The following is a 57671-nucleotide window of genomic DNA, read 5'->3' as shown; positions in this document are numbered from 1 at the left end:
GCCCGGCATCCTCGGCATGGCGTGGGGCACGACGCTGCAGATCCTCGCCGACGGCTTCGGCGTCACGATCGACGAGGTCAAAGAGCACCACGAGAGCGAACCCGCACCGGAGACCTTCGATATCGCCGCCGGCACCATCGAGAAGGGCACCCGCGCCGCCGTGCGCTTCGAGATCAGCGGCATGGTCGACGGCAAGCCCGCAATCGTCATCGAACACATCACCCGCCTGCGCGACGACCTGCGGCCGGACTGGAAGCGCCCGTCCAAGGGTGGCGGCTGCTACCGGGTGGAGATCACCGGGGAACCGTCCTACGAGGTGGAGATCATCCCGTCCAGCACCAAGGGCGACCACAACCATGCCGCCATCGTCGCCGGTGCCGGGCGCATCGTGAACGCGATCCCCGCCGTCGTCGACGGCCCCACCGGCATCCGCACCACCCTCGACCTCCCGCTGATCAAGGGACCTGGGCTGACCCCTTGAGCGACTCCACACAGGCGAGAGTGCCGAGGTCTGGTGTCGCTATGTGGTCACAAGCCTCGGCACAAGCGGAGATATCGTGACCGCGTGCACCCCGCGACGGCAGAGGAACTGATGCGCTCACGGTTCGCGGCCTTCCGTGACGGCGACGAGCAGTGGCTCCTCGACACCTGGCACCCGTCCACGCGCCCCGAATCGGTCGACCTCACCGACAACCCCACCTGGCGCGGGCTGCAGATCGTCGACACCGAGGCGGGTGGGCCCGCGGACGACACCGGCATCGTCGAGTTCCGCGCCACCTACCTCACCCGCGACGGCGAACTCGGCATCCTGCACGAGCGCTCGACCTTCGTCCGCGAGCAGGGCCGCTGGTTCTACGTGGAGGGGCTCATCGGCGACTGACGCCGCGGCTATCGTCGAACCATGACCCACGTCTTCGACGAAGCGATCACCGTGACCGCCCGGCCCGACGGTGTCTTCAGCGCCACCACCCACCCGGCCTACGACAACATGGTCGGACCGTTCGGGGGCATCACCGCCGCCACGGTCGTGCACGCGCTGCAACAGCATCCCGACGTCCTCGGCCAGCCGCTCGCGCTGACGATCAACTATGCCGCGCCCGTCGCCACCGGCACCTGGGATCTGCACACGCGGATCGTGCGCACCAACCGGACCAATCAGCACTGGACCTTCACCATCGAGCAGGACGGCCACACCGTCTCCACCGGCAGTGCCGTCTTCGGGATCCACCGCGACACGTGGGCCGACACCGAGGCCACCCGTCCGCCGGCGCCGGAGCCGGCCGACGTGGCCGCCCAAGACTTCCCGGACTTCGTCGCGTGGGCCCGCAACTACGACAAGCGCTTCGTCGTCGGCGGCATCGACGACAAGAGCGACGACTCGACGTCGACGCTGTGGCTGCGCGACCTGCCGCAGCGCCCGCTGGACTATCCGGCACTCGCGTCGATGACCGACGCCTTCTTCCCCCGGGTCTTCCTGCGCCACGGAACCTTCATGCCGGCCGGCACGATCAGCCTGACGACCTACTTCCACGCCACGCCCGACGACCTCGCCGCGCAGGGCAGCCGGCATGTACTGGCCACGGCGCGCGGCGCCCGCTTCGGCAACGGGCACTTCGACCAGCACGGCCAGATCTGGGGCACCGACACCCTGCTGGCCACGACCACCCAGCTCGTCTACTTCAAGAACCCGCAGGGCTGAGTCCGGACTGTCAGAATGACCCGCATGAGAGATGCGGTCATCGTCGACGCGGTGCGAACCCCGATCGGCAAGCGGAACGGTTCACTGTCGGGTATCCATCCGGGCGACCTGACGGCGGCGGTGTTGACGTCGCTGGCCGACCGCAACGGCTTCGACCCGGCCGGCATCGACGACGTCGTGTGGGGCTGTGTCAGCCAGGTCGGCGACCAGTCGGGCAGCGTCGGCCGTGTCGGGGTGCTCGCCGCCGGCTGGCCCGAGTCGGTGCCGGCCACCGTCGTCGACCGCCGGTGCGGCTCGGCGCAGCAGGCCATCCACTTCGCCGCGGCCGGGGTGATCGCGGGCCACTACGACGTCGCGATCGCCGGCGGCGTCGAGTCAATGTCGCGGGTGCCGATGGGCTCGGCGCGCGGCGACGGCCAGCCGTACCCGCCCTCGGTGCTCGACCGCTACGGGATCACCGGCTTCAACCAGGGCATCGGCGCGGAGATGGTCGCCCGCAAGTGGGGGCTGTCGCGGCAGGCCGTCGACGAGTACTCGGCCCGTTCGCACGAGCGGACGGCCGCGGCCATCGACGCCGGCGCCTTCGACGCCCAGCTGGTGAAGCTGACCGAGCTCGACGTCGACGAGGGGTTGCGTCGCGGCACGACCGCCGACAAGCTCGCCGGCCTCAAACCCGCCTTCGAGGAGGACGGGGTGATCACCGCCGGCAACTCGTCGCAGATCTCCGACGGCGCCGGCGGGCTGCTCATCACCTCGAGCGACATCGCCGCGGCGAACGGTTGGACGCCGATGGCCCGCATCCACACCGCGGTCCTGGCCGCCGACGACCCGGTCATCATGCTGACCGGCCCGATCCCCGCGACCCGCAAGGCGCTCGACCGCTCCGGGCTGACGGTCGGCGACATCGGTGCCTTCGAGGTGAACGAGGCCTTCGCGCCGGTGCCGATGGCGTGGCAGGCCGAAATCGGCGCCCCCGACGACGTGCTCAACCCGCTCGGCGGCGCGATCTCCGTGGGCCACCCGCTCGGCGGCTCCGGTGCGGTGCTGATGACGCGCCTGGTCCACCACATGCGCGACAACGGCATCCGCTACGGCCTGCAGACCATGTGCGAGGCCGGCGGCATGGCCAATGCGACGATCGTGGAGTTGCTCGACTAGACGATGTGCGCCGAGAGGTTCTCGTAGGCCTCGACGTCGGGCTTCATCGCTGCGGCGACCAGCTCCCACAGCACCTCGTCGGTGCCGCCGCCCACGCGACCGAGCTTCACGTCCTTCCACCAGCGGCCCAGCGGCGTCTCGTCGGTGAGGAAGCCCGATCCGCCGAAGATGTGCAGGCACTCCCCGGCCACCTCCTCGGCCAGCCGCACCGAGGTGACCTTGATGGCCGCGGCGGTGCGCAGGTTCATCGGACCGGCCGCGGCGATGCCGTCGAGGGCGAAGCGCAGGGTGTCCACGCGGGCCTGCAGGTCGGCGACCCGCAGCCGAAGGGCCTGGTGGTCGTAGAGCCGCTTGCCGAATTGCTCGCGGTCCATCATCCGGGCCAGCGTGATGCCCAGGATGTAGTCGCAGGCCGACGCCACCTGGGCGGCCACCGACAGCCGCTCGTGGGCGAGCCCCCAGCTGATCACCGCCAGACCGGTGCCCGGGCGGGCGACGAGCGCCTCGGCGGGCACCCACGTGTCGATGTCGACGGGCGCGGTGTCGAGCGGGCCGGCCGACAGCTTGCGATAGCGGTCGCCGACGACGACGCCCGGGTTGTCCATCGGCACTGCGATCACCACGTTGTTGCCGCGGGTGCTGCCGTCGTCGATGTTGCGGGCGACGGCGATCATGTGACCGGCGATCGGCGAGAGTGAGCAGAACTTCTTGCGGCCCTGCACCCGGAAGCCGGCGGTGCCGCCGACCTTCTCGGAGGTGACCACCGTCCCGACGATCTGCAGGTCCGAGCCGCCGGACTCCTCCGACGCCCCGATGCACAGCACCTCGCGGCCGTCGATGGCGCGCGCGGCGACGTCTTTGAGGTAGTCGGTCTTGCCGAAGCGGCGCAGGGTGGCGATCCCCGAGTCGTGCAGGCTCACGCCCACGCCGACGCCGGTCGACGCGGTGCGCCCGAGGCGGTAGCCCAACTCGAACAGTTTGGCCACGTCCGGCCTGGTGACCCCGGCCCACTTGGCTCCGAACACCCCGGCCGCGCCGAGCTTGCCGATCAGCGGCCGTGGGAACCGCTCGGTCCGCTCGGCCTCGATGACCATCTGCGCGACCTCGTCGTCGAAGACCTCGTCCAGCAGCTTGCGGTACTCGTCGATCGGCAACGGCTCGGTGAAACCGCGGATCTCGCGCAGCCCGGCGCTCATGCCCGCTGCTCCGACTCGTCGGCGACGAGGTGCGGCGCGACGCTGCCCAGCTTCTCGCACGTCTCGGTGAACTCCCGCTCGGGATTGCTCTGCCCGACGACGCCGGCACCGGCCCGCAGCCAGCTGCGCTCGCCGTCGCGGTACACCGATCGCAAGACCAACGAGGCCTCCAGGTCGCCGGCCGAGGAGGCCTTGACGACGGCGCCGGAGTACACGCGCCGCGGCGTCGCCTCCAGTCGGTAGATCGCATCGACGGCCGGCGCCTTGGGGATGCCCGACGCGGTGACCGAGGGGAACAGGACCTCCAGCGCGTCCCACGCCGAGTACGGGTGGGCGAGCCGCCCGACGACCGTCGACGCCAGGTGCTGCACGCTGCCGCGCGGGCGGACCGCCATGAACTCGCTGACCGCGGTCGTGCCGGGCACCGCCACCGTGTCGACCTCGGCATAGGAGGTCCGCACCGAGATCGCGTGCTCGACGATCTCCTTCGCGTCGTTCTCCAACTCTTCGCGGGCCGCGGCGTCGGCCTCCGGCGAGACACCGAAGGCGCGGGTGCCGGCGAGCGGCTCGGTGGTGACCAGGCCCTCGGCGTCGACGGAGCCGACGAGTTCGGGGGAGAAGCCGGCGGCCTCGAGGTCGCCGAGCCGCAGCAGGAAGGAGCGCGCCGGGGTGTTCGCGAGGCGACCGGTCAGATATGTCGCCGGGATGTCGACGTCGAAGGGGACGGTCACCTCCCGCGACATGATGACCTTCTCGTAGCGCCCCGCTGCGATCTCGCCGATCGCGGTGGCCACGCGTCCGCGGTAGTCGGTCGGGTCGTCGGTCACCGTCAACGGTCGGCGCCGATCGTCGTCGACGGCGATCGGCTCACCGGCCAGCTCGAGCATGCGCTCGCGCAACCGCTCGTCGGCGCCGGCGAACCGGATGTCGCCGCCGGGGGTGAGGAAGGCCTCGAACTCGGGCACGAAGACGTGCGCGAGGACCTCGTCGCCGGCGAGGTGGCCGTCGGCGCCGAGGAAGGGGGCGCAGAAGTCGAACCCGACCCAGCCGTAGGCGCGCCAGTCGTCGAGGTCGAGCCCGGCGAGCGCGTCCTCGAGGGCCTGCGCGGGCCGGCCCGAGTACGGTGCGGTCCGCGTGTGCGTCGAGCCGTCGGCGGCGCGGACGGTCGTGCGCACCTCGCGGGCGGTCAGCACGATTTCGCAACGGGTGCCGCCGGCGAAGACCCATTCGCCCGGGCTCTCGTAGACGAGGTGGTTCTCGGCCAGGCCGGCGCGCGCCCAGGTGGCGCAGATCTCCGGCTCACGGACCAGTGTCGCTGTCGCGGTCATGGGGCGCGGTCCTTCCAAATCAGTGGGTGAGGGTCGGGTGGTCGGGACGGTCATTCGACGACCAGGTCGTCGCCGACGCCGAAGCTGGTGAACGCGGTCTGCCGTTGCAGGCGGTACTCCTCGCGACCCAGGACGGTGTTGAGGATCTTGGCGTTGCGCACCGCGCCGATGTCGAGGTTGGGCGCCGAGACGCCGACCGCGTGGTGTTCGGCGTTGGCGACGAACAGCCGGTCGGCCAGCGGACCGTCGGCACCGACGGAGTGGTTGGACTCCACGACCAGGCGCCCGCGCGAATCGCGTCGCAGCAGGCCCTCGAGCGGGGCGAGGAATTCCGGTTTGCGCTCGGCGTAGCCCGTCGCCGCGATCACCAGGTCGGTGTTGTGCGACAGCAGGTTGCCGGTGTCGACGTGGCGGCCGCGGACGCGCAGGCCCCCGTCGGCGATCGGTTCGACGCCCTCGATCGCCACCCCGTTGCGCAGTTGCACGGCGGGCAGCTTGTCGTGCAGTTCGCGCCGGTACAGCAGGTCGTGCACCCGGGCGAGGGTCTCGCTGGAGATCCCCTTGTGGAACTGCCAGTGGCCGCGGCGCACCTCGTCGCGGGTCTGCTCGGGCAGCCCGTGGAAGTAGTCCATGTACGCCGGGGTGGTCATCTCCAGGGAGAGCTTGGTGAAGTCGAGCGGGGCGAACCACGGGGTCCGGGTCCACCAGCGGACCGCCGGGCCCGGTCGGGCGGAGTCAGCGGAGGCGAGGTTCGCCTCGAGGAGGTCGGCGACGATCTCGGCACCGGACTGCCCCGAGCCGACCACGGTCACCGATTCGGCGGCGAGTGCCTCGTCGCGGCGGAACAGGTAGTCGGCGCTGTGCAGCAGGGCCGGGGAGTCCGCCGACACGGCGTCGGGGATGAACGGTTCGGTGCCGATGCCGACGACGACGTGCCGCGCGACGATCGTCGACGGTCCGTCCGCTCCGCTCGTCTCGACCTCGAAGTGCTCGGCGTCGGCGTCCCAGCGAACGGATTCGACGGTCGTGCCCCACCGCAGACCGGGCACCCGGTCGATGACCCACAGCAGGTAGGCCTCGTATTCGCGGCGCGTTGGGAAGAAGTCTTCGCGCACGAGGAAGGGGTAGAGCCGGTCGACGTCGGCGAGGTGGGCCAGGAACGACAGCGGATGGGTCGGGTCCACCAGGGACACCAGATCCGACAGGAAGCTGACCTGCAGCTTGGCGTCCTCGAACATCAGCCCGGGGTGCCAGGCGAAGCGGTCGGCGGAGTCGACGACGAGGACGTCGGCGTCGTCGACGGTGGAGGCGAGGGCGGCCAGGCCGAGGTTGAACGGTCCGCAGCCGATGGCCAGGACATCGACCTGCCGTTGGGTCGTCGGGTCAGTCATGTGCGGCTCCTACGTTCAGTGCGGCGGGAGCCAGACCTTCGGACTCCACTTCCAGGGCGACCCGCAGGATCTCGTCGTACAGCCGGTCGATGTCGGCCGGCGAGGTCTCCGGGTTGAGCAGGGTGAGTTTCAGACAGGTGCGCGGCGGCGCGTCGGGTTCGATCCGCACCTGCGTGCGGCCGATCAGCGCGGTGCCCGAACTGATCAGGCGACGACGCAGCTCGGCGTTGACCTGGTCGATGTCGAGGTCGTCGCAGCGGTAGCGGAAGACCACGGTGGTCAGCGTGGCCGGGGAGACGAGCTCGAGCTGCGGCTGGGCCTGCACGCGGCGCTGCGCGTGCCGAGCGAGGTCGTGGCAGGCGTCGAGCATCTCGCCGAGTCCGTCGCGGCCGTAGGCCAGCAGCGTCGTCGCGACCTTCAGCACGTCGGGACGACGCGTGGTCTGCAGCGTCAGGCCGAGTTGACCGCCGAATCCGGCCGCCAGGTCGTCCTCGGGGTTGAGGTAGGCCACCGAACGGTCCAGCGACGAGAAGCTGTCGGTGTCGGCGAGCAGCAGCAGGCTGGCGGCGGCCGGCTGCCACCCCACCTTGTGCAGGTCGAGGGTGATGGAGTCGGCGACGCCGATACCCTCGAGCAGTCCGGCGAACCGGTCGGAGAACAGCGCGCCGAATCCGTAGGCGGCGTCGACGTGCAGCCACAGCCCGTGGCGGTCGGCGATCTCCGCGATCCGCGGGAGCGGGTCGACGGTGCCGAAGTCGGTCGTGCCGGCGGTGGCCACGACAGCGAACGGTGTGCGATTGGACGACGCGAGGTCCTCGAGGGTCGCCTCGAGCGCGTCGGGGTCCATCCGGTGCTGCTCGTCGCAGTCGACGGTGACCACGGCCGATTCGCCCAGCCCCAGCGCGGCGCAGGCGCGCTGCAGGGAGAAGTGCGCGACCCGGCTGCACAGGACGACCGGTCGGCCGAGTGCGGACACACCGTCGTGACGGATGTCGATACCGCGCGCGGCACCGGCCTGGTCGCGGGCGATCAACATGGCCAGCAGGTTCGAGTACGACCCGCCCGGCCCGAACACGCCGCCGGCGCTCGACGGGAGTCCGGCCAGTCCGGCGAGCGCCTGGACGGCCCACGCCTCGATGGCGAGGGTCGCCGGACCCGAGTCGTAGGTGTCGAGTGAGGCGTTGGTCGCGCTGGCGAGGGCGTCGGCCGCGACCGCGACCGACAGCGGCGGCGGCTGCAGGTGCGCGGCGCACAGCTCGTGGGTCAGGTTGAGCCCGTACTCGTGGACGATGTGCGCCATCCGGTCCAATGCGGCCTGCTCGCCGATGCCGGTGCGCGGCAGGTCGAGGGAACCGAGTTCGTCGGTCACCCGAGCGAGCACCTCGTCGGGCGCACCGAACGGCAGCGGTGGGCGCGGCGGGCGGTCGGCGACGGTGGCGGCGGCACCGAGCAGCTGTCGGCCCACCTGCGTCCAGCCGTGGCCGGGGCGCGAGAACCTGGTGGCGGGGGTGTGCGATTGTTCGGTCACGCTGCCTCATCGGGGTTGTCGGGGGTGGCCGTCGCGCTCGCCAGCAGCACCGAGAGCGGCTGGTCGGCGGCGGTCGGGATGCGGTGCAACAGGGTGGCGACGACCGGCGCGGCGCGGTCGACGATGACCTCTCCGGTGCCGAGCTGGTGGTCGACCTCCAGATGCGCCCCGCCGTCGGCGGCGAGCTCGACGGCGAGCGTCAACGGGTAGGGCGCGATGCCGGTGGACACGGAGCGGTAGTCGACCCGCATCCCGGCGGGGACGTCGACGCCGCGCATCGGCGCGTTGCGGACCGACGCCATGATCTCGACGACGGGGAAGCGCCCGCCGCTGCCGCGCAGGGCGGTGAGGATCGGGCCGAAGTCGACGTCGACGTATTCCATGGCCGTGTAGATCGCGGTGATCGCCGACCGCATGGCGTCGGCGACGGTGGCCCCGGTGTCGAAGGTGAAGCGGATCGGGACGATGTTGCCGCAGTAGCCGACGCGGTCGGGTGCGTGGCCCGGACGGCGGTTGTCGGCGGGGACGAGCAGCACGTGGTCGGTCGCGCCGGTCAGCGCGGTGACGGCCACGGCGGTCAGCGCCAGGAGCGCGGCGTTGCCGGTTCCGCCGACGCTCGGGGCGTAGGCGGTGAACGCGTTCAGGTCGTCGACGTCCAGGTCGTGGCGCTGCTGCTGGCCCGGGCCCTCATCGATCGGGTTGAGCCAGCTCTGCTCGGGGGTCGTCGCGGGCAACTGCCCGGACAGCGGAAAGCGGACATCGGGAGCGGCCCAAGTCGAGCGTGCGTGGTCGACGGCCGCGGCGAGGCGGGCCCCGTCCAGGTGGTCGGGTGCCGGCGCGTCGGTGGATCGCACCCACTCCCCCGCCAGCACGGCCCCCAGCAGCACCGGCCACGACGTGTCGTCGACGGCGAGGTGGTGAAAGCTCAGGACGGCGGTGGTGCTCGTGCCGTCGCGGTAGACGCGGGCGCGCACCGGTGCCTCGCGGGTCAGGTCGAAGGGCGTGCGGGCCAGCGCCGTGGCCGCATCGGCCGGGCTGATCCCCTCGCCGATGGGGCCGCCGCCCAGCGCCCACAGGCCACCGGGCTCGACCCAGCGCCCCACCGGCGGCCGGGGTTCGCGACGCGGTGAGCCGTCGTCGTCGACGATCACCGAGCCGAGCACCTCCGCGCCCGCGACCGTCGTCTCGATGCCGGCGACCAGCCGCTCGGCGGTCGTGCCCGTGACGTCGAGCAGCAGCGTGATGTTGTGCGACACCGAGTCCTGGTCGAGGCGGTGAATCCGCCACATGCGGCGCTCGGCGGTACCCAGTCCCGCCGTCGCACCCGCCGAGTGGGCGGTCGTTTCCGCCGAGTGGGCGGTCGTTTCCGCCGAGTGGGCGGTCGATTTCGCCGAGTGGGCGGCGCGACGGCGGCGCAGGAGCTCCAGCCGCGCGGCGCGGGGATCGGCGAGTGTCTCGGTCATCGGTCTCCTCCGGCTCCGGCGGCGCTGGGCGTCGCAGCACGCTCGCGCAGGACGGTCCAATCGCTGACGATCGGGATGGTGTCGCCGACCGCCCACAGCGGCAGTTGGTCTTGGAAGTGCGGTGCGGCGGGATCCCCGTCGACGCCCATCGGGACGATCCAGCGACCGTTGTCGCGGTCGGCGAGGTCCCACACGTAGCGGGCCGCCGATCCGGTGCGGCATTGGTCGTCGGCACCCACCGCGCCGGCGTTGGCGAAGACGCACTCCGCGTCGCCGCCGAGCGGGGCACGGTCCGGACGGACCCGCGCCGACAGTTCGGGGTGTGCGGGCGAGGCGCCCATGAGGTCGAAGCCGTGGATCGGCGCGAAGCGGTGGTGCTCGCCCCAGGTCGGTGCGGCGGCGCCCCCCTGGGTCGCTTGCGCGACCTCGTCGAGACTCGCCGCGACGAGGGCGGGGATGTCGACGCCGAGTGTTCGCAGCCGATCCAGGACCGTGCCGAGTGCCGCCGCGATCCGCGGCAGCGGCACGAACCACGGGTCGAGGATCGGCGAGAAGCCGTGCGGCGCGGACAGTTTCGCGACCGCCTCGTGCCCGGCGAGCTTGGCCACGAGTCGGGTGCGCAGTGCGGCGAACAGGTAGGCGTCGACGCTGTCGGCGGCCATCGTGCGATCCCACGCGACGAGGCGCTCGCGCAGGCGCCGCGCATCCTCGCCCAATCCGTCGAGCGGTTCGAGTAGCTGCAGCACCAGTGCCGCGTCGTCGAGCTCGACGTCGCGGTGGATGGCCGTGCAATCGTCGACGGACACGTCGTCGCGGGAGTCCAGCAGGGCGGTGATCCGCCGCGCGCGGGTGGGACCGACGGCCTCGGTGGTGACCGGCTGCAGCCGCGGGCAGTCGGTAATGCGCTGGTTGGCGATGACCGCGTAGTCGGCCACCGCCCCGTCGAAGCCCTCGTCGGCGATCGACGCGGCGTGGTACCCGCCCCAGCGGTACCGCTCGTCCCAACCGGGCACCGGCAGCCAGTAGTTCTCCGACGCACGACGCGGCATCGCGCCGACGACCTGCCGGTGGACGTGACCCCGATCGTCGGCGATGACGATCCGGTTGACCGGCTCCGACCAGGTCTCGAGCGCCTCCTCGACGTCGGCGATCGAGTCGGCGAACAACAGGTCGAGGACCGCGTCGAAGCCGAAGCCCTCGGCGTCGGCGAGCATCGGACTGCGCAGGCTCACGGCATAGGCGTCATCCGGCCCCCCGAGGATGACCGGGCCGTTGTCGGTCACGACGATCTCGACGTCGACGTCCTGGCCGTCGCGGACCACAATCGTCTCGGTCCACGACTGGGCCGCCTGCACGCCGTCGGGGGTGAGCGCGGTGACCGCGGCGCCGTCGCGGCCGAGCTTCTCCCGGTAGAGGTCCTGGTAGTCGCCCATGGCGTTGGTGATGGCCCACGCGACGTGGCGGGCGTGGGCGAAGTGGGGCAATGCGGGCACACCGGCGAAGGCGAAGCCGACCACGTCGAACTCGGGGCAGCCGAGCTGGCACTGCAGGTAGATGCCGGGCAGTTCGAGGAACCGGTGAGGGTCGCCGGCGATCAGCGCACCGCCGGTCGCGGTGTGGGCGGCGGTCACCCCCCACGCGTTGCTGCCGGAGAGCGCGTCGCCCGGGTGGGCGCGCTCGGCGGGATTCTGGGCACGCTCGGCGGGATTCTGGGCACGCTCGGCGAAGTCGGCGAGCAGCGCGTCGATGAACTCCTCGTCGGGGAGGTCGGGGGCATCGGCGGACAGCCCGCCCTCGAAGTCGAACATCGTCAGGCCGTCGCGATTGAAGGCGCGCGCCAGCTGGACCCGCCACAGCTTCGTGGTGAAGCGGCCGAAGAGGATGTGGTGCATCAGGAAGACGGCGATCGGCGTCCACGGCTGCCAGGGGGCCGGCCGGTGGTCGAGTTCGTCGAGCTCGGGGGCGGTGGTGTCCAGCGCACTGTTGACGCCGGCCGTATAGGCGTCGAGCAGTTCCCGGGTGCGCGGCGACGAGCGGTCGTAGACGGCCCGCGCGGAGCGGTCCATCCCCGACCGCCGCGCGAAGCGGTCCCACTCGACGGCGCCGCGGCCGAACGCCTCGGCCGTACGACCTTCGGCCCGCAGCCGCAGGAACTCGATCTGCCACGCCCGGTCCTGCGCGCACGCCCGCCCCTGCCCGTAGAGCGCATCGGCCGGCGTCTGCCCCCACACGTGCGGGATGCCCCACTCGTCGCGGATCGTCTCGTGCTCATACGTCGCGGTCATCGCACACCTGCCGTCGTCGTCAGTTCGTCGCGGGTGGCCGACGCCGGCTCACCCGCGATGGGGTTGGCCAGCTCGTGGCCGTCGGCGACCATCGACGCGTAGGGGATCTCGTGGTCGGCCATCCGCTGGCGGTTGCGCAGCTGCAGCCGGTTGAGGTGGATGGCGCCGAAGGTCGGGGCGAACAGGTTCCACCGGGCGAAGCGGTCCGCGAGCCCGGGGTGCTGTGCCTGCAGGGCGTTGACGCTCGCGGCGACCTCCCACCAGAAGTCGCGGTCGTCGACCAGCCCGTGACCGTGCAGCAGCGCCGCAAGCGGGCGGAAGAAGTCGTCGAAGACGTCGGAGAGGATGCCGAGGTTGCGCGTCTCGTCGGCCTCCCGCGACCTCGCGCGGGCGCACTCGGGCGGCAGGTCGTCGCACTCGCCGAGGATGAAGACCTCCTCGCCGATGTCCTTGAGGACGACCCGCGTCGGCACGCCGCCCGACAGCACGAGGATGAGGTTCTCCCCGTGCGGCGAGAACTTCAGCTCGTGGGCGATGAGCAGGTAGGCGATCGGGTGCAGGTAGGCGTCGAGGTAGCGGCGCAGCCAGCCGCGCGGCGACAGTCCGGAGCGGTCGATGAGCGCGCCGATCAGCGGGTCGCCGGCGTGGTCGACGTGCAACAGCGCGGCCATCGTGGCCAGTTCCTCGTCGTCGCGCAAGAGCGGGACCGGCGACTCGCGCCACAGGGCGGCCAGCATCTTGCGGTACTCCGAGCCGGGCTCGGTGGCCGCCTCCAGCGCCGGATTGCGGTATCCGATGGCGGCGGTCTCGTAGAGGACCTCGAAGCCGATCGACCGCAGGTACTCGTCGTCGCCGATCCGACCGCGCACCCAGTCGTTGATGAGCGGGGTCGTGCTCATGTAGTCCGCCGACATCCCGCGGGTGAAGCCCATGTTGGTGATCGACAGCGACACCTTCGTGTAGTGCCGTTCGGGGGCGGTCACGTCGAACAGCGTCCGGATCGACTGCTGCGGGGCGAATTCGTCCGCCGACGGCCCGAGTTCGACGATCCGCCGCGCCGCAACCTCCGAGGCGAACAGCCGTGCGGCCTTGTTCGTCCACTGCCACGGGTGCGCCGGCAGGTACCGGTAGTCACCGGGGTCGAGGCCCTGTTCGACGAGGATCGCGTCGAACCGGACGCGCTCGGCGGCGCCGAGCTGGGATTCCAGAAGGCTGTCGTAGTCGACGCCGGACATGGCGGCGAACTCCACGTCGTCGGCCCACACGGCCAGCCACGTCAGCCGCATCCGCGGGCCGAATTCGGGTGCGTAGCGGGGCAGGTCGTCGACGCTGAAGCCGATGCGCCCGGCATTGGCGATGAAGCACGGGTGGCCCTCGGTCATGGCGGCCTCGATCCGCTGGAAGGCGGCGACCGGGTCGGCGGCCGGTCGGGCCAGTTCGGCGACCGGCACGCGGTGCTCGGCCGACCTCCCCGCGCCGAGCGCGAGGGTGTTGATCAGCTCTTCCAGGTAGGCCGACAGGTCGTCGCCGTGCAGGCCGAGCGTGTCGGCGAAGTCGACGACCAGCGCGACCGGGTCGAGCGGGCACCCCGCACCCTCGAGGCTGCGACGGATGCTCGTCTCGTCGATGCACCACGAGTCGAGGGCGAGGACCTGCGCGGCGAAGGTGTACTCGGTGCGCCCGTCGTCCGAGCGCGCCGCGAAGGTGCCGTCGTCGCGGCGGCGCGGCAGCACGATCTGCTCGTGGCAGAACTCGGCCAGGATCTTGCGCACCAGCCGGCGGCGGTAGTCGGTCCAGGTCTCGCGGTCGGTCGTGGCGCTCATGCGAGGTGCCTCCCGTCGTCGGTGAGGGCCGCGAAGTCCTCGCGGGTGCAGTAGCTCAGGCGTGCGGTCTTGGTGCCGACGGAATGGTCGCCGGCGACGGTGAACCCGACGGCCGCGTTCAGCCGCTGCACGTGGGTGTTGCGGACGTCCGGCTCGACGACGACGCGCCGTGCGCCCGCCTCACCGAACGCGGTCCGCATGATGTGGAGCATCACCTCGGCGGTGAACCCGGTGAGCGGCTCGTCGGTGGGGGCCACCAGCAGGTGCATGCCGATGTCGCCGTCGGCGTGGACGTACCCGGTCGCCGGGTCTGCGAGTTCGCCGACCGTCGGGTCGTACAGCTCGAAGAGGAACCGCGGCTCGCCGTCGAGCAGTCCCAACCGCATCCCGTGGGGTGCGCCGGTGTCGGCGTCGCGGATCATCGCCGCCACGTCGTCGGTCGACGCGGTCAGCATCTCCCAGTACTTCGACTTCGGGTGGTGCAGCCATTCGCGGATGATCGGCGTGTGCGCGTCGGGGTCCATCGGGATGTGCGAGAGCCGGTCGGCGAGGGCACGCTCGGCGGAATTCTGGGCCCGCTCGGCGAGTTCGGCGGCCACCTGCTCATCGGTCAGCGCCAGCACGGCGGCGTAGTCGGCGGCAGCACCGGTGACCCCGGGATCGAGGTCGACGATCCGCTCGGCCAGACCGGCGGCGGTGCGGTGGGTGAAGACGTCGGCGACCCGCACACCCGGAACGTCGAGCCACTCTCGGATCTGGGCGACCAGCCGCGTGGCGAGGACTGAGTCGCCGCCGAGGGCGAGGAAGTCGTCGTGCACGCCGATCGCGCGATCGGTGTGCGGGAGCACCTCGCCGAGCAGGTCGACGAGCGCGGCCTCGACCGGGTTTCGCGGCGCGGTGGCGGCGGGGTCGCCGCCGGCGGGTGCGGCCAGCGCGGCAATCGTCGTGCGGTCGTACTTGCCGTTGCCGGTCAGCGGCAGCTCGTCGAGCACGACGACCGTGCGCGGGATCATGTGCTCGGGCAGGTCGACGGCCAGGGCCGCGCGCAGGTCGTCGCCGGAGCCCCCGCCCTCGAGCGTGACCGCCGCGCGCAGGTCGCGCCCGTCCGACCACGCGACGGCACCGCTCACGCCCGGGCGGCGCAGCAGCGCGGCCTCGACCTCGCCGAGCTCGATCCGGTGGCCGCGTACCTTGACCAGGTGGTCGGCGCGGCCGAGGAAGTCCAGGAAGCCGCCGGGGAGATAGCGCAGCACGTCGCCGGTGCGATACCAGCGGGTCCGGTCCCGCTCGACGAACCGGTCGGCGGTGCGCTCGGGGTCGCCGCGATAGCCGGCGGCGACCCCGGCGCCACCGATCCACAGTTCACCGGGGACGTGATCGGGCCGGTCGCGGCCCAGGTCGTCGACGACGCGGCAGCGCACGCCCGCCAGCGGGAAGCCGTAGGGCACGAACGCGGACCCGGCCGGGACGTCGGAGGCGGCGCAGTAGGTGGAGTGGATGGCCGTCTCGGTGGTGCCCCCCAGCCCCGCCACCCGGCAGTGCGGCGAGTGGTGCGCGACGCGCTCGGCCAGGGCGACGTCGACCTTGTCGCCGCCCATGATGATCTCCCGCACCGACGTGGGCAGCGGGCCGAGGTCGAGGATCATGCCGAGGATCGACGGCACGCAGTTGAGGACGGTGACGCGGTGCTCGTCGAGCTGGCGGACCCAGTCGTCGACCTTCGTGGCCGCGCCGTCCCCGGGGACCACGACCGCGCCGCCGACCGCGAGCAGTGCGAAGACGTCGAAGACCGAGAGGTCGAAGTCGAGCGCGGACACCATCAGGCTGCGGTCGTCGGCGGTCAGGCGGAGCCGGGAGACGAGGTCGGTGAGGGTGGCGACGGGAGCGCGGTGCGGCAGCTCGACGCCCTTGGGCAGCCCGGTCGACCCGGAGGTGAACAGGACGTAGGCGAGGTCGCCGGGGGTCACCGGCACCGGCTGCGCGGGGTCGTGGGCAACCGCCGTGGCGAGGTCGAGGACCGGGGCCTGCGCGTCCCAGTCGTCGAAGCGGTCGGTGAGGATCGCCGCGGGGCGCGCGACGGCGAGGATCCGCTCGCGACGCGCAACCGGCTGCGTCGGGGCGATGGGCACGTAGGCCGCGCCGGCGGCGAGGACGCCGATCGCCGCGACGATCTGCGACCCGCCCTTGGGCAGGTTGACGACGACGGTGTCGCCCCGGCCCACCCCGGCGTCCAGGAGCGCCCCCGCGATGCGACGCACCTCATCGGCGAGGTCGGCGTGGGTCCACGTGCGCTCGTCGGTGATGAGCGCCGGTGCCGTTCCCCGCTCGGCGGCGCGGGCGAGGAACCGCCCGTGCAGCGTCCCGTCGAACACCTCGCTGGCCGGGAGGGGGAATTCGACGGCGAAGCGCTGGGCGCGCGTCTGCTCGTCGACCGGGTCGGGTGCGGGCGCGTCCCACTCGCCGGTGACGAGCAGGTCGAGCACGCGGACGTAGTAGGCGAACATCGCCTCGGCGACTTCGCGGGGGAGCTCGGAGACGCGCACGTCCCAGTTGAGCAGCAGGCCGCCGGCGACCTCGGTGACCTGTGCGTCGAGCAGGACCTGCGGGCCCTGGGAGACGATCCACGAGGGGGTGCCCAGGTGGTCGGCGACCGTGTCGGAGAACAGTTCGCCCAGGCCCAGCGCGCTGGTGAAGACGACCGGCGAGACGACCGGTTCGCCCTGGTGGCGGCTGAGCTCGCGCAGCACGTCGAGGCCGCCGAAGCTGCCGTGAGCCATGGCGTCGTGCATCTCGCGGCGCAGTTGTCCGGCGCGCTCGGCGAGGGTCGCCGGGCGGCTCAGGTCGACGGCGACCAGGATCGACGAGGTGAAGTCGCCGACGACCTGCTCGAGGTCGGGGTGCGCGCCGTCCGGGTCGGCGGCGTCGCGGTCGAACATCGGGACGGTGAGCAGGAAGCGCGACGACGCGGAGTGCGTGCCGATCGCCTCGGCGAAGGCCGCCGCGACGGCCGCCGCGGGGGTGACACCGCGATCCTGCGCGTGCGTCTCGAGTCGCCGCCACGCGGCGGCGTCGACGCGGTGGTGCAGCCGGATCGTCTGTGCGGTGCCGGTGCTCTGGCCGGTGGTGGGCAGTTCGGGGGCACCGGGGAGGTCGGGCAGTCGGTTGCGCCACCAGGCGATGTCGGCCTCGCGGGCCGGTCGGGCGGCGCGCGCGGCACTGAGGTCGCGGTAGGTCGCGCGCAGGGGCCGGAGCTGCTCGCCGAGGTAGGCGCGGGCGAGGTCGTCGACGAGCACGCGGTAGCTCATCGCGTCCGCGGCGAGCATGTCGACGTCGAGGTGGACCCGGCTGCGGCCGCCGGGCAGCAGGCTCAGTTCGGCGCGGAACATGCCGCCCTCCTCCACCGGGAGCATCCGGTGGGTGCCCTCGGCGCGACGGGCGGCCAGCGCGGCGTCGACCTCCTCGACGGTCGCCGGGCGAAGGTCGTGCACCGCGCACGCCTGCGGGTGCGGATCACCGATCTGCTGGGTGCCGTCGGGCAGGATCCGGGCGCGCAACATCGGGTGCCGCTGCGCGAGCTCCCCGACCGCCGCGCGGAAACGGTCGGCGGCATCGGCGGGGGCGTCGCCGTCGAATTCGACGTAGAGGTGGGCGGCGACGCCGCCGAGCGCGTGGCTGTCCGAGCGCCCCACCCAGTAGGCGTGCTGCATCGGGGCGAGTGGGAAGGCACGCTCGGCGGAAATCTGGGCACGCTCGGCGGAATCCTGGGCACGCTCGGCGGAAATCTGGGCACGCTCGGCAGAATCCTGGGCACGCTCGGCAGAATCCTGGGCACGCTCGGCGGAAATCTGGGCACGCTCGGCGGAGGCGGGAGCGGGGGCACCCAGGAGCCGCTCCCAGGCATCGAGCGTGGGATCGGCGGCAAGACGCTTGAAGTCGACGTCGTGGCCGCGCTTGCGCCACTGGCCGGCCAACCGCATGATGCGCAGCGAATCGAGGCCGTGCATGACCAGATCGGCGTCGGGCGTCAGGGAATCGGCCTCCGCGCCGAGGGCGGCGGCGACCTCGGCCCGCAGATCGAGCCCGGCTTCCGAACTGACAACCGACATGCGCAATACCTCGCTCAGGGAGAAGTTGGGAGTGCTCAGGATTCGGCGGCCGCGAGTTCGGCCCGCAGCGCCTTCTTGTCGACCTTCCCGATCGCCGTCGTCGGCAGCGAGGGCACCAGCCGCACCTCGTCGGGCAGCTTGAAGGCGGCCAGACCGCGCTCGGCCAGGAAGGTCCGGACGTCCACCAACTCGAGCGGGCGGCCGGCCGGGTGGTCGTGGGAGGCGACGGCGAGCGCGCAGATCCGTTCGCCCAGGCCGTCGTCGGGAACCCCGATCACCGCGGCCTGCCGGATGGACGGGTGGGCGATGAGGTGTTCCTCGACGTCGTCGGCGGCGACGTTCTCACCGGCGCGGACGATGGTGTCCTTGATGCGCCCGGTGACGGCGATGTCACCGCCGGGCAGCCGCCGCACCCGATCGCCGGAACGGTAGAAGCCGTCCGGGGTGAACGAGGCGGCGGCCTGCTCGCCGGCGCGGTAGTAGCCGCGGATCGTGTACGGGCCCCGGACCAGCAGTTCGCCGTCCTGTCCGTCGGGCACGTCGCGACCGTCCTCGTCGACGACGCGCACCTCGTCGTACTCGGACATGGGGCGGCCCTGCACCCGGTGGACGAGCTCGCGCGGATCGTCGGGCCGGGTGTAACAGATCAGCCCCTCGGCCATCCCGAACACCTGCTGGGTGATCGGGCCGAGCGCCGCGTCGAGGGCCTCGGCATCTGGTTGCGCCAGCTTGGCACCCCCGACCTGCAGCAGCCGCAACGACGAGATGTCCGCCGGCTCCCACTCGGTCGCCGCACACCACACCTGGGCGAGCGCCGGCACCAGCGCGGTGACGGTGACGCGGTGGGCCTCGATGACGTCGAAGGCACTGTCAGGGCTCGGGTTGTCGGTGAACACGACGTGCCCGCCGACCGACCAGATCCCGAGGATGCCCGGACAGCAGAGCGCGAAGTTGTGTGCCGCGGGCAGGGCGGCGAGGTAGACGTCGTGGCGGGTGAGCCTGGCGACATCCGCCGACAGCCGGGCGTTGAGCGCGTAGTCGTTGTGGGTGCGCGCGATGAGCTTCGGCAGGCCGGTGGTCCCGCCGGACACCAGTAGGACCGCGGGCAGATCCGGATCGGTGCGGTCGGGCAGGTCCACCGCGGCGGGATCGGCGTCGGGCAGCGGGGCGAACTCCCCCGGGTCCCCGTCGACGAAGACGCGCCGGACGGTCGGCACGCGGTCGCACAGTTCACGGGCGAGGGCCCGGTAGTCGTAGCCGCGACGGTCGTCCTCGGTGAGGTAGGCGACGGCACCGGCGCCCCGCGCCAGATGGGCGATCTCGCTGATGCGGTGCGCGGGCAGCGTCATGACCGGCACGAGCCCGGCGCGCAGCACGCCGAGAAGGGTGATCGCGAACTCGGCGGAGTTGGTCAGCTGGAGCACGACGCGCTCACCCGGCCGCAGGCCCGCGGCGGCCAGTCCGGCGGCGCGCGCGGCGACCGCGCGCTCCAGCTCGGCGTAGGTCAGGGATCGCTGCGCGTCGCTCACCGCCGGGCTGTCCGGGGTGGCCGCCGCGGCCTGCTCGACGATGCGCCACAGCATCCGGTTGGCGAACAGCCCCGCCTCGCGATAGCGGCGGTCGGCCTCAATCGGGTGCGGCACGAAGCCGTCGGCCAGGCCGGCGGAATCAGTCGTCTCGACGGTCATCGCCCCTCACCCCGCGACGACGAGGTCGGCGGCGGAGTGGCGGCGGATCTTGCCCGACGGCGTCTTGGGCATCTCACCCCTGCCGATGAGCGTGACCGTCGAGACCGCCACGCCCACCGCGTCGAAGACGGCCCGGGCGACCTCGTCGTGGATGCGCTGGGCGGCTTGCGGATCGTCGGCGGCATCGGATTCGGCGACGACGGCGATGCCCTCGCGGCCGTCCAGGCGGCGGTAGGAGACGGCGGCGGCGTTGCCCGGCCGGATGCCGTCGACGCTGCACGCCGCGCGTTCGATGACGGTCGGCGACAGGTTGCGGCCGGAGACGATGATGACGTCCTTCTTGCGCCCGGCGACGACGATCTCACCGCTCTCGGTCAGGTAGCCCAGGTCGCCGGTGTCGAGCCAGCCGTCGGCGTCGACGGCAGCCCGCCACCCGTCGGTGGTCAGGTAGCGCGCGGTGACCGCTCCCCCGCGCACGAGGATCGTGCCGATGCGATCGGCCGGCAGCGGCTGCTTCTCGTCGTCGACGATCACGACCTCGATCCCGGGGACCGGGCGACCCAGGCGCACATGCGTGCGCACCGACTCGTCGACGCGGACCACCGCGCCGTCGGATTCGGCGGCGGCCGCGTCGACGGTGTCCACGACCAGACGCGTGTGTTGCGAATCGAAGGAGACCGCCAGGGTGGTCTCGGCCATGCCGTAGCTGGGCATCAGGGCTTCGGGCCGCAGACCGAAGCGCGCGCCCTCGGCGAGAAACGCCTCGAGGGACTTCTCGTCGATCGGCTCGGCACCGTTGATCGCGACGCGCAGCGACGACAGGTCGTAGGCGCCGTCGGCCGCGCGGCGCAGCCGCTTGGCGAGGACGGCGTAGGCGAAGTTGGGGGCGGCGGTGCAGGTACCGCCGAAGCGGGTGATCATCCCGGCCCACGACTCGGGCTTGCGCAGGAAGGCCAGCGGGGTGGTGATGACCGCGACGGCCTGCTCCAGCATCGGCATGAGCATCAGGCCGATCATCCCCATGTCGTGGTAGAGCGGCAGCCAGCTGACCGCGACGTCGTAGCCGGTGGGTTCGACCGAGGAGAGCATCGCGGCCTGGTTCTGCTCGACGTTGCCGAAGGTGATGGCCACGGCCTTGGGGGTGCCGGTACTGCCGGAGGTGAGCTGCAGGATCGCGACGTCGTCGGCCTCGACGTCCACCTGTGGCACCGGGTCGTGGCCGTCCAGTCCGGCGCGGGTCAGGATCGGCGTGCCGACGTCCATGCCCGCGAGGGGCTCGGCGAAGGGGTCGCCGACGACCAGCGCCGCGGCGCCGAGCATCGCGATCACCTCGCGCGTCTCCGCCAGCCAGACCTCCAGATCGGTGCGCGGCGTCGGCTGGTGCAGCATGGTGAACGACGCGCCCCGGAGCCAGATCGCCTGGACGAGGTCGGCGACGTCACCGGGGTCGCCGGCGAGGATCGCCACCGCGTCGCCCTTGCCGATCCCGGCGGCGGCAAGGCCGGCGGCCGCGGTCCGACCCGCTTCGCGGACCTGGGACCAGGTGCGAAAACGCAGGTCAGAGGGATCGTCGCCACTGTGCAAACCGGTGATCTCGGAGGCGGGCGACGCCAGCCAGGTCCGGACGAGAGTGCTCATCGGTCGACGACCTCCACTATTTCTGATCGTTATGCGCCACATTTGCAGTGGCAAAGGGTAACCTTGGAAGATTTAGGTTAGGTATACCTTGCAGCTACAAGATTCGTCTACTACGGTTGCGGTGACTCTCGCCACGATTCCGCGATGAAGCGGGTCGCGATGGCCCGCATCCGCAAGCTCAGGAGGAACCTTGTCCGACCATGTCGAAGCCACGCTGAAAGAGATCCTCACCGAGGACCTGGACCTGTCCCTCGACGACGTCACCCCGACCTCGCGCCTGGTGGAAGACCTCGGTCTCGACTCGGTCGCCCTGGCGATCGGGGTCGTCGCCATCGAGGAGCGCCTCGGGGTGAAGCTCACCGAGCGGGAGATGCTCGAGTGCCGGTCCGTGGGTGATCTCGAAGAGCTCGTCCGCTCCCGCATGGCGACGGTCTGATCCGGGGGCGCACCATGACCGAAGCCGCGATCACCCTCGGACCGCAGGACCACACCTACCTGCACCTGGACACCCCCGACCGTCCGATGCACTGGGCGATGCTGCTGCGGTTGGGCGCCGGCACCGCGCTCGACATCGGGGCCGTGCGCGAGCGCGTCGCCGAGCGGGCGCAGCGGTACGCACTCTTCCGCACCGGGATCGCCGGCGGCCGCTGGACCCGCCCGAAGACCGTCGAGGTCGACGCCATCGACCCGCACGCGCAAGTCACCGAGGCGGTGTACGCGGACGAGGCCGATCTGCACGCGCAGATCGGCGACCTCATGGGAAGCCACCTCGAGCGCGGCAAACCGTTCTGGCACCTGACGGTCTTCCGCCCGTGGGACGCCTCCGGCGGCAACCCGCCCCACCTCCTGTTGCGGGTGCACCACAGCCTCTCCGACGGCATCGCCGGTGCGGCCTTCTCCGCGCTGCTCGCCGACGAGACCGACGAGGACGGACTGGTCGAGTTCGACCGCTTCGCCACCAGTCCCCGCTTCCACATCAGCGGTATCGACCCCGACGAGCTGGCGACGGCCAAGGCCGCCTTCGGCGAGAGCTGGGAGGCCGGACGCACCGGTCGCGACTGGCCGAAGTTGGGGCGCACCGGCAAGCGCGAAGCGGTGTGGCACAGCGTATCGACCCGCGATCTGCGACGAACCGCCAAGCGGGCGGGCGCGTCGGTCCACGAGTACCTGTTGGCGGCGGTCGGTGCGACGGTGAGCTCGGCGCGCCCGATCGGCACCGCGTCGACCAACATCCGGGTCACCCTGCCGGTGACCCTGGACAAGGAGTTCCGCCACACCGGCAACGCGGTCGCGGTGTCGCTGCTCAACCTCGCCGGCGACGAGGGCTCGGTCGACGAGCAGCTGCCGGCGATCCGCGAGCAGTTGGCGCGCATCGAACGCGACCGCCCGGAGCTGTACCTGGCCGCCGCCGACGATGCGCCGCGGGCGCCGTGGCCGATCTTCCGGGTCCTGTCCGGGATGTCGATGAACCGCATGTCCCCGGACATCCACGTCGGCATCAACCCCGGGTTCACCCGGGTGCGCACTGTCCTCGGCGCACCCATCGAGGATCTGACCGCGCTGTCGCCGCTGGTCGGCTACTCCTTCTCGGTCACGATCCTCATCCTGGGCACGCGCACCAGCTTCGGCATCGTCTACGACGGGGAGGCGCTGCCCGGCTACGGCGAGCGGTTCCTCACCGCCTTCGACGAGCTGCTGTCGGACTCGGTCACGGCCGGCTGACCGGCTAGGGCTGCACGCCTTTCGCGACGGCGATGCAGCGGGTGATCCAGTCGCGCTCCGACGCGTCGAGCGGGCGGTTCATCCGTTTGGCGTCCTGCACCGACCAGTGGGCGTTGACGATCATCCGGACCACGACCCAGTCGCGCGCCCGGTCCTCGTCGAACCCGGCCGCCTCCACGACGGTGAGAAACCGGCGAGCGATGGATTGGTGCAGGTAGCCCTCCATCTCGGCCCACCGGTTCCACAGGAGCGGGGCGATCTCGTAGTGCGGGTCGCCCGACGTCGGCTGCGGGTCGATCACGAGCCACGGCTCACGGACCGCGGCCAGCACGTTCTCGTAGTGCAGGTCGCCGTGGACGATCCGACCGTCGCACTCGGGGTCGACGGTGAACTCCCTCCCCCGGCGCAACGCCTGATCGAGCAGGCGCCGGGGCACGGGGACGTCGGCCGCATCGGCGGCCAGCGCGTCCAGCCACTGCGCCAACACCTCGCTCAGCGGCCGCAGCCGCGGCGGTGCGGGCCGGTGCAGTCGCGGGTACAGGCCCGCGACGGTCTCGCAGGCCTGCAGGTCCCACTCGCCGTTCAGGTTCTCCTCGCCGAGGCGCTCGAGCAGCAGGGCCCGGCGCGCGGGATCGGCCCGGTACAACCGGACGGCACCGGCGCCGTCCCACAGCTGTAGCGCGAGGTGCTCCTGGGCGGTGTCGGACTCCCCGTCGAACCCGACCTTCAGCACGGCGTCGCCACCGTCGGCGGTGCGGACCGGCAACACGATCGACGCGAAGCCGTGCATCGGGTCGCCGACGACGCCCAGGTCCCACTCGTCGAGGAGGTCGGCGCAGCGCCGCGGCAACAGGTCGAGCCATCGCTCCCAGTCCGGGCCGAGGCGGCGCTGGGCCGAAAGCCCGGCGGGGATCTGCACCGGCGTCACTTGTCCGCGACGATCTCCTCGTCGCCGGTCAGGGCGTTGATCCGGTAGGAGAACACCAGCAGGGCGATCAGGCCGACGCCGACGTTGATCAGGGCGCCGAACTGCTCGGTGACGAAGTTGAAGACCTGTGTCAGCAGCATGGTGACCAGTGCGGCGGTGCGCAGCAGGCGCAGCGGCCACAGACCGCCCCGCCGACGGACCAGGCCGACGATCGCCAGGACGCAGAGGACCGTCGCGGTGGCCGATCCGCCGAGCTGACCGAGCGCGACGACCCCCGGATGCGGGTGGTCGATGACCTGGTGCAGGCCGTGGATGAGGCCGGAGACGTTGAACAGGGTGAGCAGCACCGCAACGGCCACGGTCACCCGCGGCCCGATGACGACCGAATCCTCGGCGTGGGTGATCCGGGTGTAGAAGCGGTCCAGCAGGTTGGGCTTGACCGTCGGCGCGGAGGTCAGCGCCGTGGACACGCCGTCAACGGCGTCCGGGTGCGCACCGAGCTCCTTGGCCTTGGTCAGGCTCTTGAGGACGTGGGCGCGATCGGGTTCGGTGATACCCGCGGCCAACGCGTCGGTCGTGGTCGACGCGCCGTTGACCAGGGCGGTCGTCGCCGTCACGTCGCGCATGTCCGTGACGACGTGGTTGGCGACGAGCAGCAGCACGATGACGACGTACATGATCGCGACCGACGGCTCGTAGAAGTAGTCGTTCGTCTTGGTGACGAATTTGCCGACCTCGTCGAGGAAGAGGCCGAAGCCGATGCCCCCGACGAGCACCGCGAGGTGCCGGGTCACCCGGCCGGTGAAGGACAGCATCAGGAACATCGCGATGCCCAGCAGTGCGCCGCCGAACAGCGAGTGGGCGATGTGCAGGTTGCCGCCGCCGATCTGCGGGTAGCCGGTCCAGGCCAGGTAGGCGCGCGTGACCAGGATCGTGATCACCGCGATGACCACGAACCACTCTACTAAACCGCTGCCGTCGGAACGACGAACCATGTGCACTCCTCGTCTATCGGTTCCGTGCAAGATGAAGGCTAGACGACCGACCTGTGCACATCCTGGAACAACCGAGTCAGGAACGAGGACACCCATGCCCCACCTCATCGTCGAGCGCACCATCGCCGCCCCGATCGACGCGGTCTTCGCCTGGCTGACCGACCCGGCGCACCTGACCGCCGCGCCGCTGGCCCTGCGCGCCGGATGGGCGCGCGGCACCGACGGTCCGGGCGTCGGCGCGGTGCGCGAGGTGCTCGCGCTGGGTCTGTGGGCGCGCGAGGAGATCGTGGCGTGGGATCCCCCGCACCGCTACGACTACTCCATCACCAAGGCGGTGCCGGCCATCGACCACCGGGAGGGCTCGGTGACCCTGACGCCGGTCGACGGCGGTACGCGGGTGCGCTGGATCGCCGACTTCACCATCCCACTCGTCGGTGGCGGGCGACCGATGGGCGCACTGATGGGCCGGCTGCTGCCGGGGAGCTTCGCGGCGATCCTCGACGCTTGCGAACGAGACCTGGCGGGTCAGTAGTCCCGCGCGGGATCGACCCGCGAGATCAGCTCCTCACCGGCGGTGAAGCGGCGCAGGTTCTCCGCCAGCCACGGCGCCATCTCCCGGGTGAGGCCCGGCGACGGGTTGGCGATGTGCGGGGTGACGATCAGGTTCGGCAGCGACCACAGCGGGTCGTCGTCGGCGGGCGGTTCCGGATCGGTGACGTCGAGTGCGGCACCGGCGATCGCCCCGCTGCGCAGGGCGCGGCCGAGTGCCTCCTGGTCGATGAGCGGGCCGCGCGCGACGTTGACGATCCAGCTGTGCGGCTTGAGCAGTCCGAGCGTGCGGTCGTTGATCAGGTGGTGGGTGCTGGGCGTCGAGGGGGCGGCGAGCACGACGTGGTCGGCCTCGCCCAGCGCCCGGTCGGTCTCCGTCGCCGGCAGCGTCAGGTCGGCACCGTCGAGGTCCCGGCCCGAGCGGCTGACCGCGATCACGCGCGCGCCGCATGCGGTCAGCCGCGGCGTCAACTCCCGGCCGATTCCGCCGCCGCCGATGATCGTGACGGTCGCGCCGCGCAGGGTGCGGACGGCCGGCGGGATCACCTCGTCGTTCCAGCCGAGCAGCACCGATGCGGGGATCTGGCGCAGGCCGGCCAGCAGTAGGGCGAGCGCGTGCTCGGCACACCCGGCTGCATAGAAGCCGGAGGCATTGGTCCACAGCCGACGGTCGTCGAGCACACCGGCCGTCAGGTAGGCCTCGATCCCGGCGTAGGACAGCGCCACCCACTCGACCGAGTCGGGCAGCGTCGGAAACCCGTCCGGTCCGGCCAACCACACCAGGACGCGCGCCTGCTCGAGCGGCACCACCCGCCCACCGGCACCCTCGACGGCCGCGACGAGGTGCGGATCGCGAACGGGTTCGATGGCGACGGTCAGGGCTGCTTCGCTCACGACGGACTCCGTTCGGGCAGGTCGGCCACCGGGGTCGGCACCGGATAGCGCGGGCTGATCGTGTCCCCGGAGGACACGCCCCGCAGGCGGCGGCCCACCCAGGGGGCGAGGAACCCGGTGACCCACTTGGCGTCGTCGGCGAGGCGGGTGGTGCGCGGCTCGCGCGAAGGCTCGGGAAGCACCGGCGGTGCGAGGTCGTGCGGCACGCCCAGCGCGTCCAGGACCGCGATCGCCAAGCGCTGGTGGCCCGCCGGGCCCATGTGCAGGCGGTCGTGGGCCCACATGCGCGGGTCCTGGAAGTCACGGATGCGCCAATAGTCGACGAGGACGGTGCCCCGGCGGTCGGCGATCTCGCGCATGCCCTCCGCGAGGATCGCGAACCGGCCGCGCAGGGCGCCGAAGACCGGGACGTCGCCGGTGTCGTGCGGGGTGAAGATCGCGACGGTGGCGCCCGAGTCGGCCAGGCGCGCGATCGCGTCGTCGTAGACCGCGAACAGGTCGTCGAAGTCGATGGTCGGGCGCAGCACGTCGTTGCCGCCGGCGTGGATCGTGACCAGGTCGGGCTTCATCGCGAGCGCGGGTTCGAGCTGCTCGTCGACGATCGGCTTCAGCTTGCGCCCGCGGATGGCGAGATTGGCGTACTCGACGCCCGGATGGGCCGCGTCCAAGGCGTGCGCGACACGGTCGGCCCAGCCGCGCACGCCGTTCGGCAGGGCGTCGTCGAGGTCACCGACGCCCTCGGTGAAGGAGTCGCCCAGGGCGACGTAGCGGGAGAAGCTCACCGCACGCGCACCGCGAGGAGGTCGCCGGACTCGGTCCCGACCGTCAGCCGGGTCGGGTGGTGCGGATCGGCGACGATCGAGGTGAGGGGCTGGCCCAGGTTGCGGCTGCACACCGCACCCGTGCGGGTGTCGACGAGGAAGAGGTCGCCAGCCACGCTGGCCACCGCCAGGCGGTGCCCGGGCAGGGCGACGAGGTCGTCGAGGGAGCCGGGAACCGGCGCCGTCAAGTCGAGGCTCGACGCCGCTTCGGGTCGCCCGACGGGGACGCGGAGCATGCGGCCGGTCGCGCTGGTCGTGAGCGTCGCGTACAGGGTGTCGCCGGCAATGGTGATGCCGTTGACGCCGAATCCGTTGATCAGCGGCGCCAGGGCGCGCCCGGTGCGCGCGGTCCAACCGCGGTCGACGGAGCCGTCCGGGCGCACCCGCAGGATCCCTTGACCGCTGTCGGCGACGTAGAGCGCCTTGTCCGCGCCGAAGACCATCCCGTTGGGCATGGCGAAGCCGGCCGCGAACGGGCGAGCCACCGGGCGCGGGGCACTCGGGTCGAAGCGCAGGATCGTCCCGGTGTGCGGCACCCCCGGCAGCATGTTGGTCGAGCTGGTTCCCGCCGCCACGTACATGCGGCCGTCCGGCCCCCGCCGGACCGCGCCCGGGTCGGCGACCGCCACCGACGCGGTCACCCGGCCGCGGGTGAGGCGCTCCACCCGGCCGGTCCGCAGCCGCGACACCCAGAGCTTGCCGTCGGCGTCATAGCCGAGGTTCTCCGCCCAATCCTGGACGGGCGTCGTCGCCCGCGCGGCCGTCGACGTGGACACCGAACCGCACGTCGGAGCGGCCGACGCGGGGACGACCGGCGCCGCGACGAGTGCTCCGGCCAGGACGGCTGGAACGAGGACGGTGGTGCGCATCTGCATGGCCCTCAAGGCTACCCGCGGGCCGGCCCGTGGTCTTGAGCAGCCACGGGACGGAGCACTGTGCGACGATCGACCACAGTCGAACAACCCGATGGACGGAGAACCGATGAAGAAGCTGACCGGCGTCGTGGCCGTGGTGGCCTGCCTGGGTCTGGCCGCCTGCAGCCAGGTCGAGGACATGGTCGACAAGAACAAGGGCGGCAAGACCACCTGTGGCGACTACATGAAGCTCGATCAACCGCAGCGCACCGATGTCGTCCTGAAGTTCCTGGAGGAGAAGGGCGTCAGCCAGGCCAACGACATCGCGGTCACGGCGAACAAGACCGCCATCCTCACCTTCTGCAGCACCGTCGCGTCGTCGACGGACCCGATCAGCAACACCCCGATCATCGGCACCCCGCCGCGGTAGGCGCGACGGCCCGCGTCCGAAGCCCGACACGGGCCGCTGATGCCGCCTATGGTGGATTCATGACAGCAAAGACCCGCAAGAAGATCACCGTCATCAACGCCGACGACAACGAGGCGATCCGCGCCCGGATCGAGTACACGATCAAGCCGTTGTTGTTCGCCGAGGCGCCGGAGATCGAGGTCGTCACCCTGCCGGGCGGCCCCAAGCTGATGGAGACGCAGGAGGACATCGACAGCGTCGCCGCGCCGCTCACCAAGTTCATCGGGACCAAGCCCGACACCGACGTCTTCGTGGTCGCCTGCTTCGCCGACCCGGGCCTGGCCGAGGCGCGCAAAGCGGCCGCCGGCCGGAAGGTGTTCGGCATCAACCAGTCCGGCATCAACACCGCCATGGCGCTCGGCGACAAGGTCGGCATCATCTCCATCTCGGATGCGGCCGTCGAACGCCACCTCAAGTACTACAAGTCGCTGGGCATCATGGACCGCATCGCCGGCGAGCGCCCGATGAACATCGACCTCGGCGATGCCGCCGACTCGATGGATCCGACCGTCGCCATCGATCCGAAGATGGTCGCCGACCGGATGATCGAGGTCGCCAAGGACCTGATCAAGGACGGCGCCGACGTGATCGTGCTCGGCGAGGGCGGCATGTCCCCGGCCCGCGACCTGCTGCAGGGCGCCATCGGCATCCCGGTCGTCGACCCCACCGCCGCCGCCGTCGGCATGGCGATCGTCGCCGCGATGGAGTTCCCGATGCCGGACTTCCACAAGTCCTGAGTCAACCGCACGTCACGGTCAACCCCTCGGGCTACAGGTCCGAGGGGTTGACCATTGACGGGAGCCAGGCGTCGGCGTCGATGTCGACCAGCGTCGGGTGCCGGTCGGCGGCGTAGCGCGCGTAGTGCCAGTTCGGGTACAGGGGCAGCAGCTTGCTCGCCGCGGTGAGGCGGTCGACCTGCTCGGGCGTCAGCGCCCAGGTCGCCGCGTCGATGTTCTGCAGGAGCTGCTCCTCGGTACGGGCACCGATGATCACGCTCGACACGGTCGGGCGCTGCAACGTCCAGTTGATGACGACCTGCGGCACCGTCTTGCCGGTCTCCTCGGCGACCTCCTCGAGAGCGTCGACGAGCGCGTAGAGGTCGTCCTCGTCGAACGGCGGCGCGTCCTTCAGCATCCAGTTCAACCGGCTGTTCTCCGGCCACGGCACACCCCGCTTGATGCGGCCGGTCAGCAGACCCCACCCGAGCGGGCTCCAGACGATCGCTCCCATGCCCTGGTCCTGCCCCATGGGCATCAGATCGAGCTCGTAGTCGCGGCACAGCAGCGAGTAGTGGATCTGCTGCGCGACGTAGCGCGAGTAGCCGTACTTCTCGGCCACCGCCTGCGACTTCATGACGTGCCACGCGGACTGGTTGGACACCCCGAGGTAGCGGATCTTGCCCGCACGCACGAAGTCGTCGAGCGTGGACAGCGTCTCCTCCACCGGCGTCAGACCGTCGTAGATGTGGACGAGGAACAGGTCGATGTAGTCGGTGCCGAGCCTTCGCAGGGACTGCTCGATGGACCGGGTGAGGTTCTGGCGCGACAGTCCCACCTGGTTGGGTCCCGGTCCCGACGGCATGCCCGCCTTGGTCATGATGAGGACGTCGTCGCGCCGGCCCTTGATGGCCGCACCGAGGATGTCCTCCGAGTGGCCGAGGCCGTAGGTCGTCGCCGTGTCGAACATGGTGACGCCGTGCTCGATGCAGATGTCGACCATCCGACGCGCCTCTGCCTCATCCAGCGTCGGCGGTCCGTCGTCGAGGTGAGGGGCGAAGAAGCCCGTCCCGTAGCTGAGCACCGGGACGAACAGTCCGGATGAGCCGAGTCGTCGGGTCTCCATGGGTGGCCTCCCTCGTCAGTGCCTGCAGCGGAAGCGGAGGGATTTGAACCCCCGGTGGTTTTACCCACGCTCGCTTTCAAGGCGAGTGCATTCGGCCGCTCTGCCACGCTTCCTTCGGGGATCAGGCTAGCCGACCGACGACCCCCGTCGGCAACGCCTTTCCCCGTCGAGTGCCCCGGATGCTAGGACGCTGCCGCCAGTCGGGCCTCGAGTGCCGCCTCGACCAGGGAGGGGCTGCGGTCGGGCACCGCGCCGGGTTCGTCGTCCTCGCCCGCCGGCATTCTGCGCGGGTGGTTGATCGGATTGGTCCGGTACGGGCCGCCGCTGCCGACCAGGCGCCAGCCGGCGAGTCCGGCATCGGTGCCGGTGTCGATGATCGTGGTCTCCCACTGGCCGGGGTCCTCGCCGACGTTGCGGTTGTCGACGCCGCAAGCCGGGGCCAGCTGGTCGAGGTTGGTCAGCCCGCCCTTGGCGAAATCGAGGGCCGCATGGTGGATCTGACACTGGGAGAACGGGCGGGGGCAGCCGGGCCGAGTGCAGCCGCGGTGCGCACCGAAGAGCGCGAGACGTTGGGCCTTGGTCGCGATCCGCGCGCCGCGGTAGAAGTCCAACACCTGGCGGGTGCGACGCTTGAAGACCTCGAGCCAGGGCACCGCGTCGGCGGCGAGGTCGACCAGATCGGCGACGGGCACCATCGTGCCGGTGGCGGTCAGCGCCACGCCGGCGCGGCGGGCCAGGTCCGGTTCGTCGACCGTGATCACCAGCTGTGCCGGCAGCCGGTCGGGGCGACCCAGCGCCCCGTGACCCAGGATCCAGTCCAACCCCCGCTCGAGCGCATCGTGATTCCGCTGGGCCGTCGAGCGGCCGTCGCGCAGAGCGGCCTCGCACAGCGCCTTCCGGTCGTCGTCGGTCAGCTCCGCCGCCGATCCGGTCAGCGACTGCTCGTCGTCGGGATTGTTCATCCCGGGCCGGGCCCAGTTGTCGAGCAGCACTTCCAGCTTGGCCCGCAGTTGCGGTCCGATGCAGCCGGAGATCCGCGACATCAACCGGGCGTCCTGGCGGCCGATGGTGAGTCCGCGCTGCCGGCGGCGGTCCCGCTCGTCGGTCAGGATCCCGTCGGGATCGAGGTGGGCCAGGATGCGCTGACCGAGTCCGCGCAGATCCTCCGGCGCCAGATCGGCGGCCGCCTCGTCGAGCAGGTCGACCGCATCGGCGACATCGGGCGCAGCGACCTCGCGGGGGAGCATGTCCATGATCTTCTCGATCTCGCGGACATGGTGCCCCGAGACGATGCCCGCGGCCACCGAGGCGGCCACCGGCTCGCGCTTGGGCGGCAGCTTCGCGCCCGTCATCGCGGTCAGTCGCCCGATGGCCTTGGCGACCTCGCCGCGGCGCTTGGCCTCGGTCTCTCCCAGGCGCAGGTACTGCGCGTAGAACGTCTTGGCCCGCTTGTGCCCGACCCTTCCGAACACCTCGCGGTCGTTGACCTCGACGTAGAGGGCCGCATCCAACCCGTCGGCCCGCCGTCGTGCCTTCTCCAGCGTCTCCACGGTCTCGAGGACCTCCGGATCGGACATCACCGACAGCGGCGCGACGGCCATCTTCGCGACGACCGCGTCCAGCAGCCGAGACAGCTCCAGCGGCGAATCCGGCAACGACTCCACCAACATGTTGTGCGCTGTACCCTCCACCGGATCCACCCCCTGAACTGTTGCTATGGGACCTGATTCGAACTTGTGTTCATACAACCGCGGCCGTGTGACCACCGCCACTTTTTTCCTGTGAAGTAGCCGTGAAGGCGCCCCCGTGGGCTTTCCCCGCCGAGTTGTGCCAGCATCGACACCATGCGCGCGATCGCCTGCCACGACGGCGAGATGACCGTCGACGACGTCCCCACCCCGACCATCGCCGACAACGAGGTCCTCGTCCGCGTCGCGGCCGCCGGCGTGAACCGCGCCGACCTGCTGCAGCGCCGCGGCCTCTACCCGCCGCCACCGGGCGCCAGCGACATCCTCGGCCTCGAGGTCTCCGGAACGATCACCGACGTCGGGGCTCACATCACCGAGTTCCGGGTCGGCGACCAGGTCTGCGCGCTCCTGTCCGGCGGCGGCTACGCCGCGTTCGTCGCCGTGCCCGCCGTCCAGGTGATCCCGCTGCCCAGCGGGGTGTCGCTGCACGACGCCGCATCCCTGCCCGAGGTCGCCTGCACCGTCGTCTCCAACCTGGTCCTCACCGCACACCTGCAACCCGGCGAGACGCTGCTGATCCACGGCGGGAGCAGCGGAATCGGCACGCATGCGATCCAGCTCGCCAAGCACCTGGGCGCCCGCGTGGCCGTCACCGCGCGCACGCCGGAGAAACTCGCCGTCTGCCGCGACCTCGGCGCGGACATCCTCATCAACTACGCCGACCAGGACTTCGCCGCGGTGATCACGGAGGTCGGCGGCGCGGACGTCATCCTCGACATCATCGGCGCCAGGTACCTCGAGTCGAACGTCGCGGCGCTGACCACCGGCGGCCGCCTCGTCATCATCGGCATGCAGGGGGGCATCAAGGGTGAGCTCAACATCGCCCAGCTGCTGGCCAAGCGCGCCAGCGTCGCCGGCACGACCCTGCGCGCCCGCCCGACTTATGGACCGGGCAGCAAGGCCGAGGTGGTCGCGGCGACCCTCGACCTGACCCTGCCGCTGCTCTCGGACGGGACGATCAAGCCCGTCGTCGACTCGACCTTCCCCCTCGCCGACGCCGCCGAGGCCCACGCCCGCCTCGACAGTGGCGACGCGATCGGCAAGGTGCTCCTGATCGTCGACGGGGCCGCGTAGCCGATGAGTAAGCGCTTCTGGCTGATCGCCGCGGGAATCGTCGCCCTCCTCGCCGTCGCCGTGTCGATCGTCGACGGCCGCGCCGGAGACGACCGCGCCCCCGAAACCGCCGCCCCGCCGTCGGCGGCGGCCAAGGGGAAGGTCGGACCGCTCGGCGACCTGGCGCGGCGCACCCCCGGTGACCCCCGTGCGATCGGCCAGGTCGACGCCCCCGTGGTGATGGTCGTGCTCTCGGACTTCCGCTGCCCCTACTGCGCGGAGTACGAGAAGACGGTCCAGCCGAAACTGGTGCGCAAGTACGTCGATCCGGGCGTGCTGCGGATCGAGTGGCGCGACGACCCGGTCTTCGGCGAGCAGTCCGAGCTGGCCGCCCGCGCCGGATGGGCCGCCGCCGCACAGGGGCGGTTCTGGCAGTTCGCCGAGGCCGTGTACCGCGATGTCCCGGAAACCGGTCACCCCGACCTTCCGATCGACGTGCTCGTCGACCGCGCGAAAACCGCCGGGGTGAAGGATCTGAAACGCTTCCGCGGCGAGGCACTCGGAGACACGTACGCGGCGAAGGTCAAACAGGATCAGGAGCCGGTGCGCACCTTCGGGATCAGCGGCACCCCGACGTTCGTCGTCAACGGGGAGCCGATGATCGGGGTCCAGCCGATGGACGTCTTCGAGCGGCTCGTCGACGATGCCGCCGGACCGCGGTGACTCAGATCAACTTGCCGTAGATCTCGCCGAGGGTCTGGAAGTCCTCCTCGCCCAGGACGTCCACCACGTGCCGGCGGACCATCTCGTCGCGATAGGCGACCAGCTTGGCCAGGTACGCGCGACCGGCCTCGGTCGGCCGCACCCAGCGGTGCCGCGCGTCGTCGCGCTTGAGGTCCTCGACCCGCTCGACCCATCCCTCGTCGATGAGCCGGGTGATCTGGCGGGACATGGTGCTCATCTGGATGTGCGTCGCCCGCGCGACGTCCGAGATCCGCATCCGCTCCTCGCGGCCGAGGGTCTCCAGGACGCGCAGATCCGGCGACGAGGAGAACCCGCCGTCGGACAGTCCCTGGTTCACCTGCGCCAGAAGTTTCCAGCCGCCGTTGACGACCGCCTCCCACGCGCGGCGCTGCTGCGGCGTCAGCGTCCGGCCGTCCTGTGCCGTGCCGTTGTCATAGTCGCTTGCTGTCGTCATCCCACCGTCTCATCTCCCCTGGTGCGGGCCAGTGTACCGAGGACGACCGTCGGCTTCATTCGACCGTTCAGGCCAGCGAGCCGAGAGTCCGCACCAGGTGGTCCACCTCGTAGGGCGTCGAGTACGGACCGAGCCCGATCGTCACGACGCCGCCCTCGTCGGCGACGCCCAGCTGGTCGAGCGCCGGACTGGGCACATTCGCCAGCGCCCGGATGCCGTTCTCGGCGAGCCGCCGCACGACCTGCTCGGCGGGCACGCCGTCGACCAGGAAGCTGGTGATCGGCACGCGCTGCTCGGTCACGCCGCACACCCGCACCGACGACAGGCTCTGCAGCGAGTTGATCAGGTAGAAGTCGAGTCGCTGGAGGTACTCGTACAGGCCGTCCATCGATACCGCCAGGCGGCGCTGGCGCTTGCCCAGCGCGTCCTCGTCGAGGTCGGCCAGGTGCTCGACCGATGCGACCAACCCGGCCAGCAGACCGCCGGCCGGCACGACGAGCTCCAGCTGCGCCGGCCCGGTGGCCGCGGGATCGAGGGCGACGGTGTCCAGGTCGTCGATGCGCGACGGATCGGCGAACACCATCGCCGCCATCCGCGGCCCGCCCCAGCGGTGCGGTGACACGACGAGCACGTCGGCGCCGAGCTCGCCGACGTCCAGCGGCAGGTACGGCGCGGCGGCGCTGGCATCGACGACGAGGGTCGCGTCGGCGGCCCGCGCGGCGCGGGAGATCTCCGAGACGTCGGTGATCGCGCCCGTCGTCGACGAGGCGAGCGGCGCGGCCACCACCTTCGTCGCGTCGCCGATCGCCTCCAGGTACTGCTCGATCGGGATGGTCGCGGTCTCGATGTCCACCTCGGCCCACCGGGTGCGCGCACCGGCGTCGTCGGCGCGCCGCTGCCACGGCACGATGTTCGCCGGGTCGCTGTCGCGCGACACGACGACCTCGGTGCCCCACCACGACTGCTGGCCGAAGGCGTCGGCGAGGCTGCTGATGAGGTGGGCGGCCGACGGGCCGATCACCACGCCCTCCGGTTCCCCCTTGACCAGGTCGGCGATCCCGCGGCGGGCCGAGGCGAGCGAATCGGCCGCGGCGCGCGCACCCGGGTTGAACGTGCCGGGGTCGGTGACCAGCTCGCGGAATCCCGACGAGGCGGCCGTCGCGACGGCGGCCGGAACGAGCATGCCGGCCTGCGGGTCGAGCCGGATCCACCCGTCGCCCAGCACCGGGAAGAGGCCCCGTGCGTGGGCGACGTCGAACGACATGCCTGCCAGAATATCCGCAGAAACCGGCGCGGGATTCTCCTGGCACAATGTGTCCCATGAGTCACGGCTTCGGAATGCCCCTGCCCAACCCCGAGGACGAGGACGCCCCGCAGCAGATCATCGTCGTCGGCGGCGGTGGCGACGGCGAGAACGGCGACGACTCGTCCACCGTCGCCGACCTCGTCGAGCAGCCCGCCAAGGTCATGCGGATCGGCACCATGATCAAGCAGCTCCTCGAAGAGGTGAAGTCCGCTCCCCTCGACGACGCCTCCCGCAACCGGCTGCGCGACATCCACGCGTCGTCGATCCGCGAGCTCGAGGAAGGCCTGGCGCCCGAGCTGCGCGAGGAGCTGCACCGGCTGGCACTGCCGTTCACCGACGACACGACGCCGTCCGACGCCGAGCTGCGCATCGCCCAGGCACAGCTGGTCGGATGGCTCGAGGGCCTGTTCCACGGCATCCAAACCGCACTGTTCGCCCAGCAGATGGCGGCCCGCGCACAGCTGGAACAGATGCGCCAGGGCGCCCTTCCCGGGCCCGGCACCAACCCGGGTCACCCGCAGGGGCCGGGGCAGTACCTGTAGCCGCTTGTATGCTGGTGACCCGTGTCGACAGCAGCGAATGAGCGGGTGATCCCGCCCGCGCCCCAGACGTCCGATTCGCGGACGTTCCGGCGGGCGTTCGCCGACCTCGTCGACGGCCTCTACAACTGGGAACTCTGGCTCCACCTCGGCTGGACCGACATCAAGCAGCGCTACAAGCGCTCGGTGCTCGGACCGCTGTGGATCACCGTCGCCACCGGCGTCACCGCGATCGCCATGGGCATCCTCTACGGGACGCTGTTCGGCTTCACGATCAAGGAGTTCCTGCCCTACGTCATCCTGGGGCTGATCTTCTGGAACTTCATCCAGAACACCGTCCTGGACGGCTCGGTGGTCTTCTCCACCAACGAGGGGCTGATCAAACAGCTACCTGCGCCGATCAGCGTGCACGTCTATCGCATCGTGTGGCGGCAGTTGATCATCTTCGCCCACAACATCGTCATCTTCCTGGTCGTCGTGGCGGTGTTCCGTCCGCCGATCACGTGGTCGGCGCTGCTGTTCTTCCCGGCGATGGCCCTGTTCGTGCTCAACGCGATCTGGGTGACGATCGTGTTCGGCATCCTGTCCACGCGCTTTCGCGACATCTCGCAGCTGACGACGACGATCGTGCAGCTGGCCTTCTTCATGACGCCGATCATCTGGAAGCTCGGACCGCAGATGGGCAACCGCGTCGGCAGCCGCGCACGGCTGGTCGAGCTGAACCCGCTGTTCCACTACATCGAGATCACGCGCGGCCCGCTTCTGGGCGAGCACGTCGAGCTGTACCACTGGGGCGTCGTGATCGCCTGCACCGTCGTCGGCTGTGCCGCGGCCCTGGTCGTCATGCGCAATTACCGGTCCCGCGTGGCCTACTGGGTTTAGGAGCGACATGACCGACAAGCCCACCTACGGCGCCCGCGACAAGAACAAGATCGTCGACGCCTCCGACGTCCGCGTCGACACCTGGGACGCCTGCGTCGACTTCCCCATCTTCGACGCCAAGACCCGGTCGCTGAAGAAGTCGGTCATCGACCGCGCCGGTGGCGTCATCGGCGCCAACGACGCCGGGGTGCCGATGGTCGAGGCGCTGCGCAACATCAACCTGCACCTCGAGCACGGCGACCGCGTCGGGCTCGTCGGCCACAACGGAGCCGGCAAGTCGACGCTGCTGCGCCTGCTCTCGGGCATCTACGAGCCGACCCGCGGCGCCTGCCGCGTGCGCGGTCGGGTCGCGCCGGTCTTCGACCTCGGCGTCGGCATGGACCCGGAGATCTCGGGGTTCGAGAACATCATCATCCGCGGCATGTTCCTGGGCATGTCGCGCAAGGAGATGCTGGCCAAGACCGACGACATCGCCGAGTTCACCGAGCTCGGGCAGCACCTGGAGATGCCGCTGCGCACCTACTCGACCGGCATGCGCGTGCGTCTGGCGCTGGGCGTGGTCACCAGCATCGACCCGGAGATCCTGATCCTCGACGAGGGCATCGGCGCGGTGGACGCCGACTTCATGCGCAAGGCGCGGGTGCGGTTGCAGGCGCTGGTCGAGCGCTCGGGCATCCTCGTCTTCGCCAGCCACTCCAACGAGTTCCTCGCGCAGCTGTGCGACCGCGCCCTTTGGATCGACAAGGGCGAGATCAAGATGGAGGGCGGCATCGAGGAGGTCGTCGGCGCCTACGAGGGCCCCGACGCCGCTGCGCAGGTTCGCAAGGTGCTGGCCCGCATGGAGGACGAGAAGTGAGCCGGCCCGGTTCCCCGAAGGTCGTCGCGGTCGTCGTCACCCATCAGCGCGCCGAGCTGCTCAAGGCGTCGACGGCGGTCATCGCCGCCCAGTCGCGCCCGGTCGACCACCTGATCGTCGTGGACAACGCCGACGAGCAGGTCGTCGCCGACCACGTCGCCTCACTCGACCTCCCGACCACCTACCTCGGCTCCAAGCACAACCTCGGCGGCGCCGGCGGTTTCGCGCTCGGCATGCTGCAGGCGCTGGCGCTCGGCGCCGACTGGGTCTGGTGCGCCGACGACGACGGCCGGCCCGAGGGTCCGGATGTGCTGGCGACCCTCCTCGCTTGCGCGCAGCGACACGGCCTCGGCGAGGTGTCCCCCGTCGTGGCCAACATCGACGATCCCGATTCCCTCGCGTTCCCGCTGCGCCGCGGCCTGGTGTGGCGGCGCAAGCGCTCCGAGCTCTTCGCCGACGGCGACGATCCGTCCGAGGATCTGCTCCCGGGCATCGCGTCCCTGATGAACGGCGCCCTGTTCTCCGCCGACACCATCGACCGCGTCGGCGTCCCCGACCTTCGGCTGTTCGTGCGCGGCGACGAGGTCGAGATGCACCGCCGTCTGGTCCGCTCGGGCATCGCCTTCGGCACCTGCCTGACGACCGCCTACCTGCACCCGGACGGCAGCGACGAGTTCCGCCCGATCCTCGGCGGCCGGATGCACACGCAGTACCCGGACAACGAGGCCAAGCGCTTCTTCACCTACCGCAACCGCGGCTACCTGATGGCCCAGCCGGGGATGCGCAAGCTGCTCCCCCAGGAGTACGCGCGCTTCGGCTGGTTCTTCCTGGTCCAGCAGCGCGACCCCGCCGGCTTCCGCGAGTGGCTGCGCCTGCGCAAGCTCGGGCGCGCCGAGCACTTCGACAAGCCGTAGCCGTCTCGTCGAGCGTGCCCAGAATCTCGTCGAACGTGCCCAAAATCTCGCCGAGCGTGCCCTGCCGCCTAAGAACCGCACCGCAAAACTAGAACATGTTCTAGTGTGAGGGGGACAGGCTTTCCCCTCCCAAGGAGCACACATGCGGTTCACGTACGCCGAGGCGATGACCGACCCCAGCTACTACGCGCCCCTCGCCCAGGCCGCCGAGGCCGCCGGGTACGACGGGATGACGATCCCGGACTCGGTCGCCTACCCGGAAGAGTCCGACGCGAAGTACCCGTACACCCCCGACGGGAACCGCGAGTTCCTCGAGGGCAAGGACTTCATCGAGACCTTCATCCAGGCCGCGCACTGCGGCGCGGTCACCTCGACGATCCGCTTCACCCCCTTCGTGTTGAAGCTCCCGATCCGCCCGCCGGCGCTGGTCGCCAAGCAGGCGATGTCGGTGGCGGCGCTGACGAACAACCGTCTCGCCCTCGGCGTCGGCACCAGCCCGTGGCCCGAGGACTACGAGATCATGGGCGTCGACTTCGCCCGCCGCGGCAAGCGGATGGACGAGTGCATGGACATCATCAACGGCCTGTCCACCGGCGAGTACTTCGAGTTCCACGGCGAGTTCTACGACATCCCCAAGATCAAGATGAGCCCGGCGCCGACCGAGCACATCCCCCTGCTCGTCGGTGGCCACGCCGACCTCGCCCTCAAGCGCGCCGTCCGGCGCGGCGACGGCTGGATGCACGGCGGCGGCCCGGCCGAGGAGCTCGACGCCCTCCTGGACAAGATCGCCGACATCCGCAAGGCCGAGGGCAAGGAGAACGACCCCTTCGAGATCCACGTCATCTCGATGGACGCCTACACCGTCGACGGCATCAAGAAGCTCGAGGACAAGGGCATCACCGACGTCATCGTCGGCTTCCGCATGCCGTACATCATGGGCAAGGACGACGAGCCGCTGCAGAAGAAGATCGACCACCTGAACTGGTACGGCGAGAACGTCATCGCCAAGGTGAAGGGATGACCGGTCGTCTCGACGGCAAGATCGCGCTGATCAGCGGCGGTTCCCGCGGCATCGGCGCCTCGCACGCGCGGCGGTTCGTCGCCGAGGGCGCCAAGGTCGTCGTCGGCGACGTCCTCGTCGACGAGGGCCGCGCGCTGGCGAAAGAGCTCGGCGACGACGCACTGTTCGTCGAACTGGACGTCACCGACCCGGCGTCGTGGAGCGCCGCCGTCGAGGCGACGACGTCGCGGTTCGGCACACCGACCGTGCTGGTCAACAACGCCGGCATCCAGAACGGCGGGTTGATCGGCTCCTTCGACCTGGACGAGTGGAACAAGATCGTCGCCATCAACCTGAACGGCACGTTCCTGGGCTGTCGCGCGGTGGCCGACCCGATGATCGCCAACGGCAAGGGCGGTTCGATCATCAACACGTCGTCGATCTCGGGCATCCTCGGCTCGGTCGGCACCCACGGCTACTCGGCGACGAAATTCGCCGTCCGCGGGTTGACCAAGTCGGTGGCCGTCGAGCTGGCGCCGCACAACATCCGGTGCAACTCGATCCACCCGGCGCAGGTCCGCACCGACATGGCGGCGGGCATCCCGGAGGACTTCCTGCAGACGCCGCTCGGCCGCGCCGCCGACCCGGCCGAGATCACGAACGTGGTGCTCTTCCTGGCCTCCGACGAGAGCTCCTACTGCACGGCGAGCGAATTCCTCATCGACGGCGGACTCACGTCGACGGTGCCCTACAACATGCCGAGCAGCTGACTACTTCAGTTTGAAGATCACCGCGCGCTGCACGACGAAGTTGATGACCGTCGCGGTGCCCTGGGCGATGACGAAGGACACCGCCGAGGTCACCCAGTTCTCGCTCGACCACAGGTGTTCCAGGAGCGCATAGAGCCCGACCTGCACGGCGAAGGTCGTCAAGTAGAGCAGCATCACCGCGACGAACCGCGCCCGGCTGGGCTCGGCCTTGAACGTCCACCGGCGGTTGATGAGGTAGGCGGTCGTCGTGCCGAGCACGAAGCCCAGTGCCTTCGCGTACGCCGGGTCCCACCCGAGCCCCTTCTGCAGGAGCATCGTCAACCCGAAGTCGAGCACCGCCGATCCCGCCCCGGTGATGATGAACCGGATGATCGCGGTCTTCAGGTCGACGTCGTCGGCCATCTCCTCGGGACCGTCGAACGGCAGCTCGACCGGAGCCGGGATGTGCGGGTCGTGGTCGCCGCCCTCGGGGAAGACCTCGTCGGGCTTTACTGAGTCAGGCACGCCGACCAGCTTAGGCGCTCGATCCGGGCCGAATCACCGGGCGCGGCAAAGAAGCCCCACCGCGGATATGTCCAGGATGTTGGACACCGGCCCGCGCCGCCCGGATCTATGTTGACGCCCATGAAACTAGGTGTAACCCTCCTCACAGCGGCGCTCGCCGCTGCGTCCCTCATCGGAACCGGCGCGGGCACCGCCCTCGCCGACCCCCCGCCGTCGGGCAACGTCGCCGGCTCCAAGCCGTACAACGTCTACGCGCATGGCTTCCTCAGCCCCCAGACCGCGGGCTACCGTGTCACCGACCGCGGACCTGTGCGCCCGATCGCCGGCTCGCCGATGACCGGCTTCGGGTCGTGGCCCAAGAGCGCCACCCCCGACGGCCGCCACCTGTTGGTCGGCGCGGGTGCGCCGATGGCACTGCAGAGCTACGCGATCGACCGTCGCGGCGGGCTGCACCTGCGTCAGCAGATCCCGCTCTCCGACGTCCCGGTCGGCCTCGAGTTCACCCCCGACAGCAAGGTGTTCTACCTGACCCTGGGCGCGGTCAACAGCAGGATCCAGCCGTACCGCCTGGGTGCCGACGGGAGGTTCCGCGCGATCGGACCGGCCCGCAGCCTCGGTCGGTTCGCCGACGGCCTGTCCACCCTCGCCGTCCACCCGAACGGGAAGACCCTGTACGTCGGCACCTATCACTTCGGGCAGATCCTGCGCTACGACATCCGGCCCGACGGGTCGCTGGGCGCACTGCGCCAGCGCATGACCACCGGCGGCAGCGGCCCGATCTTCCCGGTGATCACACCGAACGGCAAGCACCTCTACTACCCGAACGAGACCGGCAACTCGGTCGCGAGCTTCAACATCCTGGACAGCGGCAAGCTGGTCCCGACCGGCCAGGCACCCGTCGCGACCGGACTGTTCCCGCACGTCCCGGCGGTGACGCCCGACGGGCGCTACCTGTACGTGCCGAACCTGATGTCGACGTTCATCAGCGCCTACGCCATCAACGGCAACGGAACGCTCCGCAAGCTCCCCGACGCCGGCGCGGGGACGTCGCCGATCGGCCCGCTGCCCGAATCGGTGACCCTCTCGCCCAGCGGCAAGACGCTGTGGTCGCTCGGCCAGGACCAGCTCAACGGCGGGTTCTGCGTGCTCCAGCGGTTCTGGGTCCAGCCGGGCGGAACCCTGCGCCACGACAAGTCGGTGTACATCAACACCGGCACGTACAACTCCGACGGCAAGATCATCACCATGGCGCCCGGTTACTGATCGGGCGCGTAACCTCCAGGTCGTGATCGTGCGACCCACGACCGCGGTGGTCGCTTCGGCGGCCGCCGCGGTTCTCTGCTCCCTGACCGTCGCGCCGGCCGCCGCCGACGACCTACCGCCGACCGGACCGGCGAACTGGTCGGGCATGGATGTGCGCGCGACGACGACCCCGCCCGGAACTCGACCGGGCACCCTGTTGGGCCGGGTGCCGCTCGCCCCGCGACTGAGCGTCCCCGATGCCGGATCGGCCGTGCGCATCCACTACGCCACGCCGAATCAGCACGGGAAGACCGCGTCGAGCACCGGCGTCGTGTTCCTCCCGCGCGGCACGGCGCCGGCGCGGGGATGGCCGGTCATCGCGTGGGCGCACGGCACCGTCGGCCTCGGCGACCAGTGCACGCCGTCCGCGCAGCCGCGGTTCACCAGGGACGCGGTCTATCTCTCGCATTGGCTGCGCAGCGGCCATGCAATCGTCGGCACCGACTACGTCGGGCTCGGCACGCCCGGACTGATGAGCTACCTCAACGGCAGCTCGGAGGCCCACTCGATCGTCGACTCGGTCAAGGCCGCCCAGCAGACCGGTCTGCCGCTGGCCACGCGGTGGGCGATCGTCGGCCAGTCGCAGGGCGCGGGCGCCGCGCTCGCCGGCGCGCATGCGGCCACCCGACTCTCCCGCGGCAGCGGCCTGGACTACCGCGGCGTCGTCGCCACCGGCACCCCGGCGAACATCGAGCAGATCGTGTCGCTGATCGGGCCGGAGGACCGGTTCGCTCTGCCCGCGGGCCTGGCGACATACACGAGCTACATCGTGGCCGGCTTCGCCGAGGCCCACCCGGAGTTGGGGATCGGCTCGATCCTGAGCCCGATCGGGCGCCGCGTCGTCGCGCAGGCCTCCACCCGCTGCTACCAGGAGATGAAGACCGGGGTCGACCGGGTCGTCGGCCGCTGGTTCACCGCGCCGCTGCGCTCGATCCCCGGGGCGACTGCGGCACTCACCCGGTACATGGGGACCCCGTACAGCGGCTACGACCGTCCGATCTTCCTCGGCCAGGGTCTGCGCGACGTCGACGTGCCCGCCCCGTCGGCGCTCTCGCTCTACGCGCAGATGAAGGCGGCGAACCAGAACGTCGAGCTGCACGTCTACCCCGACCGCGACCACTCCGGCACCGTCTACGCCTCGCCGCGCGATTCGACGCCGTTCCTGGCCCGCATCATGCGCTGAGGGCACGCTCGGCGGAATTCTGGGCACGCTCGGCGGAATTCTGGGCACGCTCGGCGAGAATCTGGGCACGCTCGGCGAAAGGGTCGGGTCGGTCACAACCTCGCCGACCACAGATCACTCTCAGGTCGGGCCGAGTACCCTACTGGTCGATGTCTACCAGTGAACTCCCCATCGAGACCCGACGCCTCGTGGGCTGGTCGCGCACCACGCCGGTCACCGGCCACGTGCTCTCCACCCCCGACGTCGAGGTCATCGCCAAGGCCGTCGCGCAGGTCGCCGACGACAACGCCGACAAGCCGTCGTACCTCAAGCGCGGCGTCATCGCGCGCGGTCTGGGCCGCTCGTACAACGAGTCGGCGCAGAACACCGGCGGCCTGACCGTCGACATGACCCCGCTCAACCGCATCCACGACATCGACGCCGACACCGCCATCGTCGACGTCGACGCCGGGGTCAGCCTCGACGAGCTGATGCAGGCAGCATTGCCGTCGGGCCTGTGGGTACCGGTGCTGCCGGGCACCCGCCAGGTCACCGTCGGCGGCGCCATCGCCCACGACATCCACGGCAAGAACCACCACAGCCAGGGCAGCTTCGGCAACCACGTCGTCGAGATGCAGCTGCTCACCGCCGACGGCAAGATCCGCACGCTGGCGCCCGAGGGTTCGAAGGACGACAAGGACGGTTCGCTGTTCTGGGCGACCGTCGCCGGCATCGGCCTGACCGGCATCGTGCTGCGCGCCAAGATCGCGATGAAGCGCACCGAGAGCGCCTACTTCATCGCCGACACCGCGCAGACCGCGAACCTGCAGGAGACCATCGACCTGCACCTGCAGGACGGGTTCGAGGACGGCTACGAGTACGCGTCGGGCTGGTTCGACACGATCTCCAAGCCGCCGAAGCTGGGGCGCGGCACGTTCAGCCGCGGCAATCTGGCCAAGGTCGACGAGCTGCCGGAGAAGTACGCGAAGAACCCGCTGCACTTCGACAGCAAGGCGCTCATCACCTTCCCGGACGTCTTCCCGCGCGGGCTGGCCAACAAGCTCAGCTTCTCCGCCGTCGGCGAGGCCTACTACCGGATGGGCCCGCCCAGCGAGGGCAAGGTCAAGAATTTGGCGCAGTTCTACCACATGCTCGACGTGTTCGGTGACTGGAACAACGCCTACGGCCGGGGCGGCGGATTCGCCCAGTACCAGTTCATCGTGCCCACCGGGAACGAGCCGGAGTTCATCCGCCTCATCGAGGACATCCAGGCCTCCGGCCACGTCAGCTTCCTCAACGTCATCAAGCTGTTCGGCGACGGGAACAAGGCGCCGCTGAGCTTCCCGTTCAAGGGCTGGAACGTCTGCCTGGACTTCCCGGTCAAGCGCGGCCTGGCCGAGTTCCTCAACGAGCTCGACCGCCGCGTCATGGCCATGGGCGGGCGGCTCTACACCGCCAAGGACTCCCGCACGTCGGCGGCGAACTTCCACGCCATGTACCCGCGCCTGGACGAGTGGCGCAAGACCCGTCGCAAGGTCGACCCGCACGGCGTCTTCATGTCCGACATGGGCCGCCGCCTCGAGCTCGTCTAGCCCCTCCGAAGCACTGAAGGAACCCTCATGATCAACGCCGTCGGCGCCCCGCAGTCCATCCTGGTCCTCGGAGGCAGCTCCGAGATCGGCCTGGCCATCACCGCCGAGTACCTCAAGCTCGGCCCGGCCCGCGTCGTGCTGGCGTGTGTGCCCGGCGACGACGCCGCCGACGCCGCCATCGCCACGATGAAGGACGCCGGCGCCACCGACGTCACCGTCATCGACTTCGACGCCCTCGCCACCGACACGCACCCGGCGGTCATCGACCGGGCCTTCGCCGACGGCGACATCGACGTCGCGATCGTGGCCTTCGGCATCCAGGGCGACGACGAGCAGGCCTGGCAGGACCAGCGTCTGGCCGTCCTGGAGGCGCAGATCAACTACACCGCCGCGGTCTCGGTCGGCGTGCTGCTGGGCGACAAGATGCGCGCCCAGGGCCACGGCCAGATCATCGCGATGAGCTCGGTCGCCGGTGAGCGCGTCCGCCGCTCCAACTTCGTCTACGGCTCCACCAAGGCCGGCCTCGACGGCTTCTACCTCGGCCTCGGCGAGGCGCTGAAGGAGTTCGGCCCGCGCGTGCTGGTCATCCGCCCCGGCCAGGTCCGCACCCGGCTCTCGGCGCACGTGAAGGAAGCCCCGCTGACGGTAGACAAGGAGGACGTCGCCCAGCTCGCCGTCGCCGCGGCCACCAGCGGCAAGGAGATCGTCTGGGCGCCCGGGCCGTTCCGCTACATCATGTTGGTGTTGCGCCACATCCCGCGGGCGATCTTCCGCAAGCTGCCGATCTGACCCGCTCGACGGCTGATCGACTAGATTCACTCCCGTGAACGCAGCGATCGGGAGCACCTCGTCCACCCCCACGACGGCCCTGCGGCTGGCCGCCGCCCTGGTCGGCGGTGGGGCGGTCGCGTGGCTCGGGCTCGTCGCAATCCACACCGTCAACTGGCCCGCCTACAACGCGTCGAACGTCCTGCGCGCGCTGACGACGGTCGGACAGGTGGGCGCGATCGCGGTGCTCCTGGTCGCGATGCTGCTCTACCGCCGCAATCCCGACGGCAATCGGCTCGTCCCCGACGCGCTGGCCGCGATAGGGATGTCGGGACTGGTCACCGTCACGCTCGGGATGCCGTTGGCGGCGACGAAGCTGTACCTCTTCGGCCTGTCCGTCGACCAGCAGTTCCGCGTCGAATACCTGACGCGCCTGACGTCGTCGGCGCGCCCCGCCGACATGACCTACGACGGCCTGCCGCCGTTCTACCCGGGCGGCTGGTTCTGGTTGGGCGGGCGCTATGCGAACCTGACCGGCGCACCCGGGTGGGAGGCGTACAAGCCGTGGGCGATCATCTCCATCGCCGCCGCCGCCGCGTTGGCCGTCATCCTGTGGAACCGGATGATCGGAGCCGACCGGGGCATCGCCGTCTCCCTCGCCGTGACCCTCGCGGTCCTCGCCTACGCCGCACCCGAGCCCTACGCCGCAGTCCTGATCCTGCTCGGCGTCGCACTCCTGCCGACCATCCTGGGCGCCCTGCGCGGTCCGGCGGGCACCCCCGTCGACGCACTCTCCCTCTCGTCGACACGGTGGATCGCCGTGGTCGGGGCCGGGGCCTTCCTCGGCCTGTGCGCGACCTTCTACACGCTGTACGCGGGCCTGTTCGCCCTCACCGCGGCCCTGCTCGCCCTGTGGCTGGTCGTCGTCGGCTGGCGGTCGTCGGGCAACAAGTCGGTGGCGACGGACACGGTCCGGACGGTGCGACGCCGGATGATCGGCGTCTACGTCGCCCGCCTCGCGACGATGGGCGTGATCGCCGGGGCCGTCGCGCTCCTCGCCTGGGGCCCGTACCTGCTGGCCCGCGCGAAGAACCGGCCGGCCAGCGGCGGCACCTACGAGCACTACCTGCCCGAGTCGGGCGCCCAACTGCCGTTCCCGATGCTGCGGGTCTCGGCCTTCGCGCTGCTCGCGCTCGTCGGCCTCGTCTGGGTCGTCTGGCGATTCCGGGAGCGGACCCTGGCGCTGGCGCTGGGCACCGCCGTCATCGCCGTCTACCTGATCTCGCTGCTGTCGATGGCCCTGACCGCCACCGGCACCACGCTGTTGGCCTTCCGCCTGGAACCGGTCCTGGTCGCGATCCTCGCCGCCGCCGGGGTGCTGGGTCTGGGACAGATCGCCTCGTGGCTGGTGCAGCGCGGCGGAGACATCCGCTTCCTCATCGGGGCCGTGCTGACGGTCGCGGCGATCGCCGTCGCCCAGCACGTGCCGTCGATGCTGTCCGGCGACATCGACATCGCCTACACCGACACCGACGGCACCGGGCAGCGCGCCGACCTGCGCCCGGCCGGCGCCCAGGCGTACTACCCGAAGATCCACGAGCTGATCGGCCGACAGACCGGCAGGGCGGACACCGACACCGTCGTGCTGACCGCCGACTTCGACTTCCTGTCGATCTACCCGTACTGGGGGTTCCAGGGCCTGACGTCGCACTACGCGAACCCGCTGGCCGAGTTCGACAAGCGCGCGGCCACCATCGAGAAGTGGGCGAAGTCCACCACCGCCGCCGAGACGGTCACCGCCCTGCACGCCTCACCGTGGCGGGCACCGGACGCCTTCCTGTTCCGGCACAGCGCCGACGGCTACGCGCTGAAGCTGGCCCGCGACGTCTACCCGAACGATCCGAACGTGAAGCGGTACACGGTGACCTTCGACCGCGCCGCCTTCGCCGGACCGGAGTTCACGGTGACCGAGGTCGGCCCGTTCGTGCTCGTCGTGCGCAACCGACCCGTGCGCTAGATCCAACTCGACGCGACACCTCCAACACCGCTGCGTGTTGGACCCTGTACCGCGGTGTTGGATCTAGGCGTCGTCCGACTCGACGGACAGCAACTCGGCCAGGTGGCGCACCGCGTACTCGTAGCCGCGCACGCCGAATCCGGCGATCACCCCCGCCGCGAGCGGCGACACGTACGAGTGATGCCGGAACGGCTCGCGCTTGTGGATGTTGCTGATGTGGACCTCGACGATCGGCACCTCGGGGATCACCAGCGCGTCGGCGAGGGCGACGGACGTGTGCGTCCAGGCACCCGGGTTGATGACGATGCCGGCGACCTGGCCGCGCGCCTCGTGCAGCCAGTCGATCATCTCGCCCTCGTGATTGGTCTGGGCGGCGCGCAGGCCGTAGCCCAACTCGGCGGCCAGCTTCTCGCAGTCGCGGACGATCTCGGCGAGCGTCGTCGAGCCGTAGACCTCGGGCTGGCGCAGCCCCAACGTGTTGAGGTTGGGGCCGTTGAGCAGGAGGAGGGGGAGCGATCCGTTCTCGGCCATAGTCACAAGCCTATTCCGTTGCGCCAGCTATTAACGGTAGCCGCGACGCCAACGGCTAACATTGCCCTTTGTGTCAGCTCAGACAGTCCGCCGAGCACGGATCGCCGCCATCGTCACCGGCCTGCTCGGATTCCTGCTGGCGCTCGCCACCCCCCTGATGCCGGTCAACCAGACGACCGCCGAACTCTCCTGGCCGCAGAAGGGCACGCTGCAGAGCGTCAACGCCCCGCTGATCTCCTATGTGCCGATCGACCTGAACCTGTCGATCCCGTGTTCGGCGGTGACCCGGCTCGGTGAGGACGGCTCGGTCCTCGCCTCGACGGTGCCCAAGCAGGCGACCCCGGCCGGGGAGCGCGGACTGTTCGTCGCGCGCACCGCCGACAAGTCCGCCGTCACCGTCACCGTCCGCAACATCCAGGTCGCCTCCGCGCCGCTCGCCGAGGTCACCGGCCCCAACTGCCGCAGCATCGACGTCTCCGCCACCGCCGACGAGGTCCGCGCGACCTTCACCGGACTGACCGGCGGCGACGGCAAGCCGCTCACCGGCACCACCGCCGACCGTGACGACGAGCACCTCGACCCCGACCAGCGCCCGCAGCTGACCGGCTTCTTCACCGATCTGACCGGCCCCGCGTCGGCGATCGGCGGGCTGACCGCGCACGCGACCATCGACACCCGCTACAACACGCCCGCGACGCTGATCAAGCGGATCGTGCTGATCGTCGGCGTCCTCGCGACCATCGGTTCGTTGATCGCGCTGGCGATCCTCGACGGCACCGACGGTCGCGGCCACCGCCGTATCCTGCCGCAGCGCTGGTGGCGGTTGATGCCGCGCGACTACCTCGTCCTGGGCATGCTCGCGGTCTGGCACTTCGTCGGGCCCAACACCTCCGACGACGGTTACCTGCTCACCATGTCGCGCGTCGGCCAGCACAGCGGCTACACCGCGAACTACTTCCGCTGGTTCGGCGCCCCCGAGGCCCCGTTCGGCTGGTACTACTCGGTCTTCGGTTGGCTCTCGGAGATCAACCTGTCCAGCCCGTGGCTGCGGCTGCCGGCGCTGGCCTGCGGCGTCGCCGTCTGGCTGATCCTCAGTCACGAGGTGCTGCCCCGCCTGGGGCGCGCGGCGAGCCGGCCGGTGGTCGGCGCGACGGCCGCCGTGGCCTTCCTGGCGATGTGGTTCCCCTTCGACAACGGACTGCGCCCCGAGCCGATCATCTGCCTGGGCGCCCTGCTCACCTGGTGCTCGGTGGAGCGGGCCATCGCCACCGGCCGACTGCTGCCGGCCGCCATCGCCTGCCTGATCGGCGCGTTCAGCCTCGCCGCCGGACCGACCGGACTGCTGGCCGTCGCGGCGCTGATCGCCGGTGCCCGCCCGATGATCCTCGCGCTCATCAAGCGCGCCAAGGACGTCGACGCCCAGCTCTTCGGCACCGACACCCCGGCGCGCGGCCGGGCCATCGCCACCTACGTGGCGCTTCTCGCCCCCATCGTGGCCGCCGGCACCTTCGTGATCTTCGTGGTGTTCTCCAACCTGACGCTGCGCTCGTTCATGGACGCCAGCGCGATGAAGACCGCGCTCGGGCCGTCGCTGCACTGGTACAACGAGATCGACCGCTACTCGTCGCTGTTCGAGTACTCGGCGAACGGTTCCATCGCCCGCCGCTTCGCCGTGCTGATCATGCTGCTGTCCCTGGCGGTGTCGGCCGCGATGCTGCTGCGCAAGGGCCGCATCCCGGGCACGGCCAGCGGCCCGACCCGCCGAATCGTCGGCATCGTCTTCGCGTCGCTGCTGTTCCTGATGTTCACCCCGACCAAGTGGACCCACCACTTCGGCGTCTTCGCCGGCCTCGGCGCCGCCCTGGCCGCGATCGCCGCGATCGCCGTCGGCCATCAGGCGATGCACTCCCGGCGGAACCGGACCATCTTCGCGGCGCTGACCCTCTTCATCGCCGGGCTGGCGTTCACCGCGCCGAACTCGTACTTCTACTCGTCGGCGTGGGGGATGCCGTGGGGCGTCGAACAGGTCACCTGGGGCTTCCGCGTCTCCAGCGTCCTCCTGGTCGCCTCGCTGGCGCTGTTGGCGCTGGCCCTGTACTTCCACCTGCGCGAACCGTTCACCGGCACCGACCCCGTCGTCGCCGACCACCCGGAGCCGCAGACCCGCTGGGCGCGCCTGCGGTCGACGCTGAGCTCTGAGCCGCTCGTGTTCGTCGTGGCGGCGGTCGTGCTGTTCGAGGTCGCCACCGCCGTGTTCGCCGGCATCAAACAGTCCTCCTCGTACTCGGTGCCCCGCTCCAACCTGGAGGCGCTCGCCGGCAAGGAGTGCGGCATGGCCGAGAAGATCTGGACCGAGGAAGACCCGTCCGCCTTCCAGCTCCCGCCGGCCGACCGCACCCTCACCCCGGCCCAGGCGATCGGCGGACCGCCGCCCGCACCCGAGGCCGACCCGAACGCCGCGTCCACGAAGGGCTTCACGCCCACCGGCGTCCCGACGGCGATCGTCACCACCGCCGCGCAGGAGTCGCTGGGCGTGCTGGCCGGCACCGCCAACGTCGACCCCGGCGTGCTCTCCTCCAACAGCGGCGGCACCTCCGGCGGCTACAACGACCGACCCGGCGTCAACGGCAGCCACGCGCGGCTCCCGTTCTTCCTCGACCCCGCGCGCACCCCGGTGCTGGGCAGCTACTCCGAGGACGTCCAGGCCCCGGCCCGCCTGACGTCGGGCTGGTACGCGCTGCCGAAGAACTTCCGCGACCGACCGCTCATCACGTTCTCGGCGGCCGGCTGGTTCGAGCGACCCGACCTGGTCCTGGAGTACTCGACCACCCCGCTCGGCCCGGACACCCGTGACGGCCAGATCGGCGTCGCCGGTTCGACGCCGCTCATCGACCCCGGCCCGCGACCGTCGTGGCGCAACGTCCGACTCAACACCGACGCCCTGCCCGCCGACACCACCGCGATCCGCATCGTCGCGCGCGACGACAACCTCGGCTCGGACATCTACATGGTGGTCACGCCGCCGCGCCTGCCGGAGATGAAGACGCTGCAGCAGGTCGTCGGCAAGCAGGACCCGGTCCACGTCGACTGGACCTCCGGCCTGGTGTTCCCGTGCCAACGGCCGTTCTCCCACCACTACGGCGTCGCGGAGATCCCCAAGTGGCGGATCAAGCCGGGATCGGACCTGGCCGCGGCCGTGTCGACGTGGCAGAGCGCGATCGGCGGCGGCCCGCTCGGCTGGCTCGAGGTGTCCCAGCAGCCGGAGACGGTCGCCACGTACCTGAAGAACGACATCGGCCGTGACTGGGGCGCCCTGGAGGCCTACCGCCCCTTCGATCCGACGAGCACCGCGCCCGCGGAGATCTCGACCGGCAACCACGTCCGCAGCGGGCTGTGGCGACCTGCGCCGATCCGGCACTGACCGGGCGACGAGATCGGGTGGCGCTGACCTATTCCTCAGGTACGCCGACTACCATGAGAATTCGTGTCTGTGTCTTCCACGCAATCAGCGGCGACCCCGCCCGACGACTCGGGAGCTGACGAGTCGGACCGGCTGAAATCCCTGCGGCTCGCGGCCGTCATCGCCGGTCTCATCGGCATCATCGCCTGCGCGCTGACCCCCCTGCTCCCGGTCAAGGCCCTCGACCCGTCGGTCACCTGGCCGCAGGGCCAGCGGTTGACCGATTCGTCGTCGGTCACCGCCCCGCTGATCGCCCAGACGGCCAAGTCCGTCGACATCACCATCCCGTGTGCGGTGCTGCGCGAGCTGCCGCCGGAGTCCACGACCGTGCTGTCCACGATGCCGGCCGGCGCCCCCGGCGGTCGCCAGCTGACGGTGAAGGCCGGCGAGAACGTCACCGTGATGAGCCGCGCCAGCCTGCTGGCCAGCGCTGCCCGCGCCGACCTGGGTCGGTGTGAACGGCTGCAGATCACCTCCCGGCCGTCCGGCCCGAGCGCCCAGTTCGTCGGCCTCGGCCCCGTCACGACCGCCGGCCCGGAGGCCCAGCCCCAGATCGACGGTGTGTTCTCGGCACTGCCGCGCCCCGTCGTGGAGCGGGCCGCGCAGCAGGGCATGACCGCGCACATCGCGATCGACGACCGTTACGAGTCGTCGCCGACGATCCTCAAGCGCCTCACGATCATCATCGGCCTGCTCGCCGTGATCGCCTCACTCGTCTGCCTGGGCCTGCTGGACCGCCGGTCCCCGACCGTCGCGCAGGCCCGCGAGGACGAGGACGCCGACGAGGAGGCGCCGCACCGCACCGGCTTCCTCGCGTCGCTGCGCCCGCGCCTGTCCGACCTCGCCGTCACCGGCGTGCTGCTCGTGTGGGCGCTGTTGGGCGCCGGTGGCCCGGACGACGGCTACATCCTCAACATGGGCCGCGTCGCCGGGGAGGCCGGCTACCTGCCGAACTACTACCGCTTCTTCGGCATCGCCGAAGCCCCGTTCAACTGGTACTACGGCTTCCTGTCGCACTGGTCGTCGGTGTCGACGTCGATGCTGTGGATGCACCTGCCGAGCCTCGCGGCCGGGCTGGTGTCCTGGTACATCCTCAGCCGCGTGCTGCTGCCCCGCCTGGGTGCGGCCGTCTCGCACGGCTGGCCGGTGTGGGCCGCCGCGGCCGTGTTCGTCGCCTTCTGGATGCCCTTCGCCAGCGGTCTGCGCAGCGAGTCGATCATCGTCCTGGGCTCGCTGCTGACATGGTGGGCCGTCGAGTCGGCGATCAGCTCCAAGAAGCTGCTCCCGGTGGGCCTGGCCGTCGTGGCCGCCGCCTTCACCCTCGGCGCGGCCCCGCACGGCGTCATCGGCCTGGCCATCCTGCTGGTCGGCGCCCGCGCCCTACTCGCGATCGGCGTGCAGCGCAGCCGGGAGATCGGCTGGGCCGCCATCCTCGCCCCGCTGGGTGCCGCTGCCGTGGCGATCCTGCTCGTCGTGTTCGGCGACCAGACCGCCGCGACCGTCGCCGAGGCGATGAAGGTCCGCTACGAGGTCGGCCCCAACCTGCCGTGGTTCCAGGAGTACCTGCGCTACTACTTCCTCACCGTCACCACGCCCGACGCCGCCCTCGCGCGCCGCGTCCCGGTGCTGCTGCTGTTCGCCGGCGCCTTCATCACCATCGCGGTGCTGCTGCGCCGCGGCCAGATCGACGGCGTACGCAGCGGACCCGCCTGGCGAGCGGTCGGCGCGATCGGCGTCACGATGCTGCTGCTGGTCTTCACCCCCACCAAGTGGACCATGCAGTTCGGCATCTACGCCGGCCTGGCCGCCGCGGTGGCCGCCACCGCGACCCTGGCCGTCGCGCAATCGGCCGCGCGCTCCACGCGCAACCTGACCGTGTTCGTGTCCGGCCTGATGTTCGCCCTCGCCGCGGCGACCGCCGGCAAGAACGCCTGGCCGTTCTTCTACGACACCGGCATCGCCTGGTTCGACCGCGCCCCGGTGATCGTCGGCATCCCGATGTCGACCATCTTCCTGGTGCTGGCCGTCGCCACCGGTGCACTGGCCGCCTGGCAGCACCTGCGCCTGGACTACGTGGAGAACAAGGGACTCGAGCACGAGGACGACCCCGCCCACCACGAGGAGCGTGGCAACCGCTTCCGCCTGGCCCTCGCCGGTACCCCCCTCGCGGTCATCGCCGGCGGTCTGGTGCTGCTCGAGCTCGCGCTGTTCGCCAAGGCGGCGGTGCTGCGCTACCCGCAGGCCACCGCCTTCTCCACCAACGTCGCGACGCTGCGCGGTCAGCCGTGCGCGCTGGCCGACAAGGTCCTCGTCGAGCCCAACGCCAACGACGGCATGCTCGTCTCCGCGTCGGGCAAGAACGCCTCCGACGCGCTGCGCGGCACCTCGATCGGCTTCACCCCCGACGGGATCACCACGAACCTCTCGGCGGAGATGGGCAGCTCGCGACCGGGCCAGATGCAGGTCTCCGGCTCGTCGTCGAAGCCCTTCGCCGTGATGGGCACCTGGGAGTCGAGCACGACCGGCGGCTCCGGCCCCGCGACCGTCAACGGGTCGCGCGCCGCGCTGCCCTACGGCCTGAACCCGGCGACCACGCCGGTGCTCGGCAGCTACGGCTACAACGGCGAGGCGCGCCTGACGTCCGACTGGTACCGCCTCCCCGACCGCGCGTCGTCGCCGCTGCTGGTGATCACCGCCGCGGGCGCAATCTCCACCGTCGACGCCTTCGGCGCCCGCACCTTCGGCCAGAACCTGCGCTTCCAGTTCGGCAAGCGCGGCCCCGACGGCCAGTTCGAAGCGCTGGGCCCGGGCACCGAGCTGATCGATCCCGGACCGGTCATCCCCAACCGGCCGTGGCGCAACCTGCGGGTGCCGATGTCGGCCGCCCCGCCGGCCGCCGAGGTGATGCGCATCGTCGCCCTCGACAACAACCTGGGCACCTCGCAGTTCATCATGCTGACCCCGCCGCGCGCGCCGAAGGTCGTGACGCTGCAGACGCTGGTCGGCAAGCAGGATCCGGCGCTGATCGACTTCATGGTCGCCGCCCACTTCCCGTGCCAGCGCCCGATGGGCGTGCACCACGGGGTGGCCGAGATCCCGCGCTGGCGGATCCTGCCCGACTACGCGACCGCCCTCACCCAGTCCAAGACCTGGCAGCGGGCCTCCGACGGCGGCCTGCTGGGCATCAGCGAGGCGACGACGTCGGCGACGGCCGTGCCCAGCTACCTGGACGGCGACTGGCACCGCGGCTGGGGCGCCCTCGAGCGCCTGGCGCCGCGCGACCCCGCGGCTGGGCCGGCGGGTGTGACGGTTGATGAACGCAAGCAGTGGGGCTGGTCGCGGACCGGGTCCATCAGGTTGGAGCGCGGCAAGAATGAGTGACGCAGAGATGACGACGACCCCGACGGCCCAGCTGCCCAAGCCGCGCCTGCTGACCGCCAACGGCTACCGCGGCGCGAAGATCCTCGCGACCGTGGCCGGCCTGCTGGGCACCATCCTGGCCATCGCCATGACCGTGCTGCCCGTCGACCGCGACACGGCCAAGATCCAGTGGCCGGAGAACGGCACCGTCTCGTCGGTCGTCGCACCGCTGGTGTCCTACGTCGCCACCGACATGAAGGTCGAGGTCCCGTGTTCGGCGGCGACACAGCTGCCCGCTTCCGGCGGCACGCTGCTCTCGTCGATCCCCAAGGACGGCATGGCGGCCACCGCGCGCGGCCTGTTCGTCAACGCCACGTCGGACTCGCTGCTGGTCATCGACCGCAACGTCGTGATCCTCAGCGCCCCGCGCGCCGTCGCACAGGCCAGCCCGGCCTGCCGCGTCGTCTACGGCGGCGACGCCCACGGGGTCCGCGCGGCAATCGAGGGGCTGGGCGACAACCTGCCCGGCGCGCTGCTGCACTACCAGACCGGCGACCACGAGATGCGGCCGCAGATCGTCGGCGTCTACTCCGACCTGCACGGCGCGGCACCGGCGGGCATGACCTTCACCGCCGACGTCGACACCCGCTACGTCACCAGCCCGACGACGCTGAAGTTCGCGCTGATGATCATCGGCATCGTGATGACGCTGCTGTCGCTGTTCGCCCTCGCCGTCCTCGACGCGCGCGACGGCCTGCGGCACCGGCGGATCCTGCCGGCCGGCTGGTGGAAGTTCACCTGGCTCGACGGCGCGGTCACGACGATCCTGCTGCTCTGGTGGTTCGGCGGTGCCAACACCTCCGACGACGGCTACAACATGACGGTCGGCCGCATCGCCAGCGGCGCCGGCTACGCCGACAACTACTTCCGCTACTTCGGTGTCCCGCAGGACCCGTTCGGCTGGCACTTCCAGGTGATCTCCTGGATGAGCCAGGTCAGCGTCGCGGCCTGGTGGATGCGACTTCCGGCGCTGCTGCTGGGCCTGCTCGGCTGGTGGCTGATCAGCCGCGAGGTCATCCCCCGCCTGGGCCCGGCGGTGCGGGGCAGCACCCCGGCCATGTGGGCGGGTGCCTTCGTCTTCCTGGCGATCTGGCTGCCGTACAACAACGGCATCCGCCCCGAGCCCGCCGAGGCCGTGGGCGCCCTGCTGACCTGGTGCTGCGTCGAACGGGCGATCGCGACCCGGCGCCTGCTGCCGTACGCCATCGCGGCCATCACAGCCGCGTTCACACTGGCGCTGGCCCCCGGCGGTCTGATGGCCGCCGCGGCCCTGCTGGCCGGCCTGCGCCCGATCGTGAAGACCCTCGTGAGCCGCCGCAAGCGCGACGGCTGGCTGCCGATGCTGGCGCCGATCCTGGCCGCCGGCACCTCGGTGCTGTTCATGATCTTCGCCGACCAGTCGGTGATGCCGCTGGTCACCGGCAACAAGGTGGCCGCCGACGTCGGGCCGACGCTGGAGTGGTGGCAGGAGCCGATCCGCTACTACTACCTGATCCTGCAGACCGGCGACGGCACGCTGTCGCGCCGCATCGGCATCCTCCTGATGCTCCTGTCGCTGTTCTACGTGATGTTCCGCCTGCTGCGCGGCAAGCACCCGAACGGCGTCGCCCGGGCGCCGATCTGGCGACTGATCGCCGTCATGCTCGGCACGATGTTCCTCATCTCGTTCACGCCCACCAAGTGGACCCACCACTTCGGCGTGTACGCCGGTATCGCCGGCGGTCTGGCGGCGGCCGCGGGTGCGCTGATGGCACCGCAGCTGTTGGCCTCGCGCCGCAACCGCGCCTTCGCCGCGGCCTCGGTGTTCTTCGTGACCGCGATGGCCTTCGCCGGCATCAACATGTGGTGGTTCGTCGGCAACTACGGCGTCCCGTGGCGCGACCGCCCGGTGTCGATCGCCGGCATCAACCTCAGCTGGATCTGGCTGGCGCTGGCCGTCGGCACGGCACTGCTGGGGCTCTACTACCACTTCCGCGACGACTACACCGACGAGAAGGCGCGCACCGGCCCGGTCGTGCCGCTGCCGGTCAAGATCGCCCCGCTGCCGTTCGTGGCGACCCTGTGCGTCCTGTTCATGGTCGCGAGCCTGGCCAAGGGCGCCTGGGTCCAGCGCGACAGCTGGTCGTGGACCAAGTCGAACCTGCGCGCCGTGGCCGGCAACGAGTGCGCGCTGGCCAACGACGTCCTCGTCGCCACCGACCCGACCCGCGGCCTGCTGGCCCCGGCGGCGGTGAACGGGCGGCCCGCGCCGGCCCTCGCCGACGCCCTGGGC

Annotated in this window: 45 protein-coding genes, 1 tRNA gene and 1 pseudogene (1 of these 47 running past the window's edge); 25 read left to right on the top strand and 22 right to left on the bottom strand. The window is 70.9% G+C overall.

Annotation, left to right across the window (positions count from 1 at the left end):
• The 4 genes from QM634_RS07075 to QM634_RS07060 form a co-directional block, all read left to right on the top strand.
• Positions 1-481, top strand: the final stretch of a protein-coding gene (locus tag QM634_RS07075; protein WP_415042065.1) for a diacylglycerol kinase. Its footprint begins 590 nt before the window's first position; only the last 481 of its 1071 coding nucleotides appear in the window; its start codon lies off the left edge, out of view; the stop codon is at positions 479-481.
• Positions 482-565: 84 nt separating this feature from the next.
• Positions 566-880: a YchJ family protein gene (locus QM634_RS07070; protein ID WP_415042064.1), complete on the top strand. Its 315-nt coding sequence runs from the start codon at positions 566-568 to the stop codon at positions 878-880.
• A gap of 21 nt (positions 881-901) precedes the next feature.
• A complete protein-coding gene (locus QM634_RS07065; RefSeq protein WP_415042063.1) occupies positions 902-1699 on the top strand; it encodes an acyl-CoA thioesterase in 798 nt (265 codons plus the stop codon).
• Positions 1700-1723: 24 nt separating this feature from the next.
• Entirely contained in the window at positions 1724-2857 is a 1134-nt protein-coding gene (locus QM634_RS07060; protein ID WP_415042062.1) for a thiolase family protein, read from the top strand.
• On the opposite strand, the gene QM634_RS07055 is transcribed toward QM634_RS07060, so the two are convergent.
• Genes QM634_RS07055 through QM634_RS07010 form a run of 10 tightly spaced genes read right to left on the bottom strand, consistent with a single transcriptional unit; the run spans position 2854 to position 21303 of the window.
• Positions 2854-4053, bottom strand: coding sequence for an acyl-CoA dehydrogenase family protein (locus tag QM634_RS07055; RefSeq protein WP_415042061.1), 1200 nt, complete (start codon positions 4051-4053; stop codon positions 2854-2856). The genes QM634_RS07060 and QM634_RS07055 overlap by 4 nt on opposite strands.
• A complete protein-coding gene (locus QM634_RS07050; RefSeq protein ID WP_415042060.1) occupies positions 4050-5381 on the bottom strand; it encodes a salicylate synthase in 1332 nt (443 codons plus the stop codon). The genes QM634_RS07055 and QM634_RS07050 overlap by 4 nt, the downstream gene beginning before the upstream one ends.
• 50 nt (positions 5382-5431) lie before the next feature.
• Entirely contained in the window at positions 5432-6772 is a 1341-nt protein-coding gene (locus QM634_RS07045; RefSeq protein WP_415042059.1) for a lysine N(6)-hydroxylase/L-ornithine N(5)-oxygenase family protein, read from the bottom strand.
• Positions 6765-8300, bottom strand: a complete 1536-nt coding sequence (locus tag QM634_RS07040) for a pyridoxal phosphate-dependent decarboxylase family protein (protein ID WP_415042058.1) — start codon at positions 8298-8300, stop codon at positions 6765-6767. The genes QM634_RS07045 and QM634_RS07040 overlap by 8 nt, the downstream gene beginning before the upstream one ends.
• Entirely contained in the window at positions 8297-9763 is a 1467-nt protein-coding gene (locus tag QM634_RS07035) for a peptide synthetase (protein WP_415042057.1), read from the bottom strand. Before QM634_RS07035 ends, QM634_RS07040 begins: the two co-directional genes overlap by 4 nt.
• A complete protein-coding gene (locus QM634_RS07030; protein ID WP_415042056.1) occupies positions 9760-12048 on the bottom strand; it encodes a penicillin acylase family protein in 2289 nt (762 codons plus the stop codon). Before QM634_RS07030 ends, QM634_RS07035 begins: the two co-directional genes overlap by 4 nt.
• Positions 12045-13871 (bottom strand): IucA/IucC family protein, encoded by a 1827-nt coding sequence (locus tag QM634_RS07025; protein ID WP_415042055.1) that lies wholly within the window; start codon positions 13869-13871, stop codon positions 12045-12047. The genes QM634_RS07030 and QM634_RS07025 overlap by 4 nt, the downstream gene beginning before the upstream one ends.
• On the bottom strand, positions 13868-17977 hold the full coding sequence (locus tag QM634_RS07020) for an amino acid adenylation domain-containing protein (protein ID WP_415042054.1): 4110 nt from the start codon (positions 17975-17977) through the stop codon (positions 13868-13870). The genes QM634_RS07025 and QM634_RS07020 overlap by 4 nt, the downstream gene beginning before the upstream one ends.
• A gap of 35 nt (positions 17978-18012) precedes the next feature.
• On the bottom strand, positions 18013-19665 hold the full coding sequence (locus tag QM634_RS07015; protein ID WP_415042053.1) for a (2,3-dihydroxybenzoyl)adenylate synthase: 1653 nt from the start codon (positions 19663-19665) through the stop codon (positions 18013-18015).
• A gap of 6 nt (positions 19666-19671) precedes the next feature.
• Positions 19672-21303 (bottom strand): long-chain-fatty-acid--CoA ligase, encoded by a 1632-nt coding sequence (locus QM634_RS07010; protein WP_415042052.1) that lies wholly within the window; start codon positions 21301-21303, stop codon positions 19672-19674.
• Between the two features lie 184 nt (positions 21304-21487).
• Between QM634_RS07010 and QM634_RS07005 the strand changes: the two are divergent.
• Together QM634_RS07005 and QM634_RS07000 are read left to right on the top strand one after the other, a co-directional pair.
• A pseudogene (locus tag QM634_RS07005) lies at positions 21488-21739 on the top strand (acyl carrier protein); the annotation flags it as partial.
• A 14-nt stretch (positions 21740-21753) separates the two neighbouring features.
• Positions 21754-23025: a wax ester/triacylglycerol synthase domain-containing protein gene (locus tag QM634_RS07000; protein ID WP_415042051.1), complete on the top strand. Its 1272-nt coding sequence runs from the start codon at positions 21754-21756 to the stop codon at positions 23023-23025.
• Between the two features lie 4 nt (positions 23026-23029).
• On the opposite strand, the gene QM634_RS06995 is transcribed toward QM634_RS07000, so the two are convergent.
• Positions 23030-23944 carry an aminoglycoside phosphotransferase family protein gene (locus QM634_RS06995; RefSeq protein ID WP_415042050.1) on the bottom strand — a complete coding sequence of 305 codons (915 nt, stop codon included), beginning with the start codon at positions 23942-23944 and terminating at the stop codon, positions 23030-23032.
• A 5-nt stretch (positions 23945-23949) separates the two neighbouring features.
• Positions 23950-24948, bottom strand: coding sequence for a hypothetical protein (locus QM634_RS06990; RefSeq protein ID WP_415042049.1), 999 nt, complete (start codon positions 24946-24948; stop codon positions 23950-23952).
• A gap of 94 nt (positions 24949-25042) precedes the next feature.
• Here QM634_RS06990 and QM634_RS06985 point away from each other — a divergent pair, with 94 nt between their 5' ends.
• A complete protein-coding gene (locus QM634_RS06985) occupies positions 25043-25480 on the top strand; it encodes an SRPBCC family protein (protein ID WP_415042048.1) in 438 nt (145 codons plus the stop codon).
• On the opposite strand, the gene QM634_RS06980 is transcribed toward QM634_RS06985, so the two are convergent.
• From QM634_RS06980 to QM634_RS06970, 3 genes are read right to left on the bottom strand one after another with little or no spacing between them, the layout of a single operon-like run.
• Positions 25474-26391, bottom strand: a complete 918-nt coding sequence (locus QM634_RS06980) for an NAD(P)-dependent oxidoreductase (protein WP_415042047.1) — start codon at positions 26389-26391, stop codon at positions 25474-25476. The genes QM634_RS06985 and QM634_RS06980 overlap by 7 nt on opposite strands.
• Positions 26388-27173, bottom strand: a complete 786-nt coding sequence (locus tag QM634_RS06975) for an SGNH/GDSL hydrolase family protein (protein ID WP_415042046.1) — start codon at positions 27171-27173, stop codon at positions 26388-26390. Before QM634_RS06975 ends, QM634_RS06980 begins: the two co-directional genes overlap by 4 nt.
• Entirely contained in the window at positions 27170-28087 is a 918-nt protein-coding gene (locus tag QM634_RS06970; RefSeq protein WP_415042045.1) for an SMP-30/gluconolactonase/LRE family protein, read from the bottom strand. Before QM634_RS06970 ends, QM634_RS06975 begins: the two co-directional genes overlap by 4 nt.
• Positions 28088-28193: 106 nt before the next feature.
• Here QM634_RS06970 and QM634_RS06965 point away from each other — a divergent pair, with 106 nt between their 5' ends.
• Together QM634_RS06965 and QM634_RS06960 are read left to right on the top strand one after the other, a co-directional pair.
• Positions 28194-28496: a hypothetical protein gene (locus QM634_RS06965; protein ID WP_415042044.1), complete on the top strand. Its 303-nt coding sequence runs from the start codon at positions 28194-28196 to the stop codon at positions 28494-28496.
• 59 nt (positions 28497-28555) lie between these two features.
• Positions 28556-29272 (top strand): aspartate/glutamate racemase family protein, encoded by a 717-nt coding sequence (locus QM634_RS06960; protein ID WP_415042043.1) that lies wholly within the window; start codon positions 28556-28558, stop codon positions 29270-29272.
• A gap of 31 nt (positions 29273-29303) precedes the next feature.
• On the opposite strand, the gene QM634_RS06955 is transcribed toward QM634_RS06960, so the two are convergent.
• The 3 genes from QM634_RS06955 to QM634_RS06945 form a co-directional block, all read right to left on the bottom strand.
• Entirely contained in the window at positions 29304-30377 is a 1074-nt protein-coding gene (locus QM634_RS06955) for an aldo/keto reductase (RefSeq protein ID WP_415042042.1), read from the bottom strand.
• Positions 30378-30405: 28 nt separating this feature from the next.
• Positions 30406-30490 (bottom strand) — tRNA-Ser (locus tag QM634_RS06950).
• A 69-nt stretch (positions 30491-30559) separates the two neighbouring features.
• Positions 30560-32068: a DUF222 domain-containing protein gene (locus QM634_RS06945; RefSeq protein WP_415042041.1), complete on the bottom strand. Its 1509-nt coding sequence runs from the start codon at positions 32066-32068 to the stop codon at positions 30560-30562.
• A gap of 153 nt (positions 32069-32221) precedes the next feature.
• Here QM634_RS06945 and QM634_RS06940 point away from each other — a divergent pair, with 153 nt between their 5' ends.
• Positions 32222-33199 carry an NAD(P)H-quinone oxidoreductase gene (locus QM634_RS06940; protein WP_415042040.1) on the top strand — a complete coding sequence of 326 codons (978 nt, stop codon included), beginning with the start codon at positions 32222-32224 and terminating at the stop codon, positions 33197-33199.
• 3 nt (positions 33200-33202) lie between these two features.
• Positions 33203-33901, top strand: a complete 699-nt coding sequence (locus tag QM634_RS06935) for a DsbA family protein (protein WP_415042039.1) — start codon at positions 33203-33205, stop codon at positions 33899-33901.
• A 1-nt stretch (position 33902) separates the two neighbouring features.
• On the opposite strand, the gene QM634_RS06930 is transcribed toward QM634_RS06935, so the two are convergent.
• Both QM634_RS06930 and QM634_RS06925 read right to left on the bottom strand, forming a co-directional pair.
• On the bottom strand, positions 33903-34376 hold the full coding sequence (locus tag QM634_RS06930; protein WP_415042038.1) for a MarR family winged helix-turn-helix transcriptional regulator: 474 nt from the start codon (positions 34374-34376) through the stop codon (positions 33903-33905).
• A 67-nt stretch (positions 34377-34443) separates the two neighbouring features.
• A complete protein-coding gene (locus QM634_RS06925) occupies positions 34444-35640 on the bottom strand; it encodes an aminotransferase class V-fold PLP-dependent enzyme (RefSeq protein WP_415042037.1) in 1197 nt (398 codons plus the stop codon).
• Positions 35641-35696: 56 nt separating this feature from the next.
• Between QM634_RS06925 and QM634_RS06920 the strand changes: the two genes are divergently transcribed.
• The 6 genes from QM634_RS06920 to QM634_RS06895 all read left to right on the top strand — a co-directional run bounded on the left by QM634_RS06920 (position 35697) and on the right by QM634_RS06895 (position 40643).
• Positions 35697-36224: a bacterial proteasome activator family protein gene (locus tag QM634_RS06920; protein ID WP_415042036.1), complete on the top strand. Its 528-nt coding sequence runs from the start codon at positions 35697-35699 to the stop codon at positions 36222-36224.
• Positions 36225-36245: 21 nt separating this feature from the next.
• The gene (locus QM634_RS06915) at positions 36246-37103 is read left to right on the top strand and encodes an ABC transporter permease (RefSeq protein ID WP_415042035.1); all 858 of its coding nucleotides are present in this window, start codon (positions 36246-36248) and stop codon (positions 37101-37103) included.
• 7 nt (positions 37104-37110) lie between these two features.
• Positions 37111-37959, top strand: coding sequence for an ABC transporter ATP-binding protein (locus tag QM634_RS06910; protein ID WP_415042034.1), 849 nt, complete (start codon positions 37111-37113; stop codon positions 37957-37959).
• Positions 37956-38873 (top strand): glycosyltransferase, encoded by a 918-nt coding sequence (locus QM634_RS06905; RefSeq protein WP_415042033.1) that lies wholly within the window; start codon positions 37956-37958, stop codon positions 38871-38873. Before QM634_RS06910 ends, QM634_RS06905 begins: the two co-directional genes overlap by 4 nt.
• A 142-nt stretch (positions 38874-39015) precedes the next feature.
• Positions 39016-39894, top strand: coding sequence for a TIGR03619 family F420-dependent LLM class oxidoreductase (locus QM634_RS06900; RefSeq protein ID WP_415042032.1), 879 nt, complete (start codon positions 39016-39018; stop codon positions 39892-39894).
• Positions 39891-40643 carry a glucose 1-dehydrogenase gene (locus QM634_RS06895; RefSeq protein ID WP_415042031.1) on the top strand — a complete coding sequence of 251 codons (753 nt, stop codon included), beginning with the start codon at positions 39891-39893 and terminating at the stop codon, positions 40641-40643. The genes QM634_RS06900 and QM634_RS06895 overlap by 4 nt, the downstream gene beginning before the upstream one ends.
• Here the strand turns inward: QM634_RS06895 and QM634_RS06890 are convergent, their stop codons facing one another.
• Positions 40644-41147, bottom strand: a complete 504-nt coding sequence (locus tag QM634_RS06890) for a GtrA family protein (RefSeq protein ID WP_415042030.1) — start codon at positions 41145-41147, stop codon at positions 40644-40646. It abuts the gene before it with no gap.
• A gap of 120 nt (positions 41148-41267) precedes the next feature.
• On the opposite strand from QM634_RS06890, the gene QM634_RS06885 reads away from it, so the two are divergent.
• The 5 genes from QM634_RS06885 to QM634_RS06865 all read left to right on the top strand — a co-directional run bounded on the left by QM634_RS06885 (position 41268) and on the right by QM634_RS06865 (position 47988).
• Entirely contained in the window at positions 41268-42410 is a 1143-nt protein-coding gene (locus QM634_RS06885; RefSeq protein ID WP_415042029.1) for a lactonase family protein, read from the top strand.
• A 25-nt stretch (positions 42411-42435) separates the two neighbouring features.
• Entirely contained in the window at positions 42436-43632 is a 1197-nt protein-coding gene (locus QM634_RS06880; RefSeq protein WP_415042138.1) for a lipase family protein, read from the top strand.
• Positions 43633-43781: 149 nt separating this feature from the next.
• Positions 43782-45203, top strand: coding sequence for an FAD-binding protein (locus QM634_RS06875; protein WP_415042028.1), 1422 nt, complete (start codon positions 43782-43784; stop codon positions 45201-45203).
• Between the two features lie 27 nt (positions 45204-45230).
• A complete protein-coding gene (locus tag QM634_RS06870; protein WP_415042027.1) occupies positions 45231-45992 on the top strand; it encodes a decaprenylphospho-beta-D-erythro-pentofuranosid-2-ulose 2-reductase in 762 nt (253 codons plus the stop codon).
• 34 nt (positions 45993-46026) lie between these two features.
• Positions 46027-47988 (top strand): arabinofuranosyltransferase, encoded by a 1962-nt coding sequence (locus QM634_RS06865; RefSeq protein ID WP_415042026.1) that lies wholly within the window; start codon positions 46027-46029, stop codon positions 47986-47988.
• 63 nt (positions 47989-48051) lie between these two features.
• Here QM634_RS06865 and aroQ read toward each other — a convergent pair whose 3' ends face one another.
• Complete coding sequence (gene aroQ / locus QM634_RS06860; protein ID WP_415042025.1) at positions 48052-48519, bottom strand: type II 3-dehydroquinate dehydratase; 468 nt, start codon at positions 48517-48519, stop codon at positions 48052-48054.
• A 70-nt stretch (positions 48520-48589) separates the two neighbouring features.
• On the opposite strand from aroQ, the gene QM634_RS06855 reads away from it, so the two are divergent.
• From QM634_RS06855 to QM634_RS06845, 3 genes are all read left to right on the top strand, one after another.
• Positions 48590-51940: an arabinosyltransferase domain-containing protein gene (locus QM634_RS06855; protein ID WP_415042024.1), complete on the top strand. Its 3351-nt coding sequence runs from the start codon at positions 48590-48592 to the stop codon at positions 51938-51940.
• Between the two features lie 63 nt (positions 51941-52003).
• Positions 52004-55360 carry an arabinosyltransferase domain-containing protein gene (locus QM634_RS06850; protein WP_415042023.1) on the top strand — a complete coding sequence of 1119 codons (3357 nt, stop codon included), beginning with the start codon at positions 52004-52006 and terminating at the stop codon, positions 55358-55360.
• Positions 55361-55367: 7 nt separating this feature from the next.
• The coding region (locus QM634_RS06845) for an arabinosyltransferase domain-containing protein (protein WP_415042137.1) at positions 55368-57671 on the top strand (2304 nt) is incomplete at its 3' end.

This window comes from Gordonia sp. (in: high G+C Gram-positive bacteria) (assembly GCF_047606305.1).
GTDB lineage: Bacteria > Actinomycetota > Actinomycetes > Mycobacteriales > Mycobacteriaceae > Gordonia.
Note: the sequence above shows the minus strand (reverse complement) of the source record. Positions and strands in the feature narration are given on the sequence as shown.

Excerpts from the sequence above, each read along its gene's own strand:
- QM634_RS06940 (WP_415042040.1), top strand. The coding sequence starts at position 32,222 with ATGCGCGCGATCGCCTGCCACGACGGCGAGATGACCGTCGACGACGTC.
- QM634_RS06870 (WP_415042027.1), top strand. The coding sequence starts at position 45,231 with ATGATCAACGCCGTCGGCGCCCCGCAGTCCATCCTGGTCCTCGGAGGC.
- QM634_RS07025 (WP_415042055.1), bottom strand. The coding sequence starts at position 13,871 with ATGAGCGCCACGACCGACCGCGAGACCTGGACCGACTACCGCCGCCGG.
- QM634_RS07010 (WP_415042052.1), bottom strand. The coding sequence starts at position 21,303 with ATGAGCACTCTCGTCCGGACCTGGCTGGCGTCGCCCGCCTCCGAGATC.
- QM634_RS06970 (WP_415042045.1), bottom strand. The coding sequence starts at position 28,087 with ATGCAGATGCGCACCACCGTCCTCGTTCCAGCCGTCCTGGCCGGAGCA.
- QM634_RS07000 (WP_415042051.1), top strand. The coding sequence starts at position 21,754 with ATGACCGAAGCCGCGATCACCCTCGGACCGCAGGACCACACCTACCTG.
- QM634_RS06965 (WP_415042044.1), top strand. The coding sequence starts at position 28,194 with ATGAAGAAGCTGACCGGCGTCGTGGCCGTGGTGGCCTGCCTGGGTCTG.
- QM634_RS06925 (WP_415042037.1), bottom strand. The coding sequence starts at position 35,640 with ATGTCGTTCGACGTCGCCCACGCACGGGGCCTCTTCCCGGTGCTGGGC.
- QM634_RS06900 (WP_415042032.1), top strand. The coding sequence starts at position 39,016 with ATGCGGTTCACGTACGCCGAGGCGATGACCGACCCCAGCTACTACGCG.
- QM634_RS07065 (WP_415042063.1), top strand. The coding sequence starts at position 902 with ATGACCCACGTCTTCGACGAAGCGATCACCGTGACCGCCCGGCCCGAC.
- QM634_RS07020 (WP_415042054.1), bottom strand. The coding sequence starts at position 17,977 with ATGTCGGTTGTCAGTTCGGAAGCCGGGCTCGATCTGCGGGCCGAGGTC.
- QM634_RS06875 (WP_415042028.1), top strand. The coding sequence starts at position 43,782 with ATGTCTACCAGTGAACTCCCCATCGAGACCCGACGCCTCGTGGGCTGG.
- aroQ (WP_415042025.1), bottom strand. The coding sequence starts at position 48,519 with ATGGCCGAGAACGGATCGCTCCCCCTCCTCCTGCTCAACGGCCCCAAC.
- QM634_RS07035 (WP_415042057.1), bottom strand. The coding sequence starts at position 9,763 with ATGACCGAGACACTCGCCGATCCCCGCGCCGCGCGGCTGGAGCTCCTG.
- QM634_RS07045 (WP_415042059.1), bottom strand. The coding sequence starts at position 6,772 with ATGACTGACCCGACGACCCAACGGCAGGTCGATGTCCTGGCCATCGGC.
- QM634_RS06930 (WP_415042038.1), bottom strand. The coding sequence starts at position 34,376 with ATGACGACAGCAAGCGACTATGACAACGGCACGGCACAGGACGGCCGG.
- QM634_RS07055 (WP_415042061.1), bottom strand. The coding sequence starts at position 4,053 with ATGAGCGCCGGGCTGCGCGAGATCCGCGGTTTCACCGAGCCGTTGCCG.
- QM634_RS06955 (WP_415042042.1), bottom strand. The coding sequence starts at position 30,377 with ATGGAGACCCGACGACTCGGCTCATCCGGACTGTTCGTCCCGGTGCTC.
- QM634_RS07060 (WP_415042062.1), top strand. The coding sequence starts at position 1,724 with ATGAGAGATGCGGTCATCGTCGACGCGGTGCGAACCCCGATCGGCAAG.
- QM634_RS06885 (WP_415042029.1), top strand. The coding sequence starts at position 41,268 with ATGAAACTAGGTGTAACCCTCCTCACAGCGGCGCTCGCCGCTGCGTCC.
- QM634_RS06985 (WP_415042048.1), top strand. The coding sequence starts at position 25,043 with ATGCCCCACCTCATCGTCGAGCGCACCATCGCCGCCCCGATCGACGCG.
- QM634_RS07030 (WP_415042056.1), bottom strand. The coding sequence starts at position 12,048 with ATGACCGCGACGTATGAGCACGAGACGATCCGCGACGAGTGGGGCATC.
- QM634_RS06910 (WP_415042034.1), top strand. The coding sequence starts at position 37,111 with ATGACCGACAAGCCCACCTACGGCGCCCGCGACAAGAACAAGATCGTC.
- QM634_RS06990 (WP_415042049.1), bottom strand. The coding sequence starts at position 24,948 with ATGGTTCGTCGTTCCGACGGCAGCGGTTTAGTAGAGTGGTTCGTGGTC.
- QM634_RS07050 (WP_415042060.1), bottom strand. The coding sequence starts at position 5,381 with ATGACCGCGACAGCGACACTGGTCCGTGAGCCGGAGATCTGCGCCACC.
- QM634_RS06960 (WP_415042043.1), top strand. The coding sequence starts at position 28,556 with ATGACAGCAAAGACCCGCAAGAAGATCACCGTCATCAACGCCGACGAC.
- QM634_RS06895 (WP_415042031.1), top strand. The coding sequence starts at position 39,891 with ATGACCGGTCGTCTCGACGGCAAGATCGCGCTGATCAGCGGCGGTTCC.
- QM634_RS06935 (WP_415042039.1), top strand. The coding sequence starts at position 33,203 with ATGAGTAAGCGCTTCTGGCTGATCGCCGCGGGAATCGTCGCCCTCCTC.
- QM634_RS07015 (WP_415042053.1), bottom strand. The coding sequence starts at position 19,665 with ATGACCGTCGAGACGACTGATTCCGCCGGCCTGGCCGACGGCTTCGTG.
- QM634_RS06920 (WP_415042036.1), top strand. The coding sequence starts at position 35,697 with ATGAGTCACGGCTTCGGAATGCCCCTGCCCAACCCCGAGGACGAGGAC.